This window comes from Methanobacterium sp. (assembly GCF_038562635.1).
In the GTDB taxonomy this organism is placed as follows: domain Archaea; phylum Methanobacteriota; class Methanobacteria; order Methanobacteriales; family Methanobacteriaceae; genus Methanobacterium_D.
The window spans coordinates 1-57,671 of the sequence record NZ_JBCFBO010000004.1; the positions used below are offsets into that span (position 1 = coordinate 1).

Here is a 57,671-nt window from a genome sequence, read left to right on the forward strand (position 1 = left end):
TTTTTTTTTTATAATTAATTAAAAGTTTTTTTTAATAATAATTTGAATTGTATTTTTACACAGTTTTAATAATATTTTTATTAAGTTAATAATTTCACGAGGGTGACTGTAAAGGTTCACTTGAGATTCTATACTGAATTTTAAAATCTTAGATATAATTTAACAAATTTTACAGGTATAACCTGATTATCTCTAAATTTCAAAAATAATTTTAAATTTAATATAGGGATAAGTTAACTAAAACAAAGTCATCGGTATATCTTTTTATCAGGCTTACTAATCTTATCGGAACTACTCTTTCTAATATGAATTACTTGAAATTTTTGCTGCCTGCAAAACTAAATTTTCACTCCGGAAAATAGTTCATTAAAACAAAGTAGTTTGAATATCTTTCTTATCTAAATTAGTTATTTTGTCTATTTTACTGTTTTTTCTTATATGGATTACTTCTAAACCTTTTTTAACAAGGGTTTGTGTTATCAGGTTATGCCTGTGGCAGTTGTAAGGATCTTCTTCACTGCACGTTAAAACAATATCATTCTCATTATTCAGTTCAATTATTCTGTTTATCCCTTTGCTGTAACGGTCACTCATTGATATTAACCTGTAATTTACTTTACCGTTTTCATAATATTTATTATCTCTTGGTTTTCCACCGATATAGTCACCAAGGAATATGTATCGCATATCATTTTCTATCAAACTTTTCTTGATATTTTCTCGGTTGAAATGGGATACAAACTTGCTGTAGGGTGAACTGCGCACATCTACTACAATATCTATTTTAAATGACTTCAGTATATCGACAAAAGATTCTTGAGTCATGCTGCTGTGACCTATCATGTAAATCATATTATCATTTGTTATGTAATCGTTACAAATCCTTTTTTGAATTATTTAATTTTACGCGTTACTACTTTAAGATTAATATACTGTTTATTCTAAATATTTTTTAAATAATAAAATAACCAGACTTATAAAAACTATTTTTAGTATAATCCACTACTATTATTATAGAATTACTGAATTTATAATTGAATTTAGTTTTAAATTGGGAGCTTTTTATTTTGAGTAACATGAGAATTTATCCTTCTTGGGAGAAAATCAAAAAATTTAAGGAACCTTTAACTGAAGGTGAAAATGCACTGGCCCGTTTTCTGGATGACAACTTACCTGAAGATTGGAAAATTTTTATAAAGCCTTACCTAAATAACGGCCGTCCTGATATTGTCATCTTAAACCCTAATGTAGGATTAATGATTTACTCTGTCAAGGAATGGAAATCTGTAAATTATGACCCTGAATACAACCTGGAAGAAACTTCAGCCTATATAAAGCAGGTGAATAATTACAGAAACAAGATAATTGAGCAAATAATTCCAGATATGGGTGAGAAAATCGATGAAAATAACAGATTATTTGCACTTGTACAGACTGGAATCTATATACATAATATAAGTGGAGACAATGCACGGGAACTATTTGACAACCGTAGTTATCCAACAATAGCAGGTTTCGATGACTTAACTGAAGAAAATGTTAACTATGTAGTTCCAGGTGCAGGTTTTGAAAGAAGCAGTTATATGCAAAAGGCATGGGCTGATGAAATAGAATTCTGGCTAAACCCTCCATTTCACAGTAAAAGACAGGGCGAAAAACTTAAACTAACTGCAAAACAAAAGAACCACTCAAAACCTAAGCCAGGACACAGGCGTATCCGAGGGGCTGCAGGCAGTGGAAAAACTCTGGTCATAGCATACAGGGCAGCAAAATTAGCAGCTGAAGGACATAAAGTTCTTGTAATGACCTTTAACCTCACACTCTGGCACTATATCAAGGATATGATCGCAAGGGCACCATTTGACTTTGAATGGAAAAACATTACATTCAACCATTTCCACGGGTTCTGCAATGACATTTTAAATGAACTATCTGTACCAAAACCCAGTAAAAATTACTTCGATGAAGTTGTCCCGAAAGTGGAAGAGGCAATTTCTGATATCAACATTGACAGGTTCAAATTTGATGCTATACTTATCGATGAAGGTCAGGACTGTAAATGGGAATGGTACAATTTACTATCTAAATTTTTAAATGAACGGGACGAGCTCCTGTTTGTCTGTGATAAAAACCAGAATATCTACGGGCGTGAACTCAGCTGGATTGACAATATGGCAAGTGTCAAGTTCAGAGGTAGATGGGGAGAGCTGAACACAATCTACAGGCTGCCGCCAAAAATAGGCTCAGTGGCCAATAAATTCAGCGAAACATTTGGCCTGGATAACATGATTGAATCAGAAGAATATGCACAGTTAACCCTTTTTGAAAGGCCGCCAATTTTTAAATGGAAAAATATAAAGCAGATGGACTGGCTCCATGAAATAAAAAATGCATACACCTTACTCAAATATCAACAGAGAGGCTTTGGAGAAGGCCAGGCATCTGATATCGTTATTTTACTTCCCACTAAAAAAATGGGAATGAAAGCTGTTAAACTGTTTAAAAAACGGAACATCGACGTGAACCATGTCTTTGAAGAGGATAGAACCAGATATTCTCGCCATAAAAAGGCGTTTCCACTTGAAGACAGCCGTTTAAAGATAAGTACCATTCACAGCTTCAAGGGATGGGAAGCAATCCATGTTATCATGCTGATTCCCACAAGATGGAGCGGTGATGAAAATCTCGACTCTATGGTTTACACTGCAATGACTAGAACTAGGAAAAATTTGATTGTATTGAACAGTCATGAGAGGTACATGCAGTTTGGCAGTAGTCTATCTAGAAAATCAGATGATAAAAATGAATAATTCACCACGCGCTGAAAACAGAAGAATCAATTAATTTTAAAGAATTATTTTCAAAAACATCAATTGTATCTTCTTTGTTAAACAAGATCTGCATCTTAAGCTCTGCATGGTCTTTTTCAGGTAAATATTTGATGAATTTGTTTTTGATGAATTTCTTTGTTTTTTCTAGCATGAATTTCTCTAATTCCTCATCATCCAGAATGTCTTTGATATTATCTGCTATATATTCAACATCGCTCATTTTTAGAATACCTTTAAATTTAAATGAAGAATAGTAAGGAGTGTCGTGAACACTAACTATATCATAGTAAAATTTAAAAATGGAAGAAATTAGCGAGTTAACCTTAAAACCTGCAAACGTGTAAATAAAGACTTTGTTCTCTTCAAAATAAAATTGAACTGGTATTTTGCCATTCTCAAAACCTGAAATTCTGCCCTCTTCTTCCAGATCTTTTATCATTTTAAGGCTGACCTCATCAAAATCATTTAAAAGTTCTTTATTGTAGTCTCCAAGCAGGATATCGTAGATTTTCCTGGTTAACAGGTAATCCATTACTCCCCCTTCACTGTGCCAGTTTGGAATCCCACCTTCTTTTGCCTTTTTAACTTTCAGCCTGAAATTATCATGGTCAGCTTTAGCTACTGTCCAGACTTCCCCACCTAAAACAAAATTGGAACCTTTTTCCAGTGTGCCGATAACAAATGCTGAATCTAAACTGCCAATAGTTTTGCGCCCGTCTAGGACTGTGAATTCATAAGTCGGCCAGAACACACTGTAAAATTCTAAAAAATTCCTTTTTCCAAACTCTTTTTCAAAAGCATCTCCTAAACTAAGATATGGACCATTTTCTTCTATAAATCCTTTTTCAACCATATTGTCTATGAAATATTGATATTCATCTTTGGAGATTTTAGAGAATACATAAGCCTCTTTAAGAATTAAAAACAGGTTCTTTTTTTTAATTCTTCCATATTCAAATATAGTGCTTAATATCTGGTGGAAATAGATATCCTTTGGCTTTTCAGGTAATTTAATATGTTCTAATTTTTTCTCTTCTACTAGAGCTAGTTCTGCAAGTGACTTGACAATTTCTTCCTCGCCGTCGCAGAGAAGTATAGTTCTCTGGATCTTTGTTCTCCTGCCGCTTCTTCCAACCTTCTGCAGGAAAGAGCTGACATTTGAAGGTGGGTTCTTCTGGATTACAACATCTATATTTCCTATATCAATTCCAAGTTCTAAAGTACTGGTACTTATCATCAGACCATTTTTAACCTGCTTGAAATTTCTTTCACTTTCTTCCCTCGCATCCTTATGGATGGAAGAGTGGTGGATAAATATATTTTTTACTTTCAAGTGTTTTTTAAATAAATTATGGTATTTTTCAGCTTCTTTACGGGAATGAACAAAAAAGACCACTTTTTTATCCAAATATTTGCTTACCGTCTGAATTATCTTGAAATCATCTGCATAAATCACTTTGTACTGGAACGGCCTGCTGTTTTTATCTGCCACAACTTCGCTGTTTTCATTTGAAGTCAGCCAGTTTAAAATTGTCTCGGGGTTTCCTACCGTGGCTGATAACCCAATTCTGGAAATATCATTGCTGCAGTAAGCTTTAATTCTGCTGTTTATAATGGAATTAAGCTGTGTTCCCCTATCTGAATCAGCAAAATAGTGTATTTCATCTATGATTATGTATTTTAAATTTTTAAAGATGGAATTCTTTATTTCACTGGACTTATTCATTAAAATGACTTCTAATGATTCAGGAGTGATCACGAGTATATCTGTGGGTTTTTTAATAAATGATGATTTTTGTGATGCTGTTACATCTCCATGCCACTTTGTTGCGGTTAGATCAAACTGATCACACCAGAATTCAATTCTCTGGTGGGTGTCGTTGATAAGTGCTTTAAGGGGGGATATGAAAAGCACGCTCATAGGTTCTAAATTGTTTTTGAGGATATCATCAAAGACTGGAATTAAAACTGACTCTGTTTTGCCGGATGCAGTTGGAGCTATGACTAGCATGTCTTTTTTTCCTCTAAAACGAGGTATGGTGGCTTTCTGGATGGGGGTTAAATCCTTCCATTTCATACGGTTTGCTATAAACCTCTGCAGCCTGGGATCTAAAGTATTGAAAACGTGGGTTATTCTACCACTCTTCCTCTACTTCTCTTTCTTCAAATATCTTCAAAATAGCGTCATCTGAATCTAATTCTGAAGGGTTCTGCTGAATAGTATCTAAGACACTTAAAAATGTCCTTACAAATTCTCTTGGAGTTGTTTTACCCCCAGTTAAAAGGGCATTATTTTCATGTATGTCAACAAGCTCATCTATGATGGAGTTCATCCTGGAACCCGCATCCCAGTCGTAAACCTGGGCATGCATTTCTATTATCTTAGACCCTAATTCTTTCAATTCTTCTTTTTTAAACCCTTCAAGCCTCATTATAGGTTTTCTGAGGTCTTTATGGTCTGTATCTAATGCATCTTTTATCCGGTCATACAATGCCTGGTAAGAAGGTACTCCCTTCTTCTGGTCTTCGAAAAACTCGCTTGTACCTGCAAATATAAATAAAGTGCTTTCAAAGTTGCCTAAATTACACTCGTCAAATATAAAACGGATGTAATCGTAAGCTCCATCCCTTAGCTTTGTCATCTGGAGAGACCGGATATATTCAACTTCATCTACCAATATTACAAGCCCGCTGTATCCTAAAGACCTTACAAATGCAGACAATGCCTCTAAAAATGTGAATGCATTTTCCTTGGTCACATCCCCTTTGACCCCGAACTTCTTCTTGACTGCAAATGGGATGTTGGAGTCTCCCCGGAGCCATGCCTGTGCGTAATTTGCAGTTTCGGTGTCTCCAGAAATTAATGCATCATGGTACTTTTCTATGGCAATTGCAAATGAATTAGAATACTTTCGAGTTTCTTCCAGGTCCTGGACCATATTTTCACTTACAATAGCATTCTGTCTTGCAGGGTCATCAGTTTCTTCCATTGCCACCATTCTAAGTCCAGTAAGCCACCTTTCAATGATGTGTTCCATGGAGGTCCCTGTTTTACACCTTAAAGTTTGGACTATGTTCTTATACACTTCTTCAAACTTATAAAATGGGATATCACGGGTTATGGTTATTTTGGAAACTACGAAGTTGTCCTTAAATGCAATTTCCTCGATTACTTTAAGCAGGAACGATTTTCCCCCGCCGTAATCACCTTCAAGGAATTTAGTTGCAGCTTTGCCGTTTTTTATTTTTTCAAATAAGCGTTTCATCTCTTCAATTTCAAGGGTTCTACCTACACATATCTCGGAAGTCCCCTTTGGCGGTACATTGCCTTCCTTTAAAGCGTGAATAATGTCTTCATAGTCGTCCATGTAATACCCCTAAACTAGTTTTATATATCCAAATCTCTGTGAATTGCCCCTTGGGCCGTATAACTTAACTAAATTATCTGGATTTCTTGACGGGCTGTGCTTGAACCCTAACTTCCAGACGTTCTGCGAGTAATATTCAAATAGGTCTTCATAGCTCTTAAAAATGCCGTAACAATTTATAAATTTATGTAAAAGCCTGATAAATTCCTTTATCTCAATCTGGTTGGACTCTTCAGTATTTTTAACTATTTCATAGGTACCTTTAATTGAGCCCATTAAAAATTCATCCATTGTAAAGGACATCTTCTCAAAATAAACAGGAAAAGTTTTACTTGAATTCATCCTGCGGGTTATATAGCTAAAATCTTCCTCTTTAATTTCTGTAAATTCAGATTTAAATGGATATGGCAGATTTTCTTTATTTTTTATAAATTCAAGGTCACTGGCAATGTCTTTTACAGGCACTGGTTCGGTGAAATATTTTATTCCCTTTAATTTAATTTTTCTCCCTGATTTTAATGAGTCTAAAAGGTACTCTGGATCATCCAGTGTTTCCTCTACAGGGCCGTAGCCTATAAATGAAATACTTTCTTGAAATGGAGTGAAAAATAATATTTTATCTTCAGCCTTGACAGATTTTACGGCATTCGATTCTGGATTTGTGATATATAATATCCTTTGCTCATCTATCTTGCTTAAGTGTTCCTCATCTATTCGGCAAATCCAGTATTTTGAACTTTCACCTGCTGACTGTAATGTTTGCTGCTTGATATGAATCCCGCCTTTTAAAAGTAACATTCGCTTTTTAAATAAGAAGCCATAAGATGTATCTTGACTAAATAAAAATATCTAAGTGCATTAATTAATAAATTTTTCTTTAATCAATATAGAAAATAATAAATCACTGCAAAACTATCAATGATTAAAGGATTTACAGTAGATTAAAGACTATCAAGAATTAGAGGTTACGGTAATAATCTAAATTATTGTTGGATTGTGTCATATGGTACTTTAAATTGACTCTTAGACTATCAAGTATTAGATGATATAATGGGTTATTTATTATGGAGCATCTATAAATTATTGCAAACAATCAAATTAGAATATTTGGAGTAAAGATTACAAAGGGATGAAGGAGTTTAATGTCTGTAAACCATTGCAAAACTATGATTAGATGTTTTACAGGTAATATTGTTGTAAATTAACTAAATACTATCAATCAGAGGATATAATGGGCTATTTAATATGTGATACCTGTAATGATGTTTACAAATTACAGGACGGAGAATCACCAACGGAATTTGACACCTGCCAGTGCGGCGGAAACCTGGAGTATTATGAGACATTACAAGATTTTGTAAGTCAATTCTATGATTTAAGTAATTTTAAATCTGAGGAAGGAAACTTACTCCTTAAAAAAGGTTATAATCAGCTGAAGAAAAAAAACAGGGACCTTAAAGAGGATTACTCTAAACTAAAAGATGCCAAGCTGGAACTTGAAAGTGAAATTCAGGAACTTAGAGAATTCCAGAACAAACTAAAAGATATTAATGCAGAAGTTGAAGAAGAAAACCTGGAATTAAAGGATAAGATAAATGCAATTAGGGACAGATATTCGAAACTTGAAAATAAGAATTCTAAATCTGTAAACTATTCTGGAGAGCAGCTTTCCACATTAAAAGATAAGGGCAAGGAACTGGAAACAGAAAATTCTGACGTGATTGACTTATCTAAAAAGGACAATAATTTGAATTCAAAAGAGGCCCCAAGCCCTATAAATAAATTAGGCAGCATTGATTCTAATTTAAAGAAAAAATTAAAGGAATTAATAGGGATTAACCAGAAATTAAAGACAGAACTGGGCCACGAGTCCCTTAAACTCGCAAATTTAAGGAAGTTTAATTACGGGTTAGAAAATAAAAATTCTGAGTTAAAACAGGAAATTTTGAGGTTAAAAGAATTTGAAGAGGACCATAAAAAGCTGAATTTCAAATATGTTGTTTTAGAAAAGCACAACCAGGAATTAATAAATAAACACCTGGAATTACATGAAAACCACAAAGAACTGGAAGAAAACTTTTCTAAACTGGAACAGGAAAATTTCAAATTAAAAGAACTGGCAATTGATTATGAAGATTTAAACCAGAAATACGCTGATTTAGAGAAGTACAACGATAAGCTGTTAGCTAAAGATGCTGAGTTGGGTAAGAGTTACAATAAATTGAATGACAGCTTTTCTAGATTAGAAAAGGAGAATGTTAAACTAATCAGGAATGTTAGTTTAGATCCGGAATTAGAAAATAAATATAGTGAACTATATGAAAATTACGCTAAATTGGAGGAAAAATTTTCTAAATTAGAAGAAGAAAACTTGAAATTAAAAGAAAGTGTTAATTCTAATCCTGAATTAAAAACCAGTTATAATGAACTGCAGGAAAAGTTTTCGAAACTGGAAGAGGAAAACAGCGAGCTAAACAGTGAATTAAGTGAGCTTAAGGACAACTTCTCTAATTTAAGGGAAACGAATCTTGAACTGAAGAGTTTCAAAGATGAAAATGAAGACCGGGAAAATAAATACAGTGAATTACTGAAGAAGTACTCTCAATTAGAGGAAAAAAGCAGTAATACAGCTGACCTTGAAAAACACAATGAAGAATTATCAAATGATAATTACAGGTTGGAAACTGATTTTAACCAGTTGAAAGCCAGATTATCTGAGTTGGAAGAAGATCTTAAAGTAGATGATGACCCAGACTCCAAATTAAAAACTCAATATGTCGAGCTGAACAGTGATTATCACAGGTTAAAAGTTGATCACTTCAATTTAAAGGAAAGATACCTGGCTTTGAAGGAGAAAAACAAGGCCAAAACCATAACTGTGGACTTTTCCGGCGAAAACAAGGACGATGCCTCTTTAAAAACCCATATTGTCTGCGAAGACTGCGGTCGAAAACTGCCTCTCTCCCAGTTTTACAAGACCAAATCCAATGAAAGGGGATATACATCACGGTGTAAAAGCTGTACTCGGAAAAGGAATGCTGCACAGGGACTTGTAGAACTGAGCAAGTACATAGATCTGGACACACCGTTTTCAAAGGATGAACTTAAAGTTGTAATTGGAGAACAGCAGTTTTCCGTCTTTGAAAATTATATGTGGGTCCTTTTAGAGCTGGATATCCTGACTTACCTTGAAGATGAGGATAAGTATGTTTTAAAGTCTGATGATAATTTGAAGGGCTTCTGCGGGACTTATGGGATTTCATTAGCTTTATAAATTTGATTTTTGATTTTGCAAATAACAGTAATTTTTTACTGTACTATTTTTTAAGTTCATGCAGCTTAGAAATGAAACTTTCATCAAAAAGGAATTATTAAGTTTTAAAAGAATTTATGAGCTTTTTGAGGATTTAACCTGATTTTAAAGCTTTTCTATATTAAATTGCATCTTTAAAAAATGAATCTGGAAGGAAAACTCTGTTTTATAATGGTTTGATTGTTTAAAGGGACGGAGCAAATGGTGTGTTTTTAATATTATGATCAGTTTATTTTTTTATTGTTTTTGGAGAGTTTAAATCATGCCTATATTAAATTAAGACCATTAAGAGACAATTCGGAGCATATGTTGTTTTTTCATAATGGTTTGATAGTTTAAATGGATGGAGCAGATGGTGCGTTGTAAATATTATGATTAATTTATTCTGTTTTATTAATATCTGCCAGTTACATAGTATTAATATGTTATTGGTATGGTTTCCTTCCAGATTTCACTTAGGGTGTATTTTGACTGTATGTCAGTTCAACCCCCATTGTATGCTATTTTATGGATTTTAAGAAAACCATTAAGAACGCTTTAAATCTAAATTAGGCCTTTAAGAATGCTTTATTTAAACGTTATTTCCGAAACCTTTATATAGTATGTGGGCATATGTAGTGCTAACCCTGAGAAAAACACAAATTTGGTTTTTCGATGTTTGCGAATTTAAAATCCATTGAAATTCGCAACCGCAAAAAATTAAAGATTTTTTGCATAATGGGAAATCGGAGGCGGTATAATTATACGTAAATTGTTATTTGCAGTCTTCTTAGTGGCAGGTATGTCACTATTTGGTATTGCCGGCGCAAGCGCGGCAGATACAGGCGCTGCACACACGCAGTATACTCACCATAATACTGTGCATAAACATGCATATAAACATGTTAAATATTATAAACATCATAAATTAAGTACACATAAAAGGAACAAATATGGTCACAGCAAATATTATGCTAAACACAGATCATATAAACACGTTAAAAGTTCAAATTCAGCCAGTGTTAATGCACTAGCACATTCACTTACAAAAGATACAAGCTCACAGTACACTAAAGGAGCTCGAGTATTTAACTGGGTAAAAACTCACGTTAGATACAAGTTCTATTATAACACTAAACATGGAGCTGCAGGTACCCTTAAATACAAGGCAGGTAACTGTGCTGACCAGGCACATTTAGTCGTTGGCCTTGCAAGATCAGCAGGATTACCAGCAAGGTATGTCCACGCTAAAGCTAAATTTAGAAGCGGCCATGTTTACGGTCACTACTGGGCCCAAATAAAAGTAAACGGTAAATGGGTCACAGCTGATACAACCAGTAAAAGAAACTCCTTTGGAGCGCCAAGAAACTGGAGTTCAGCAAGAATTGTAGGTATTTCAAATAACATTTAATCCTACAATTTTAAAATTATTTTTCAACCACTCAAAATTCTTTGAATTTTGGTGCCCCAAACACAAGTGTTTGAGGGCTTTTTTCAGAAAAAAAGGATTGATCAAAAAAATCTTGCAAAACTATCAAAAATCGAAGATTTTTGATGCTGCAAAAACTCCGTTTTTGCAAGCTACGTTTTGCAGCCCAAAAAATCGAAGATTTTTTGACGGCCTCGCGAAAAAATAAAAAACATGCAAAAATGAAATTTTTGCTGCACCAAAATTCTCTGAATTTTGACGGTTTTTTCACTGCGGAGAAAAGGAAACAATTTTAGAACTCTTTAATTTTTACATCATTTAAATTCTTTTTTAAACTCTTTTACACGATATTTTAAGTTATTTTATTTGTGATATTATTTTTATTGAGTTCTTTTTTACACTAATCTACTATTTTTAAAAATAATGAGTATTTTTTGTTGGAAAAGGAATAACTTTATAACTTTTCTAAAAGTTTTTCTAACTCTAAATTAAATGTTTTAGCTCTTTCTACCCTTTCTTTATCCAACATTTTCCATCAACCTGTAATAGTCTTCAATTCCAATAAGAATTATATTCCGTTTAACAGCCTCCGAAACAACACTAAACTCCTTGCTCAGTGCCATGCTTAAAAACTCCTCGTATGTAAAGAATATCAGGTGTATATCGAGTGGAAGTAATGAAATAACTCTTTGAACTTCTTTTTTCCTGTTTTTTTCGCCAATAATCATCAAATCTATATCTGAATTCTTTGACGAGGTTCCTTTTGCATATGAACCAAATATTATAGCTATAAATGAGAAATTAAGAGAATTAATTTTCTTGTAGAGAATTTGAAGGTCGCTATTTTTAAACAGTTTCTTCCTTCTTTCATATTCAGCTTCAAAAATCAGGGGGTGAATTTTTTTATTTAAAATGCAGTTAAAGGCATTACCAAATTTTTCTAAGGTTATTATACTCTCTTTTTCAAGTTGTTTTACTATATTGTATACATTTTTATAATCTATCTTTGAGCAGTTGGATAACTGCGAAATACTGATATTTTTACCTTCATTTTCCAAAAGACTAATTAAGACTTTCACATTATTGTCCATTTTTTTAACCTTCTATGGTTAATTTTTCAGATACTATGGTATTTTTACCATAATATGATTATGTTATTGTGTAGGGATATAAACTTTCCCCTCAACACGCAGAAAGCCAGTAAATTAAAGATCAAATATTTATTTTAGAATATGCAAAATAGTAGTCAAGAAAGTAGTCATAATCTATGATTTTTGAGTGTAGTCAAAATCATAGCATTCAAAATAGAGATTTTGAGAGATTTTGATAAAAATTAAAGAGTGTTAAAATCATGTTCCGGCCGAATTTCAGCTACAACAATAAGATAGTAAATACACTACTTGAAATTAATTCAACGCGGGATTTCATAGTTAACGCACCTCTTATTGTGGAGATGGAACTTTCGCTAAAACGAGACGCCCTGCTAAAATCAGCCCACCACTCCACGGCAATTGAAGGGAACCCTTTGACTTTAAACCAGGTTGATAGGTTGGCCCAGGGGCTTAAAATAAACGCCCAGAAAAAGGCCCAGCAGGAAGTTATAAACTACCTCAACGTGCTTAATAATATGGATAAATACCTGGAAGAGGGGAAAATCACAGAAAAAACGATTTTAAAACTTCAGGGAGATATAACTTATTCTACACTGGAAGACACCTATATGGAAGGCCAGTACAGGACTATACCAGTTCACGTTGTAAACAAGGAAGGTGAAACTGTATTTACTCCGCCACTTGCATATTTGGCCCGTCGAGATATGGATGAACTCATTGAATGGATAAATGGGGATTCTAAAGAATTGAATCCTGTTATGGCTGCTGGAATTATCCACTACGAATTTGTAAGGATTCACCCCTTTGTGGACGGTAATGGAAGGACAGCCAGGGCACTTGCAGCCCTTTTACTCTACTTGAGAGAGTTTGACACTGAAAGGTTTTTTACTATGGATGAATATTATGATTACGACAGGCCGGCTTATTATAGGGCGCTTAATTCAGTTGACGAGGAAACAAAGGATTTAACGGAGTGGCTGGAATACTTTTTAGAAGGGTTTTTGATTTCTATTTGCGAAATTAAAGATAGAATACTGCTCTTTTCACCGGCTGAGGCTCTTAAAAAAAGGGTGAAACTGTCTGAAAAGCAGATGAAAATAATTGAGTTTATACATTTAAACGGGCAGGTCAACAACCTTGAGGTCCAGGAACTCTTAAAAATCTCTCGACAGGGCGCTTATAAATATTTGAGGGCTTTGATGGATTTGGATTTGGTTGAAAAGAAGGGCGGGAGCCGTTCCACGTATTATGTTTTGAAGTAGGAAGACCCTCGAAAATCGTAGCTTGCAAAAAACATAGTTTTTGAGAGATTTTCGGGGCATGTGAAAAACAAAGTTTTTCACGGTTGCAAAATTTCATTTTGCAAACACCAAAAATTCGTAGAATTTTAGAAAAATGTAAAACATTTTTCTAACCTTTGGAAATCTTCGATTTCCAATGCTCAAACGCTTTGCGTTTGACAGTCCCAAAAACCTTTGGTTTTTGAGGATTTTTAGCGTAGTCAAATAAGTTGTCGAATAGGTAGTCAAATATGGATCAAAATACAGAAAAATGGAAGCAAACAAAACTGAATTCCTATTTATAGAAAGTTTGAATTAAGTAGCAGCTGTTAAAATTATTTTCGTCATATCTTTTTGAAATTATTCTAGATTTAAATTAACTTATTTTTAGGTTGCAAATTGGTAGATTCATATCATGATAGATAATTTCATTTACATAGTCTAACATAATACAATAAAAGAAAATTGTAATCTGGAGGTTGAAGAAAATCTCAATCAAAGATTGAGATTTTCTGAACCCCAAATCAGAGATTTGGAGGTTATCAAAATTCAGAATGAATTTTGGAACTGTTGAAAGCGAAGCTTTCGACGTACCAAACACGAAGTGTTTGATAACCCCCAAAAAATAGAAAATTTTTTGGAGGTTGAAGGAAATCAAAGCCAATAAAAATCAGAGATTTTTGTGGCGTCAAATCAAAGATTTGACAGATTTCCGAAACCCCAAAAACAAAGCCAACGAAAATTTTCAATTTTCGTGGCGTCAAAATCGAAGATTTTAACAGTTTTTGGAGGTTGAAAAATGGCAGCAGTAGATCTAGTGACTCTTTTTATAGTAGGGATCATAATTTTGATCATTTTGGGACTTTCAATACGTGTAGTAACCCAGTATGAAAGGGGAGTGCATTTCCGCTTTGGTAGAATAATAGGAGTTAGAGATCCTGGGCTCCGTCTTATTATCCCTGTAATAGATAAGCTGGAAAAAATATCACTTAGAATTGTTACTATGCCGGTTCCTGCCCAAAAAATAATAACTCAGGACAATGTGTCCATTGATGTGGCTGCTGTTGCATTTTATAAAGTTGTAAATGCTTACGATGCAGTTGTTGACATTGAAAATTACAATACTGCTGTTAACCAGATTGCTCAAACCACAATGAGAAATGTAATAGGGCAGTTCCTTTTAGATGATGTGTTATCTTCAACTTCAAAGATAAATGAAAGAATTAAAGAAATAATTGATAAACACAGCGAACCATGGGGAGTACAGGTCACTGCAGTAGAAATTAAAGATATTAATTTGCCTGAGACGATGCGGAGGTCAATGGCAAAGCAAGCAGAAGCAGAAAGGGATAAGCGGGCTAAAATTATTTCTGCAGAAGGTGAATTTCTTTCAGCTCAAAAACTCGGTGATGCAGCAGACATTATAACCGCACACCCTATAGCACTTCAGCTGCGTAATTTACAGGTGCTGAGTGAGATAGCAAGTGAGCAAAACTCTACCATAATATTCCCTGCAAGCTTCATGGCAACGGTTAGGGACTTAAAGGAATTCATGGAATCCGAAGTGAAGTCTAAATGACCCTTGTAATTCAAAAATATTTATATTTAAATAAACATTTATATCATAATAATTAGATCAATAAAATGACTGAAATTACTATTGCTAAAGGAAAGTGATAAAATGGCAAAAAAAATTACTCCAACACCAGTACTGGAAGGTAAAGATGCCGTTAATTTCCTGCTGGAAATGAACAAGCCAGCAAGTGAAGAGAAAAAGAAAATGTTAGATAAAATTAGAAAAAAACATAAACCTCTCTTTTAAAGTGTTCTTATTCTTTATGAATGTCAAGATACATTGAAATAGTATGTTCTGGCCGCGGATTACGCTTATATTTGACTAATTTTCGTTCTTCTTTTGGAAACATTTTAAATAAATATTTATCATACAACCATTTGGCATTACAGTAAGCGTCAACTGTAATAAACCTTAAACCTATCGTTTTAGATAATTCTAAAGCAGTACTGATGACTAATTCTACTAATTCAGGTCCAATTCGGTTTCCATGATACTGTTTATCAACGGCAAGTCTACAGAGTTTTAAAGCAGGTAGTGTTTCATAATTTATCCCTAATTCTTCTAAATATTCTTTATCTTTATCTATAATTTTTTTAAGCATAATTGAGTCAGCACACCATGTGAAAAATGCCACAAGATATGAATCATATTTACATAAATAAGTCACATTTACCTTGTTATTCATCTGGTCACGTGATTTTTCCATTAAAAATTCATTGAGATCAGGATTACCACATTCAAAGCAGGATATATCATGATGATCTTCTAATTTTTCAATGATGAGATCATTAAACTCAATTGGGCTCATAATCATATTGGAATTATTTATATTAATATACTTGCCTTTTTTATGAACATTTTAACTAAATGATAATGAAACATGTCCTGACATTTAGCGAACATAATAACATACTGATTTTGCAGATTATTTAAAATTTATAATAGGTTATATTTGCTTTTCTGCTGCGGAGAAAATGGAAAAAATCAAATCTCATCAATTTCAACATCATTTAAAACCTTCATTTTCTTAGTTTCTTCATTTATAACGACAAGTAATTTCTCATCTAATCTTATTAGTTCCGCAAGTGGCTTTCCGTTTAATTCAAGTCCGAGTTTTCTTATTTTCCAGCTGTGCATGGCCAGCCAAATCTCAATATCGTTTGTTATTCCCATTTTGAGGTATTTTTCTTTGGCAGATTGGGTTTCTTTATAGTTGATTAAAAGTGGCATTTTTTAGGCTCCTTAATTTTTGGTAACCACCTTCGTACTGTTCATTTATTACTCTCATTATATAAGTATAACTCTTTAACTCTTAAACTTATAAGAGCTTCACTTAAATAATCAGAACACTAATCATATGATAAGAGTAAAATAAAGATTGTGTCAATAAAGAGTACAGAATCAAAAGAGGAAATGAGGATTGACACAATGCCAAAAACAACAAGCAGCAAAGTCACAATTGATGTGCCTGCAGACTTATACAAATTACTTACAAAAATTAAAGGAGAAACAGGAAAATCAATAAGATCACTTGTAAGCGAAGGATTACCTCTTGTAATTTTAAAATATGAAGATGTGCTTGAGGAAAGTAAAAAAGAAGCTCTTATTGAAGCTGAAATGATGGATAAAACATTGAATAGGCTTAAGGAGTCAATTAAGAAATAAATTTGATTTATTATCTGAATTTTTTAGAATTAATTTGATATTTTAGAAAAATCATAGTTTCCTAGTTAAAAATGGAATAATAGAAAATTAGATAAATTATTTAAAATTTTTTCCACGTATTTTCATGGCATTTACAAGTCTTTTAACATCTTTAAATTCTTTTTCCCATGTATCATGGTCGATTACCAGACAATTTTTAAATTTACTTTGTCTATATTCTTTAAGTATTGTCTCTTTATTATTTTGTGATCCTTTTTCTTGCTTGGACTTATTGCTGTAGTTCCTATGAGCTAATCTTACGCCATCTGTTCTATTTTTAGTTTTACACTCATCAGAACAATAGAATCTTTTATCTTCTTTATGATTTCTGTAAAAATAATTTCCACATCCTCTACATGATACTTGTTTTAATTGTTTCATGCGGTACTTTTTAGATCGACATTTATGTGAGCAATATTCTGTGCTTTTTCTATGTGCTATAAATTCTTCTCCACATATTGAACATATCTTTTTATATTCTGGTATTTTAACCACCTTATAATTTAAAAATAAACAAAAAAAAGAACAGTATTCTTATAATACTGAATGTATGTACATTAATTTCATTAAATCTTCAAAGTTATGTTCATTTACGGTTTCTTTTTCTATAAATATGGTTACTTTATTTCCTTTCTGGCTTATTGTATAATCAAAGCGGTTGTCAATATTTTGACTAACAAAATTTCGTGTAAATAAATATTTTCCCCTTTTAACTTCTATTCTTATTATATCTCCAGCAGTATGGATGTTAAAGTCTTCATCTATTGTATTTATCTTTGATTTTATATATTGTGATTCTGTTTTATCTATTAGTGTTGTTTTTTCTTTTAAATTTGCATAATCAATTTTTGCTAACTCTCTTATGGTTTTACTAACTTTTACTCTGTTTATGTCCACGTTATCACCGATAATCACTTTTTTTATTTTTTACATCTTACGCCTAATAAAAATTATAATGCAACAATCTTTAGATAGAATATCCTATAAAATAAGTCTTCAGGATAGGAGTTTAATTTTGAAGTTAAATGGGAAGTATGAGTTGGGTTCTTTAGGATTTGATTTTTTGGAATTGATTTAGTTATATAGTTAGTTAATACTTATTTTATTAAATTTGATTACTATATTAATTAAAAATAGTCTCTGAACTCGTAAACTAGAAAAAAATAAGGAAAGATTTTTATTATAATACAATAATCCATTATTATAAGATTATATAATTAATTTTGGGATTGATATTTTAAATTGGGGGTATTTATTTGAATAATGGAAGAATTTATCCTTCCTGGTCGGAAATTGAAAAATTTCATGATACTTTAACTGAAGGGGAAAAAGTATTAGCTCGTTTTTTGGATGATAATTTACCCAAAGATTGGAAAATTTTTGTTCAGCCATATTTAAACAATAGTCGTCCAGATATTATTGTTTTTAATCCTCAAGTCGGAGTAATGATTTATGAAGTCAAAGATTGGGCACTAACAACTTATAAATGGAATGAAAAACGTTCAATGGGAACTTCAGCCAATATACGACAAGTAAATAATTACAGGGATAAAATAATTGAACAAATGGTTCCAGATATGGGTGAAAAAATAGATAAAAATAAAAAAATATTTGCCCTTGTACAAACGGGGATTTATTTGCATAATATAAATGGCGATGATGCAAAGGAATTATTTAATAACTGTGATTATCCTACAATAGTTGGATATGATGATTTAACTAAATATAATCTTAATTACATTGTCCCTGGTGTTAAGTTTGAAAGAAGTAAATACATGCAAAAAGAATGGGCTGATGAAATTGAATTCTGGCTTAATCCTCCATTTCATAGTAAAGAACAAATAGAAAATATTGAGTTAACTAAAAGACAAAAAGAGCATGCAAAACCTGCTCCTGGACATCAGCGTCTGCGTGGAGCTGCAGGCAGTGGAAAAACATTGATTATGGCATATAGGGCAGCGAAACTTGCAGAAGAAGGACATAAAGTTCTTGTAATCACATTTAACCTTACACTTTGGCATTACATTCGAGACATGATTGCTCGGGCTCCATTTGATTTTGATTGGAAAAATATTACATTTAAGCATTTCCATGGATTTTGCAATGATATTTTAATTGATTTATCAGTACCTAAACCCCATGAAGATTATTTAAATAAGATAGTTCCTGTAGTAGAAAATGCTATTTCTAATAAGAATATTGATAAATTCAAATTTGATGCTATACTCATTGATGAAGGACAAGATTATAAATGGGAATGGTACAATCTCTTATCCAAATTTTTAAACGAGCGAGATGAACTTCTATTTGTTTGTGATGAAAATCAGAACATTTATGGTCGTGAATTAAGCTGGATCGATAACATGAGGAATGTTAAATTCCGTGGCCCTTGGAGAGAACTTAATACAGTTCACAGATTACCTAAAAAAATAGGTAATTTAGCAAATAAATTTAGTGAAACTTTTAATTTAGATCAATCAATAGAAATTGAAGAATATGCACAATTAACTCTTTTTGAAAAGCCCCCAATTTTCAAATGGGAAAATATAAAACCTGAAAATTGGCTCCAATCTGTAATGGATGCATATGAATCAATTAAACATCAACAAATTGATTTGGGAGAAGGTCACGCTTCGGACATTGTTATTTTGCTTCCCACAAGAAAAATGGGTATGAAAGCCGTTGAATCATTTAAAAAACATAAAATTGAAGTTAATCATGTTTTTGAAGTTGAAGAACAAGCTAAATATCATCGTCATAAAAAAGCATTCTGGCTTGGAGACAGTCGTTTAAAGATAAGTACCATTCACAGCTTTAAAGGCTGGGAAGCTATTCATGTTATTATGTTGATTCCTACACGTTGGAATGGTGATGAAAATCTTGATCATTTAGTTTATACTGCGATGACGAGGACTCGGAAGAATTTAATTGTTTTGAACTGTCATAAAAGATATTCAGAATTTGGTGAAAAATTGAATAACAAATCAAAAAAAATTTTGGCTAATGAGTTAACAACGTAAACTTAAATGAAATGAATTTGGTGAAAATCATAGGAGATGACGAAATGGTAGAATCTATTAAAAAAGAAACTCGTGCTGTAAAATACAAAACTGGCGAATTTGATTTAAGAGATAAAATTGATTTAAAAGAGCTGTTGAATGAATTGAAGCCTAAACATGGTCAGGTAATTGAAATTGTTATTTCTAAAAAGTAGTAATTTCTTCATATAATCTTTTTTATGTCTAAGAAATTAATTAGGCCATAAATAACTTTTTTGGATTATTTTTGTTAAAATAGCTTTTAACATCTCATAATTTAGTATAATCACTTTATCATGGTATTATTACTGCCCATCTATAAATCCACACATATCAACAAGCTTTGCTTTAGTATATATGATATCTGTCTCATCAGAAGTTAAAAAATCAAATGTATGTATCTTAAATGAATCAATAATGGATTTATTATTTTCATAGAAAGTTTTGAGTTTTAAAAGAGATTTTTCATTGAGATCATAAATTTTTAGACTCTTTTTAACATATTGATCAAAAGCAGGAACATTTGCAAAAACCCCAAGCATTATTTTTGTTATTAGAGTATCGGTGGGTTTGTTTTCGTCTCCAAAGGAGTCTATTACTTGCTGTTTGCATTTTAATAGTAGTTCAATGTTTTCTTTGTTATAGTTATCAATGTCAATTTCCCAAAGTTTTGGATCCATCTCTGAAATTGCTGTAATTAGATTTTTATAGCTCCTTGCGCTTTTTTCAAGGAGAAAAGAAGAGCCTCTCAGCATTCCCCAACTTGCTAAATAAAAACCTAAATGTAAGCAGCTTAGCTGCAAATTTTCATCATTTGCGAGTTCAGATATTTTATTTTGTTTGTAGAATGATAAAAATAGTTGTAGCAGTAATCAAATGATGAATACCGTTCATCAGGTTTTCTTCCTTTGTTTTTATCTTTTCCTTCTAAAAACTGATTGATAGATTTTTCTATATCCATAAATTTAGTTAAAAATCACAATAATATAAATTTAATGTTTAAATAATCTTTTTGTGAGTTTAATTTGAAATAGGAAGTGTGAAATGATTTAATTATGGTTGATTTTTGGAATTGATTTGAAGAAAATTAATTATACCTATATTTTTCAATATAATTGGTTTAATCATTGTTCTAAGGAAATATTTGTTTTATGACTTAATTGGGGCATTGTTATAATCTAGATTAATTATAGAATAAAAAATTATTTTAGGCCAACATAAATTAGTATTTCCTCAGTTTTTTCACCTAATATTTCTTTGGATTTAGAATAACTCTCATTTAAAACTTCTTTAAGTTCTTCATCCCCTTGCCATGCATCTTCAAGGATATCCCAACCTAAGGAATTTGCAAGATCGTTTATGACATAACCACAAAGATATATATCGTCTACATATCCCTGTGGGCCGTAAATTTGCTCGGGAATAACATCAAAAGGGGCAACAAAATATGCAATTGCTGCACAAATCTTTAATCGTGCATCTGGTTCAATATTTTCTTCATTGAGAATATCAGTTAATAGTTTGTACATTTCAGGCCCATAATCAATGAATCTGTCATATTTTCCTCTATATGAGTCTAAATTTTCTCTTAGTATATCGTAATAATCTTTAAATTGTCCATCCATTTAATCACCCGCAACAAAACTTAAAGAAGCATTGGGAACATAATCCTGATTTTAAGGGTTCAAAATGTTCCATTTCAATTTTTTGACATATATCATCTATTTCATTACTAATATTGGTATAATCTACTCCATTGGGTTCAAAATATGTTTTTTTATTTTCCTCAAATTGGTAAGCACATAACTTTTCAATATCATATTTACCTTTCAGACCATATTCATAGACCTTAAGCTGCATTTCAACGAATGTTTCAGTTATACCTGCGGTTCCACGGGCTTTAAAGTCAAAAAGTTCAGTTTCATCATTATGATTTTTAAAGATAAGATCAGTTCTACCAACGATCAACATACCATTCGCAAATAATGAAAATGGCTCTTCGGTAGAAAGAACTTCTTTAATGTAGTCCTTCATGATTTCATAATATTTTAAAAGCTTCATTTTTAATTCTTGTTTTCTTTTGGCATCTATTTCATCATCATTGTGTATTTTAATCCAGTTTTCTTCTACAACTTTATCAATCTCATGTTTAGTAATAATTTCTTTATTTTTCATAGACATATGGATTCTATTTAAACAATTATGGACTATTGTACCGTAATTTTGTTGATAGGTTGAAATAAACTCAAATAAATAAAAATAAGCTAATTTATATATTAAAGGACAGTTTTTATAAGCATTAATTGATGAATAACTGATCCTTGTAGGATTTTTTGAAGGTTCTCGTTCTTCACATTTTTCGATGAGTGCATCAATGTCTGAAAATTTTTCTATGCCAATATCTTCACTTATAAATGGTGATAATCCTATTTTGCCAGCATTAGTATTTTCTAATGTGGATATGATCAAATTATCTTGTGCCCTGGATAATGCAACATAGAATATTCTTCTTTCCTCATCAGTAAACTTTTCATTACCATAAATAAGCATTTTTTTAGGGATAGGAACTAATTGACGTTCTTTTCTTGCTCTCATGGGGAATTTGCTTTTGACTACAGAACAAACAATAACTACTGGAAATTCTAATCCCTTAGCTTGATGAACAGTCATTAACTTAATTGCATGTGGATCCTCTAATATTTCTGCATTATAATGCATATTTCTAGGTAAATCATGTAAAAATTTTAGGAAATCTTCTACATTGGGCTTGTTGGTTAAATTTTCGTATATTTTAATTATAGAACTTAATTTGGCCAAATTAAAAAGTTTCTCATCACTTATGCTGTTTCCATCATCAATTAGTCTTTTTAAATAACCTGATATTCTGATTATATCATAAAACAGTTCTGATAAAGATTTTTTGCTCCAGGGTAATTCTTTTTTGAGTTTATTCAGCTGTAATATCTTAGAAATATCTTCCTCGTTTTGAATTCCTATTTCTTTTAATTCAGAAGGTTTATTAAGTCTACCTAGACTAAAATCTTTCTCAAGGTTTTGAAGAATATCTTTGGTAAATGGATGCAAATCTAAAAATTCATTTTCAAATGTCGAAATGTTCCACCAGTCTCTCCATTTACTCCTAAATTTTTTTTCATATTCTGGTGGATCAACATATGCTAATAAGTAAAGTATTGTCCGGATTTCTTCTCTTTTAAGAAATGATCCGTCTCCTCTAACTTCAAAAGGTATGTTATTATGTTCTAATTCAGTAATTATCTTTCTTGCATGGAATTTAACACTTCTAAATAATAAGGTTACATATCCATAGTGGGGGATAATTCCTCTTTTTTTCATTAATTTTATAAGATTTACAACCTTTTTAGCTTCATCCTGTTCATCTTCACTTTTCAATAGAACAATTTTATTTCCATCATCTCTTTTTGGTAAAATTTTTTTATCAAAATACCTATAATCATGTATAAAGTCTTCAGATACGCCAATAATATTGGCTGTTGATCTAAAGTTCTCTTTAAGTGTGATTATTTTAGTATCTTTGTATTTTTTAGGAAATCTCAGGAAATTATCGATATTTGCTCCTCTAAAGGAATATATGCTCTGATCATCATCTCCAACTACACATATATTACATTGAGGATGTGCAATTAATTCAAAAATTTTGTCTTGTATGGGATTTGTATCTTGATATTCATCAACTAAAATAAACTGATATTTTTCCCTTAAATCACTAAGAACTTCAGAATTATTTTCTAAAAGTTCTAATGTATATTTTTGAAGCCCAGGATAGTCAATTTTGTTGTATTTTTCTAGTAATTTGAGGTATCCATTATAAGATTCACAAACTTTTGGAAATCTCTTTACATTAGGATGTGTTTTTTTGATTTCAGATACTAATTCTTCTGGATCAATCCTATTTTCACTACATTTATTATAAAAATCAATATAGTCAGGTATGCGGCTGTTATTTATCCCTATTTCTTCATAATTACTTCTTAAGAATATTAATTGTTTGTGAGTATCAAGGATATCAAAAGATGGGCCAATATTATGGTAATTGGAGTATTCTTCTAATATGTGTCTGCAAAAAGAATGGATAGTTGAAATTTGGATATTTTCAGATTTAGATCCAATTTCTTTACTTATTCTTGCCCTTAATTCCTCAGCAGCTTTTATTGTAAATGTAGTTAGTAGAATGTTCTCTGGATTTACATTTCTATTATTTATAAGTGAGAGTACTCTCTCTACAAGTATTCTTGTCTTACCTGCACCGGGTCCTGCTACAATTAATAATGGTCCTTCAAAATGGTTAATGGCCTCTTTTTGGGCATTTGTAAGTGATGATGGAGTCATCTTAAGTTTTGGAAGACTTCTGAATTTTTAGGATCTTATGAATTATTTTTAACGGATTTATTAATTATAATACCTTAATTATGAATGAATTATAACTTGATTATAATATATTCTATAAATAAACTTATTAATTTATAAAATATGGGATTATATTACTATTTAATTGTATCTAAGTTATAATATTAGTTGAATATATAACTGTTTATTTATATTTTATTAAAATATTGTAATTTGGTTTAAGGGCATATTGAGGGGATTAAATGTCATTATTAGATTACGAAAATGAGGATATAGAAGCATTAGTTAAACAATTAGTAAACGATTTAAAAAGTCCAAATACTCAAATTAGGCAAAATGCGGCATTAAAATTCAGCGATGAATCCAAAGCTTCAGGTTTTGATATGGGTGGCAAGCCGTTATATCAAGATCGAATTGATAAATTCAATGAATTAACTCGCAAAATAGCAATGGATCCCATTATTAGAGGATTAAATGATGAAGAAAGATTAGTTAGAATTCCTTTAATGTGGTGTCTTGGTCATTTAAATGATGCAAGAGGTGTTGAACCACTTATAGATGCTTTGGATGATAAAGATTCAGGTGCTAGAGGAGCAAGTGCATATAATTTAGTATATCTTAAAAACCATTCTTTTTTACCTCTAATTAATGTTTTAAATAGTAAAAATAAGAATATTAGAAGAGGAGCAGTATTTGCACTGGGGGATATGGGCAAGCAAGAAGCCTTAGATCCACTAATTAATGCTCTTAAAGATCTTGATTGGAATGTTAGATTTAAAGCAATAGAAGGACTTGGTAAAATTGGTAATGAAGAAGCATTAGAACCCATTTCGGAATGCTTAGAAGATAAGAGTGCAAATGTACGAAGAAAAGCAATAGAAGTCATTGGTCTCCTAGGTGCAGGTGAAAAACTTCCTACTAGAGAAGAGATGAGTAAACTAGCTGAAAACCAAAGGTTAGAAATTAGAATAAATATGAACGGATAATATGAATCTAATAGTTTTAAAATCTCTGCTGAAATCTTTAAATGATGAAAATCCTAGAGTTAGAGCTAAAGCAGCTGAATCTTTAGGTAAAATTAAAGATGAAAGCACAGCAACTGAATTGAATAAGCTACTAAAAGATGAAGATCCTCAAGTTAGGACAAATGCTAAAGATGCTCTTTTAAGCATGGGAATGATCAGTCAAGAAAATAAAGTACCTGAATGGAATCAATATTTTCCCAGTTTAGAACATGCCAGTAAAGAACAAAATGAATTTTATAATAATTGGTTATTTGAGTTAGAAAAAAGTAATCATATTGATCTTGAAGGTAATTTAAGTTATATTTTTGTTTATTTGTATTCTGTTTTAGAACAGTTCTTAAAAGATAATGATATTAACCATTTAGAGACATGTTTTAATAGAATTAGTGAAGGATATGGTCATATTAAAAAAATAAAAGAATATCTCATTATTTGGAAGTCAGATGCTTATATGTATATTGGTGATTATGATAACGCATTGAATACTAGAAAAGAAATGGGATTTTACATGATTGATATAATAAAATATGCCACTATTTTGTCTTATCGTGAAAATAATTATATCAATGGCCATGATCTATTCTGTATGTTAGGAAATCAAGGTTTAACAAAGTTTGGTCTAAAATATCAAGAGGAAATTGAAAAAATTGCTAATATTTTTTTAGATGATTTTTTCCATGAACATGGTAAAACATTAGTTGCTTATTTCTTAGAAGATTTTAACCTTCAAGGCTTAACCGAGGCAAATTTGAATAAGTTAAAAATATTCTATCCCAAACTGGACGAATATGAACAAATGAGAAACAATTATATTAGAAGAAAATCTATTAATACACCTGATTTTGTCAGATCTACTTATTTTAGAGGTTACCCTTCTAACATGGATGAATACATGATAATAAAAAGAGAAGATCTTTTTGTTCCTGAGATTATTCTTAAAGCTTTGCGATATGAAGTTATACACATATTAAGAGAAGCCGAAAACACATATAGAGAAGAAAAAGATCTTCCGAAGGTTGGTGAAGGGTGGATAAGCGAAACCGAATTATTTTATAAAATTAAAGAAGTATTCCCTAATGATAATATTGTTCATCATGGAAGGCCTTCATGGTTAGGAAGACAACATCTTGATATTTATTTTCAGGAAAAAAATATTGGAATTGAATATCAAGGAGAGCAACATCAAGAACCACATGAATATTTCGGTGGAGAAAAGGCATTTAAACTGCAGAAAAAACGCGATGAGCGAAAGTTACAAAAATGTAAAGAGAATGGTTGTAGTTTAATTTATGTTTATCCTGATTATGACTTTGAAGACATCGAAAAAGAAATTAAAGAAATTTTAAATTAATAAAATTTATTGGAGTTAATTATCTAATTTTAATTCCTCTAAATTATTCTAAGTATTTTATTATATCCTCTTTTAAATCCGATCTTTTAATTTGAAGTAATGACTGTTCTTTTAATATGTTAGCGAACTCTTCAGTCAACGCGTTCAGAACTTTTTCCCATAATAAATAGTAATCATGGTTTAAACTAAATGTTTTAATTCCAGTAGTACCATTTACTCCTTGTTTAAGTAGATGGGGATTTAAAATTGAAATTACTTCTTCTATGATTTGCTGCAAGAATACTTCGTCTAATTTAATATAACAAGCATCTGTATGATGCTGGCAGATTTCAGTCATTCTACTTCTAAGAACACTGCGTGCTGTGGTGCATAATTCTGCAATATGTTCCTCTGATACTTTAAATAATTCATCAACATCTTCTTTTGTTATTATGTCCTTTTTAAAGAGGGTTTCTGAATTATAATGTGTTAAAATAGGATTTTCACGATAACATTCTACTAAATATAACAATGTGGAAACAGGTAAAAATGAAAGCTTTATTCCACCTGTAATTTGTGTAAATTGGGGAACAAACTGAGTTATTTCTTCAGGAAAATCAGGTGCAACGATGACCATATACTTCACGTAATCTTTATAGACTCCCATTAATTGTTCTTTGCACATATCCGTGCAGTAACTTTTTAATGTAATCATAGGATTTGAATTATTTCTAAAATTATAGGTTCCTAAACTGGCAGGTTTACAATCTACAACCGCAATGTATGGTTTAGGTGCATATGTTCCAAGAACTAAAAGATCCCAACCTTCATTACGTCTGTTTAAGATGGTTTCATATTCTAACAACTGGAAAGAGTCATCGATCATTGTTTTAAAAACCTTTTCGGGAGTTTCATGATATTTTTCCCTTGCGAGAACGCTATTTTTACAGGAAATTTCCATTAAATCTTCTTTAAGACTTTTTAAAGTGTTTTCGATGTTCCTATCTTCAGAAATTATTGCTCCATCTTCTTTTTTCCTTTTTTCCAGTATTTCATTTAAAGCATCCATAGATTTACCTGAAATATGATTAGGTATTGTTACAGATGGATCTAACTTTCCTTGAAGGATCAATTCTGCGATAACTGCGGGATAATGTTTACAAAAAGGAGATTGTCCCTGTTTTACTCGATAAATATAATCTTTACACTTTCCGTCACAGAGGTAAGAAAATTCTGGGGTTCCCAGGTTGTATATCTTCAATTTTAAACTGTCAACACTGGCAATGATTAATTCTGGATCATTTGATTCTATTTTAACAGCTTTTCTAAGGATGAAATCTCCAGAGTCCTTAACTTTAGTGGCCATTTTATCCTCTTGTAATTTGTTAACAAGATTTTCAATCTGTTTTATAGATAGATTGGTGTTTTCAGCCACGAATTTCGCCAGTTCGTTTCTTTTATACTGAGAATACCCTTTTAAGCCATTGTTTTTGCATACTTCTTTAAGTTCTTTCATTGTAAGTGTTTTCAGTAGTTCTTGCTTTTTTGAAGACATATTTCATAGTATTAGAAATAGTTACATAAAAGTTTAATACTTTTAATTTAAACAGATGAAAAGAAGATTAACTAATGAATAGAAGCTTAACAGAATGCAACTTATCTAAAATGGCCTCTAACAGATTTTATAGTTATAAAGAATATTCAACAAAAAAAACATCTAAATTTAATGTTAATTTTAATAAATTCAGTTTTGTTTTTAATGGCTTTATATTGTAATCAAATTAATAATATATTTCTAAAAATGTATTAATCATTGTTAATTATCTAATTTATTTTATAAAGTTTTTTATTATAGTTAAATGGTAAATAATATTATTTAAAAAGATGATTCATATTATTAATGGATATTTAATACTGGAAACTAGAGATCACGATCAATAATAGTACTTTACTTTATTTATGTATTAAATTTTGATCTCAAACTGAAAGGGGATAGTGCATAGCGTGAAACCACCTAAAATGCTCGATAACAAAAAAAATGGAACAGTATGCGAAGAATTAAATGAAAATCTTGGAAAAGGATCTAAACTTTCCATAATATCAGCTTATTTTACAATGTATGCATATTATGAGCTACGTAAAGAACTTAACAAAATTGATGGGATGCGTTTTATCTTTACAAAGCCTAGTTTTCTAAAAAATGATAATGAGCAAGTTAGGGAATATTACATAGATAAAAATAATGAAAGAGATATTTTTGGGAATGAATTTGAGTTAAAACTTCGAAATGAAATGAAACAAGGTCATATTGCAAAGGAATGTGCGGAATGGCTTAAAAATAAAGCGGAAATCAAATCATTTAAAAATGCTAATACGGCTCAGTTACGTATGATTTATATTGATAACCCTGATGAGCATGTTTCAATTAATGGAAGTGTTGATTTTACTACTGATGGTTTAGGAATTACACAATCTAATCGTACGGATATGAATTCATGTTTTTATGGAAAAGAGGCTACTTTATTTTATTTAAATAACTTCAATGAACTATGGGAAGACGACGATGCACTTGAAGACGTTAAAGATAAAGTTTTAGAACAAATGCAAGTGATGTATAAAGAAAATCCTGCCGAATTTATCTATTTTGTGACTATGTATAATATATTTTACGAATATCTCGATGAATTGACTGAAGATAATATTGTTAAAACTCGTACCGGTTTTAAAGATACCAAAATATGGAATAAACTCTATAAATTCCAGAAAGACGCTGCTATTGGTGTAATAGATAAAATGGAAAAGCATAATGGTTGTATACTTGCAGATAGTGTAGGTTTAGGTAAGACCTTTACAGCGCTTGCAGTTATCAAATATTATGAGCTTAGGAATGATAGAGTACTTGTCTTAGTTCCTAAAAAGCTACGAGAAAATTGGACAATTTACACTCAAAATGATAAAAGAAATCTATTTATTGAGGATAGATTTAATTATGATGTTTTAAATCACACTGATTTAAGCAGAGCCGGCGGTCAATCTGGTGAAATTAACCTTAAAACCATTAACTGGTCTAATTATGACCTAATCGTTATAGATGAATCGCATAACTTCCGTAACAACCCTGCTGTAAAAGATAGAACCACTCGTTATGAAAGATTGATGAATGAAGTAATTAAAGCGGGAGTTAAAACTAAAATAATGATGCTGTCTGCAACACCTGTTAATAATCGTATGGCAGATATAAAGAATCAAATAGCATTTATTACTGAAGATGATGATAATGCGTTCTTAGATGTTGGATTAAGTAGTATTGAGATAATTCTTCGAAAGGCGCAAATGGTTTTCAATCAGTGGTCTAAACTTCCAGATGAGGAACGAACTGGTGAAGTATTTGTTGACATGATGGATCTTGACTATTTCAAGCTACTTGATACAGTTACAATTGCCCGTTCGAGAAAACATATTGAGAAATACTATAATCTTGATGAAATAGGAAGATTTCCTATTCGTAAGACTCCAATCAATCAATATTCTGAAATTGATGTTGAAAATGAATTTCTTCCCATTAAAGAAGTAAATAAGGCCATTAAAAGACTTAATTTGGGAATTTATTCTCCATTACTGTATATATTACCTGATAAAAGGGATTCTTACAGTGAGAAATATGATGTCGCTGTTGGAGAGGGGCATAGTGTATTTAAACAGGTTGATCGTGAAAGACAAATTGTAGTATTAATGCGAATTAACATGTTAAAACGTATGGAAAGTTCTATTCATTCATTTAAGCTAACAATTGCTACTCTTCTTGAAAAAATTGACAGTGTATTAGATCGGATAGAAAATAATGGCATAAATTATGATCATGACATTGATATTTCTTTAATTGATCCTGATGGAGATGAATTTGATGATATGATGTTTGGTAGAAAGAAGAAGGTTCTTCTCCAGGATATGGATTTAATCAAATGGAAACAAGATTTAAAGTCAGATAAAGAAAAACTAGAAATAATTCTTGATGAAGCTGAGCAAATTACTCCTGAACGTGATTCTAAGCTTCAAGACTTGAAAGAAAGGATTGAATACAAGATTAAACATCCTATTAATGATAATAACAAAAAAATAGTAATATTCACGGCTTTTGCAGATACTGCTAACTATTTATATGAAAATATAACTGATTGGGCTATGGAAAAATATAAATTACATTCTGCTTTAGTTACAGGTTCTGGTCCTAATAAAACTACATTAAATGGAATAGGGTCCACAGATTTAAATAATATCCTCACAAACTTCTCTCCAATCTCAAAGGAACGTGCTAAAATCGACAGCACAATGGATGAAGAAATTGATATTTTAATTGGAACCGATTGTATTTCTGAAGGTCAAAACTTACAAGATTGTGATTATTTAATTAATTATGACATTCATTGGAATCCTGTGCGTATTATTCAGCGTTTTGGACGTATAGATCGTATAGGTTCTAAAAACGAGGAAATACAACTGGTTAATTTCTGGCCTAATCTTGAATTAGATGAATATATTAATCTTAAAGGTCGTGTAGAAAGTCGTATGGTTATGGTTGATGTATCTGCTACTGGTGAAGAAAATATAATTGAAAATGGCGATAGAAAGAAGATGAATGATCTTGAATACCGTAAAAAACAACTAGAACGTTTACAAGAGGAAGTAGTTGATTTGGAAGATATATCTGGCGGTATTTCCATCACTGATTTAACCTTCAATGATTTTAAAATAGAGCTTATGGAATATATGAAGGATAATCGTAAGCAACTAGAAGAAGCTCCTAATGGAATGTATTCTATTGTAAAAATAGATGATGAACTCAGAGATACTGTTAAACCTGGAGTTATTTTTACTTTAAAGCATATTAAAGGTTTTAAACAAACCAAAGAACAAAATGCTCTTTTCCCTCATTATATGGTTTATGTTAAAGAAGATGGCTCTGTAGAACTTAATTATCTTCATGCCAAAAAAATACTTGATTATTATAAGAAACTTTGCTCGGGTAAGAGAGAAGTATTCGAAGAACTTGTAAAAGACTTTGATAAGGAAACAAATGATGGTCGAGATATGAGTGAGTTTTCAAGTTTACTTGAAACATCCATTGAAAATATCCTTGGCAAAAAAGAGGAAGAGGGAGTTGCAAGTCTTTTTAGTAAAGGAGGCACTTCTCACGTTAAAAATAATTTTACGGGACTAGAAGAATTTGAATTAGTTACATTTTTAATTTTAAAGTAATTGGACTTATTTAAAGCTATATGGTGAAATTATGTTTAATATTTATGAGTATATGAATATTCCTGCAAAATGTGAGTTAGGAAGCACCATATTTAAGAAGAATTTCTATGAGAATGCTAAGTTAAATAAATCGGATAAAGAGCTTTTTATTAGACATGTTGATAAAATTAAATGGGATTACTGCTTGAAGCCTACAAATATCAGCATTAAAACATTTAAAGATGATATTAGAGAATATAGTGAAATTGAATTCATAACGGTTAAAATTAAAATTCCTAATAAAACCAAACGCTTAGCTGAAATAATAATGCGTTCTATTCCTTATCCAATGATCATTGTTTTTGAAAATGAGAATAAAATACAGATATTTACAGCTCATCAAAGGATAAATCTTGCAGATAATAACAAAAACACTATTGAAGAGTTTATTTCCACGGAATGGATAGATCTTGATAATTTGGATGACCCAGATAAAAAACTTTTTGAAAGCCTTAGTATAAAAAATTTGAGCTTTACTAATTTTTATATATTTTATAAAGATATAATTGATAATATAGTTCGATACAATGCTTCAAAGCTTACTGGAAAAGATATAGAACAAAATGTTGATAAAATAAAGAAAATTTATGATGATATAAAGCTTATTGATGCAGAAATTGAACTTATAAAAGGCAAAATCAAAAAAGAAACTCAATTTAATCGACAAATGGAAATGAATATGCAGATTAAAGAATTGGAAGAGAAAAAAGAACAAATGCTTAATGAATTGGATTAATGTGATCGGGGGATTAATAGTGCAAGAAAATAATTCAAATGGGGAAACTATGGATTTAACACGCGAAAAAATGCAAGAAACTAAACTTAATGGGGAAAGTCTAGATATTGTAGCTGAAAATGTGTCTAAACTTAAAGAATTATTTCCAGAAATAATTACAGAAGATAAAATTGATTTTGATAAATTAAAAGAGGTTTTAGGGGAATATGCAGAAGAGGATAGAGAACGTTATAATTTTACATGGAAAGGTAAATTAGCTGCTTTACGCATCGCTCAAACGCCTTCAACAGGAACATTACGTCCATGCAAAGAGGAAAGTAAGAACTGGGGCACGACTCAAAACTTATATCTTGAAGGAGATAATCTAGAAGTGTTAAAACTTCTTCAAAAGTCTTATTATGGCAAAATAAAAATGATTTATATAGATCCTCCTTATAATACCGGAAAGGACTTTGTTTATAGAGATAATTATAAAGATAACTTGCAAAATTACCTTGAAATGACTGAACAGATTGACAAGGAAGGCATGAAACTTTCTACTAATACAGATATTGGTGGGAGATATCATACAAACTGGCTTAATATGATCTATCCACGTTTAAGACTTGCAAGGAATTTATTAACAGAAGATGGCGTAATTTTCATTAGTATTGATGATAATGAATTAGAAAATCTCAAAAAGATTTGTGATGAGATTTTTGGTGAGGAAAATTTTGTATCTACTATATGTGTCAATAGAACTAGTGAAATAGCTTCAAATTATACAGTATCAAAACATGAATACATAATAGTATATTCTAAAAGTATAAATCATCTGGATATATTTAACAAGACAAAAATTACTATTTCTAGGGGAACTGTAGGAAATAAAAATCAAACTATGCCCGAAATAACTTTTCCTGCAGGATTAAAATGTTATGGGATGGATGACGGAGTTTATGAAGCAACACGCAAAATAGATGGTAGTTTAGAAAATATAGAAAATTTAGATCCTATTATTATTGAAAATGGGGCTCTTAAAGAAGATGTTAGGTTGATTGCAAGGTGGAGAAGTTCAAATGATATGAGAAACTTTTTTGCTAATGATTGTAAACCTACAAAAGCAAAGATTACTGGAGAAATTGTTGAAATATACTTTGAAAATGATAGATTTAATCCTCAAATTAAAAAAAGAACTTATGAAAAAATTCCTTCAATATTTTTTGAAAACACTAGAGGAAGTAAGGATTTAGATGAATTAAATATCAATTTCTTTGATTTTCCTAAATCTACAAAATTATTAAATTATATAGTTAACTTTTCGAAAAAAAATGATATTATTCTTGACTTTTTTTGTGGTTCTGCAACGACAGCCCATTCTGTAATTCAAGTTAATGCTGAAGATAAAGGTGCACGTAAATTTATCATGGTTCAATTACCTGAATCAATACCTAAAGAAAGTGAGGCATATAATATAGGCTATAAAAACATATGTGAAATGAGTAAGGAGCGTATTCGTAGAGCTGGAGATAAAATATTAAATAAATCTAAGGAAGAACAAAAAACTTTTGATAATGATAGTACTTCAAACTTAGATATTGGTTTTAAAGTATTCAAACTTGATAGTTCTAACCTTGCAAAATGGAATCCTGATTATGATAATCTTGAGCAAAAATTATTAGATAGTGTTGAAAATATTATTCCTGGCCGTTGTGAATTTGATTTAATCTATGAAATTATGTTAAAATATGGAGTCGATTTAACTCTCCCAATTATAGAATATAATCTTCAAAATAATATTATTTATTCTATAGGTCTTGGGGCTCTTGTTATTTGTCTTGAAAATGATATTAAGGCTAATATTGCTACTGAAATTATCAAATTGAAAAATGAGCTTTCACCGGAAATAATGCGGGTCGTTTTCAAAGATAATGGATTTGCAAACGATAGTGATAAAACTAACATTAAAGAAACCCTTATGGTTCATGGAATTGAAGAATTTGTAACAATATAGGATGTTTTAAAATGAAGCTTAAATTTAATCCTAATTTAGAATATCAGGATGATGCCATTTCAGCCGTAGTAAATTTATTTGAAGGTCAGAATTCCATACAATCTTTTTTTACAGTTCCTGGCGCTCAAGTAAGTTTATTGGATTCTGGGCAAGGTATTGGAAACAGACTGGAAATCAGTGAAGAAGATATTCTAGAAAACCTTAAAAAGATCCAGTTAGAGAATTATTTAGTTCCTAGTGAAATTTTAAGCTCAAATAATCTTATTTTTGATATTGAAATGGAAACAGGGACTGGTAAAACGTATGTTTATTTAAAAACCATATTTGAACTCAATAAAAAATATGGTTTTACTAAGTTTATCATTGTTGTTCCTAGTATAGCAATTAAGGAAGGTGTTTATAAAGCTCTTCAAATGACTAAAGACCATTTTAAGGGGTTATATAATAATGTTATTTACGATTATTTTATTTATGACAGCCAAAAGCTCGAACAGGTTAGAAACTTTGCAGTTAGCAGCAATATACAGATAATGATTATCAATATTGATGCATTCCGCCGAAGCTTTACCGATCCAACAAAAGAAACCAAAGCTAATATTATACACAGAGAAAATGATAAATTAAGTGGTATGAAACCTATTGAACTTATACAGGAAACTAATCCTATTGTTATTATTGACGAACCTCAATCTGTTTCCAGAACTTCAAAAGCGAAAGATGCAATAGCTTCTTTAAATCCGCTTTGTACTTTGCAATATTCAGCTACTCATGCAGAAATTCATAATTTAATTTATAAATTGGATGCAATTGATGCCTTTAAAATGGGTCTTGTGAAACAAATTGAAGTAGATGGAATCGAATCAAATGATGCCCATAATAAAGCATATTTAAAATTAGTATCCGTAGATAATAAAAAATCCCGTATAAGCGCTAGAATTGATATAGATATGTATAAAAATGGTAAAATCAAGCGAGAACCTGTAACTGTCTACCCGGGTGATGATTTATCTTCTAAAAAACTGGGAAACAGGGAAATCTATGAAGGATACGTGATCGGTGAAATATACTGTGAAGAAGGAAATGAGTATGTTGATTTTACTAATAGGGAAGAAGTACTTAGTATAGGAAAACCTGTAGGGGACATTGATGATTTAGTTATAAAAAGACAGCAGATTCGTAAAACTATTGAAGAACATTTAAACAAGGAATTAAAAAGGAACCCATTAGGAATTAAGGTTTTGAGTTTATTTTTCATAGATAAAGTGGCTAATTATAGATACTATGATGAAGATGGTAATCCACAAAAGGGTATTTATGCTGAAATATTTGAAGAAGAATATAAAAAAGTAATCAGTAAACAGAAGTATAGTACTCTACTTAAAGAAATTGACTTAGAAACACCAGTTGAAGATATCCATAATGGTTATTTTTCCCAAGATAAAAAGGGAGTACTTAAAGATACCCGCGGAAATACTTTAGCTGATGATGATACGTATAATCTGATTATGAAAGATAAAGAGGAGCTTTTAAGCTTTAATAGTAAACTTAGATTTATATTTTCTCATTCGGCCCTTCGTGAAGGCTGGGATAATCCCAATGTATTCCAGATTTGTACATTAAATGAAACTAAATCTACTATAAAGAAGCGCCAAGAAATTGGAAGAGGTTTAAGACTTTGTGTTAACCAGGATGGAGAAAGAATCAAAGATAATCAGATTAATACTCTCACGGTAATGGCCAATGAAAGCTATGACGATTTTGCAAAGACTCTGCAAAAAGAAATTGAAGATGATGAGGGAATTAAATTTGGAATAATTCAAAAGCACACTTTTGCCAGTATCAGCTTTAAAAATGAAAATGGCGATTTAGAACACTTGGGAAGTCAGTCTTCTGAGGAAATATTTAATTTCTTTAAAGATAAAGGCTACATTAACTCCAGAGGAAAAGTTCAGGACGCTTTAAAGATAGCTATTAAACAAAATATGATAGAAGTACCGGAAAAATATAATAAATTAAACGCTCAAATAACTGCAGTTGCTCAAAAACTCACTAAAAAACTGGATATTAAAAATCTCAATGATAAAAAGAAAGTTAAACTCAACAAAAAAGTATATCTGAGTGAAGATTTTAAAGAATTTTGGAATAAAATTAAATATAAAACTACATATTCTGTTGATTTTGATAGTGTAGAACTTATTGAAAAATGTTTTAAAGCTATGAATGAATATTTAGATGTTAAATCTCCCAAACTAATTTATACTAAAGCAGGTTTACTTATTAAAAGTAAAGGCGTTGAGTCATATGAAAAACAGCGTAGTGTTGTTCATTCTGAAGAGTTAGAAGTTCTTTTACCAGATATAATTACATTTTTACAGAATGAAACTTATCTTACTCGCCGTACATTAGTAGATATTTTAATTAAAAGTGAAACATTATGGCAATTTAAGAAAAATCCCCAACAATACATGGAAGAAGTTTTGAAGATTATTTCTTCTCAAATGAATCATATGATTGTCGATGGCATCAAATATACTAAGATTGGAGATAAGGAGTATTATGCGCAGGAACTTTTCAAAAATAATGAGTTATTTGGATATTTATCTAAAAATATGCTTGAAAGTAAACGTTCAGTCTATGATCATGTAATCTATGATTCTGATAATGAAAAAAGTTTTGCAGAAAGATTTGAACGGGATGAAAATGTCATTTTGTATGCAAAACTTCCAGGATGGTTTAAAATACCTACTCCTTTAGGAAATTATAATCCTGATTGGGCGGTTTTAATAAACAAAAATGATGAAAAGAAGTTGTACTTTATCCTGGAAACTAAAGGCAATGTTCAGTATGAATCCTTAAGACAAACTGAAGCCGATAAAATAAAATGTGGTAAAAAGCACTTTAAAGCCCTGGGTAATGATGTGGAATTTAAGGCAGTTGATAACTATAATTCGTTCATTGAAAATGTCTAATTTACAGGAATCTATCAATCTCAATAATTAGATTTATTATAAAGTAAAAATAGATTCATAATTAATTAAGAAATTAATTAACAAAGGGTGAAAGAAATGGGAAAAATTAAAGGAGTTTCACATCCAATACCTACAGAATATGCAGAAAGAATATATAATGAGGATAAAACTGTTTTTGTGAGTAAATCACACCTGGGAAAAGCTTCTGAAGGAGATAAGTTCATAATATATGAGTCCTATGGGGCTAAAGCTTACACAGGCTGGGCTGATGTAAAATCCATAAGTAAACAAAAAACGAGTGATATTACTAGAAAATATGGGAAAAAGTTGATGATAACTAAAAGGGAACTTCAAGAGTATGCTAAAGGTAAATCTGAGATGAACGTGATTGAGTTTGAAAATTTTGAAAAATTCAAAAATCCAGTAAAACCTTCAAGATTTGTTGCTTTAAGAGGTAAATACATATATGAAAATGAATTTGGCATGATAAATAAACATAAAGGGTAAATATTAAATTTATAAAAGAGCATAAATTTATAATGGTTTTTGAATAATGTGAACCCTTAAATCATCATAAACGTAATATTAACTCTTTAAATTTATTTAATTTAATTTCCGCAAGTTCAATGTCTTTAACTCCGGTAATAATTATTTTACCACTAGAAAATAAAGTATAATTAATTCCACATTCTTCTTTATAAAACAAGCCGGGAAATTGTTCAGGTTCATATGAAACTTTAGTACTATTTAAAGATACTAAAATGTCTTCAAGAGAACTTTTAAGTTTAATACTATCCTTCAAAACAATGTTGCTAATTTTCAAATCAGCGAAACTGTTTTCTATATTATTTTCTTTTAAAATATCCAATACTTTTTTCTTAACTTTGTTTAGTTCCTTAAAATTCTTTAAACCGGTTATTAAAAATTTTCCCGATTTATAAAACGCTATATAACGGTTTTCAGGCGTTATTCTCATTTTTAGCCACGTTTTTGAAGAATTAAACTCAGTATTGTCTAATTTATTAAATAGTAATTCTAAACTAAATGGTTTTTTCATTTCTGCAACTGCAATTATATTTACGATCTCCAAGGAATCACATCTTAAAAATTATATATTTATTTAATGAATTTAATATTATTATATATGTATAATTAGGTCGTGTTTATATGATGAAAACAAAAAAATGCCTTAATGAATGGAACGCAACTATAGAAGCATTAGGACATGGAAAACAAACTATTTTAATAAGAAAATATGGAACTGCTCTTAATGAATTTCTTTTGTACCCAACTGTTAGCTATGCTGCAAAAAACAACTATTTAAATAGTTTTAAAAAGGAATATCAATCGTTTGTAGAAGAAAATGCCCTCCCAAAAAAAGAGAGCAATAAATTTGAAGTCAAATATTTTGCGAAAGTCGAAGAAGTAATTGAAAAGCCTTCACAGAGAATAGGATATTTTAATAAATATCACATTTGGACAAAAAATCATGTTAAATCATATTTGGGCAGTGGAAAAGCTCATATATGGATTTTGAGAGTTTATAAACTGAAAAATCCAGTAATGGCCGAAAGAAGTAGGGCGCTTATATTTGCTAATTTAAATGAGAATATTTCTCTTAAAGACATTGAGCCGGTTCTTAGTGATGAAGAGTTTTCTAAAATTGTTAAGGAAATATGAAGTAAATAAATTTAAATTTTCACTTTTTAAACCTTGTTATTGATATCTTTTTGTCATTCAATGCCACCTAATGTACTCATTGTAGATCTAATTTCAAATCTATTGTTTAATTCAGGATAAACTACTTCAATTCCCTCATCTTCTAAAATATCGAACTCTTCTTTTATAATCAGTATGCACAGGATAGATCTATTCAGGTGATACTTCAATGATCATATCCAATATTTCCTCACCGTTAGCGTGTCCTAAAGCATGGAAACCTCTTTTTTTCATTGGAACAAAGGTAAACGACTTTTTTAAATGAAGGGTTCATTGAATGATATAACACTTGTTTCTTCTAATGCTTTTAAAATAAGAAAAGACTCTTCAGTAGCGTATATGGGAATGTCTTCTCTGAGATGATGAATATAAGCTGCATGATCCATGTGAGCATGACTTATCAGAACACCGTTAACAGAAGGGCTGATTTCACATTCTAATCCACAATGTTTTAGATAATCTTCTCTATAAATCCCTTTTATTTTAGGCAAAAGACCTAATTGTGCAAAATCAAGGATTCTATTGCATTTTCGGGGCTGAAGGAATTCTGCTAAGTATTTGTTTACTTGTGAAAAGCTCATACCAAAGTCAAAAAAGAAGGAACTTTTATTATCATATACTAATATCTTATTTCAACCTATCTCATCTACACCGCCATAAAAATCAATAGATACCATAATAGTCTGTTAATAATGGTAATAGCATATGTTTTTTATTATTGAAGGAGAAATGAAAGGATTATATGCTTAAAATACTCATTTAAAACATTTTAAAATAAAAAAACTATTATAATTAAGCTATAATCATTTTAATTATAAAAATATTTCTATTTCATGCAGATAGTAAAAATTTAAATTTTATTCATCAAACAGATAAATATAGATTGTAAAATTATTAATTAACTTAATCTATATGATTAATTATAATTTTAAACGTGTTATGAAGAATAATTTAATGCACATTCATTTGTTTTATGAAAACATCGAAAATGCATGGATTTAAAGAGATATATGATTAAAAGGGGATATGAATGACTATTTGGTTAGTTAGAGCAGGTAAACATGGTGAAAGTGAGGAAGAGGTATTAAACAACAATATTGCAGCGATAGGGTGGGTAGAATTACCAGACTTATCGCATATTAAGAGTAGGGAAGAACTTAAAGAACTCTTTGATAAGATATATCCTGGAAAAAAGAAAATGTCCGCTGCAAATGAAGCTGGACAAGTTTGGTCATTTCTAAAAAGGATTAAAATTGGTGATCTTGTTATATTACCATCTAAATTTCACGCATCAATTGCAATTGGAACAGTTAATGGCTCCTATAAATACAGAACTGATCTTTCGTCAAATACTTTCCACACAAGACCTGTTGAATGGATTAAAACAGACATTCCCCGAACTGCTTTCGATCAAGATTTACTTTATTCTTTGGGCGCATTTATGACTGTATGTCAGATTAAACGTAATAATGCTGAAAATAGGATTAAAAAGATATTAATGGGAAAATATGAAGAATCAGAAAACGCAAATGGTTCTAATAATGTAATCGGTAGTTTGGATGAAGATTTAGAGTCAGACTCAGTTCTAGATATTGAACAGGCTGCAAAGGATCAAATAAGTAAATTTATTATTCAAAAATTTAAGGGGCATGACTTGCCACGCTTAGTAGAAGGCGTTCTTCAAGCTCAAGGATATATGACTGAAATATCAAAGCCAGGACCAGATGGAGGCGTAGATATTTTAGCTGGTGCTGGGCCAATGGGTTTTGATAATCCCAGAATTTGCGTACAAGTTAAATCATCTCAATCTCCAGTAGATGTCAATATTTTAAGAAGTTTGAAGGGCACAATGAATGATTTCAACGCTGATCAGGGCCTTTTAGTTTCATGGGGAGGATTTAAAGATTCAGTATTAAAAGAATCTAAAAGAAGCTTTTTTAATGTTCGACTTTGGGATTCTGATGATTTGATAAAGGCTATTTTTAAAAATTATGATAATTTATCGGATTCATTACAAGCAGAATTACCTCTTAAAAGGATGTGGGCTTTAGTTATGGATGAAGAATAAAAGTGGGTGTTACATGTCAATACCAAGATTATATTGAAAATATGAGAGGATAGTTAGATTAAAAATATAATTTATTTTCTAGAGTTATTTTGACTTTGAGGGATAAAAAGGGGATGAATATGGGCTTAAATGACGATCAGATAAAGGAATTACTTAGATGGTTTGTTAATTCTTCAGAAACTTATAAAAATTGGATGCAAGAAAGAATAGGATGTGAAAGATTTAATCACCAGTGGATACAACCCGAATTAATTAAAGAAATGTCCAATGAAGACTTAAGAAAACATTATCTTGATTATTTTAACAATGGCACTGGAAAAAAACAAAAGCTAATCGCTATCCCTCGTGACAGAATAATTCAAAGCGAAAAGTTCAGAGATTCTTTACTATATCTCCTTAATGAAGAAATAGATATTAAAACTAGGATAAATGAATTACTATATTCAAATAATGAAAAACATATCGATGGAATGGGAAAAGCGTTAATAACTGCTTTTTTAATGGATTTCAAACCTGATAAATATTGCTTATGGAATGGTAAAACTGAAATGGGATTAAATGCGCTAGAATGGGCTAATCTTTTCTATCAAAGAGGTGATACTTCTGGTGATGTTTATATTAAAATAATGAATTTATTTAAAAAATTAAAAGATATTGATCCGGAACTTAATTTAACTTATTTAGGTATAGATTTGTTTTTGCATACTATTTCAGCGACAGAAGAAGGGGAAAAAATATTAGAGAAAATAAGAAATGGGCCTTCCGAGTTAAAAATTAGATATTTTATAGAAAAAGCTTTAAAAAATCACAATTCTGATAAACAGGAAGATATTGACGAAATTCGTTATTTATTTGAAAAGGGAATTCCTAAATATCTGGAAAATATTGCTAATGAGTCTATTGGGGGAGATACTAAGAGGTATAAAGTTGAGGGAGTGCCTGGAACACGACAAACAAATTCAATTGATGAATTTGGATATTTACCTCAAATTTATGTTTTTGATGAAACAGAAAAGCAAAAAGATAATTTTAAGGATTATAACTATTATGTACTTTACATTTTAAGAGAAGATAGAAAAGGCATTTATTTATCATTAAATCATGGCCAAGGCTACATGAAAGAAATTTTAAAGGAAAAAGGAGAATGGAAAGGTTGGTTTAAAGATAATGAACTAAAAGATAATATTAAAGAACGTGTTCAAAGGGCTAAAGACGAAATAGGTCCTATTGATAAGTTTTCAGATATTATGAATCTAGGTTCTGAATATGCCACAAGTAGTTCAATTTTTGAAGCAGCATCTATATATTCAAAATATTATACTTTAGAAAATCTACCTTCTGAAGAAGAACTCATATCTGACTTTAAAGAGATGTTACGTTTACATAATTTGCTAATAACTAAAAATGAAGGTTTGACAGCTATTGAAGATCCAAATGAAATCAAAAAAGCTAAAGAAATCTTTGAAAATAGATTCAAAGAGATAGTTGATGAAACAATATCTTCTGAATTTAGAAATAATAAGATCTGGTTTCCCAAATTAGGCATCTGGACATCATTCAATGAAACTCAAAATTATTTTTATAATCCTTTTGGAGTCGGAAAACCTACGCCTTACTCTTTAACAACTATTGAAATTAATTTTTCATTCAAGGGTAATAAAGTATCTGGTGTTTTTGCTAAAGATTCTTCTAATACTATTTATCTGTTACATAGGGGTAAATTAGGGGGCAAATTTGTTGGAAAACAAATTTTAAAAGAAAATTATGGTGGTGAATGGGTCAATGTCAAGGAAGGAGATAAAGAAAGCAATTTAATTCTAATTGGGGCATTAAATGAACCGAATTTTCTCGAAAAAGTGAAAAATTTCGTTTTTGAAGTTGATAGAATTAAAAATAATGGTGGGAATAATTTGAACTTTTTAGACTATTTAAATAAAAAAGGATTCTATTTTGAACCTGAATTAATAGAAAACTTCCTTTTGTCCATTAAAGTTAAGCCTTTTGTGATATTAACTGGAAATTCAGGTACTGGAAAGACCAAAATTGCACAGTTATTTGCACAGTATTTATCTGAAGCTTATAAATCTCAAATAGATCCTGAATTTACAAATAAAGATAAATTAATTGAAATTTTGTCTGCAAAACCTGAATTCGCTGATTATGTATCAGAAATTAAGAATAGTGTGGGAACTTACCCTAGTGATTTTGTAAGAGATAAATTACCTCAATTAATAGATTATAATTTGCTCAAAGAGCTAGAAAGTGCAGATATCTCTAAAGAAATGGATATATATGGAGTAGTGCCTGTAGGTGCTAATTGGACTGAAAACAGGCATGTTGTTGGCTTTTATAATGTAATAACCAAAGAATTCCAGAGAACAAAATCTTTGAATTTAATTATTAATGCTGGGGATCATCAATCAGTTCCTTTCTTTTTAATATTAGATGAAATGAATCTTTCTCATGTTGAAAGATATTTTTCTGATTTTTTATCAGCAATGGAAAGTAAAGAATCAATTGAATTACATCAAAATAAAGAAATTGAAGATGATGTGCCTCAAAAAATAAAGTTTTCAGAGAATTTAATGGTTATAGGTACTGTAAATGTAGACGAAACTACTTACATGTTTAGTCCTAAGGTTTTGGATAGGGCAAATACTATTGAATTTTTAACTCCATCAGTTACAGATTATATGAATGGAGGAAAGATATCTAATAAGTTAAATGGTGATATTAATTATTTAGAGAATCCTCTTTCAAATGTTGAAATTAGAAATGCATCTATATTAGAATTAAGGAAATTATTTGGTAATGTCACTGTTTCTGGAGGTAATTTTTGGGATATAATGAGGGATCAACTTGAAAAATTCCAGAATATCCTTAAAAAAGCAGGTTTTGATTTTGGGTTTAGAGTTATAAATGAAATAATGCGTTTTATGTATGTTTCATGGGTTTATGAAGGTAAACCATTAAACTGGGCTAATTGGAATCGTTATTTCGATGCTCAAATAAAACAGAAGATGCTTCCTAGAATTCATGGATCGAAGCGAACACTCGATCATGTTGCCGATGAGCTTTTAGAGCATTGTAAAGATTATGAATCTTCAAAAAAGAAGCTAGAAGAGATGCAAAAAATATTGGACAAACAAAGATTCGTTTCATTCACTAATTAGGGGATATCATGGGATATAAAAAAGTTTGTATTCCTTTATACCACAAGGAAGAAGCAATTGGCATTTTAAAGGTTATTTCAACTCGAACTAGTGATTCATCAATCTTAGATGAGAAAGATTTTAAATTAAATAAGTTTCAAATTGAGAATCCAGATACTGAAACTCCAATACAAATTTGCGATTTGGGTAATGGCCCTATTATAATGTTACTTGAAGAAACTCAGTATCAAATAGTTTTTAAATCTTCTAGTGATTATACTGGAATAAAAATAATTCCATTTGTTCAAAATAAAATTAATAGTGAATTTAAAGTTCTTGAAACCGAATTTAAAACTGAAAAAACAGGAATACTGAATTTTGGAAGTTATGCAGGTAAATCTTTTTTTGATGTTGAAGTAGATGGAAAAAATTCTAAAAAAGTTTCTTTTGAAGTTAGATCTAAAAAAATTGATTATAATAATGAATATATTAAAATGCTTTCATATTTATCAATGGCTATTTCAGGTATACTCTTTTATCAGAATTCACCATTATTCCAAAAACATTATTTTAATAACAAATCTAGAAAAACATTTTATGAAGATTACATTTTCCTTGAATATTTGTTTCTAGAAGAGAATTTACCATATGCTTATGAATACATCAGAAAAAATATTTATACTAATTTAAAGGAAGATTTAGAAACAGTTCCAACAGCATTTGCATCTAATTTGGGTTATGCAGGAATGGTAAATATAATTTGTAATCCCGAGAGTTTGTATGAAACCGATGAAACTCCATTTAACTGGCCACAATCAATGAAAAATTTCGTTCCAGATAATATTACACAGCCTTTTTATGAAGAATCAGTCGATACACCAGAAAACAGGCTTTTAAAATATTTTTTGGAGTTGTTGGATATGCTTATCCAAAAACTAAAAATTGAAGTTAATAATGAATTTTCTAATAACCTTATTAAAGACAGATTGGGAATTTTTGAAGATAAAATACAAGAATATCTCTCAGATGGATGGTTAGAAGATGTAAGCAATCTAGATCAAGTTCCAATGAATTCTCAAGTTCTTCAAAAAAAAGAAGGCTACAGAGATATTTTTAAATACTATTTGAATTTTGATTTTGGATTTAGACCTGTATGGAAAGAAATGGATGATTTAATAGATGGCTATGAACGTAAACTGAATGAATTATATGAATTATGGTGTTATTTTAAACTTTTAAAGATAATGGAAAAACTTAGCAGACAAAAAATTGATTATAATGATATTTTTTATGTAGATTATTCTTCTTGGTCGATAGAGCTTAAAAAAGGCTTAAATTCAATCCAAGAATTTTATATTGGAGTTGAAAACCAAAAAATAAAAGTCAAATTAGCATATAATTTATCTTTTAGTAGAAAAAATAATCTTAAATCTTATTCTCTTGGATTGAAGCCAGATTATACATTAATAATTGATATAAACGGCGAAAAGAAACTTTTACATTTCGATGCCAAATACAAATCTAAAGGAATAACTGAAAATGATGAGCTTTATAGAAAAAAAATCTATAAAGAAGAAGATGTGCATAAAATGCATACTTATAAAGACGCAATTTTAAATTCTTTAGGATCTTATGTGATTTATCCTGGAAATGGAAACTCAGTAATTTTTCCGCAAGGCTCTAGTGAAATTCCTTCTGTTGGTGCTTTTCCATTGACTCCTGGAAACAGTTTTAAGCAGGAAGAAGAATTAGCTAACCATATATTTAAATTTATAGAAGAAATATATAATGAATTAAAGAACTAAAAGATTAACTAGGTGCTTAATGTGATTGAATGGGAAGAATTCGAACAAATAGTGGTAGACAAATTAGGGCGAGACATTAGAGAAAACAAAAATCCAGAACAAAACCAAGCCATTTCAGCACCAATAAATCAATCTCAATTTACTGTAGCGGGCCCTGGAAGTGGTAAAACCGCAACATGGTCCTGAAAATTCTCGAATTCATTTATGTTGATGATAAAAGGTGAAATTATGCAGGTAATAGATTTAAATCAAGATCAAAAGGAAGCGGTTGAATATTTTTCTAAAAAACCATTATTAATTCAAGCAGGTCCAGGTTCTGGAAAAACAAGAGTGATTATAGAACGGGTGAAATATTTAATTCAAGAGAAGAAAATTGATCCGGAAACATTTCTTGTGGTCACCTTTTCTAATAAGGCTAGTAAGGAGTTAAGGGAGAGATTAATAGATTCGAAAAATGGTTTAGATACAGAAACTGTTAATAAAATCCATATTTCAACTATTCACTCATTTTGTTACGATTTAATTTCGGATAAAGGGCTGTCTTATGATATTTTGGAAGAAGATGAAAAGAATCATATGTTCATATACAAGCATTTATTTGATTTAGGCTTTGAAAATGAAAAATATTTTAAAAAAGGACATATTGAGACTTTAGTTAAAAAATTCAATGAAATGACAACATTTAATGTAGATATAAATGGATTTGAAGAATATGTTAAGGATGAGTTTCCGGTTTATAATGAATACTTAGAGTATATTCAATCTATTTTAGATAATCTTAAAGCAGATGAATATTTTAATTTTCCAGAAGATGATGTTAAGGATGATGAATTATTCACTGAAGCTTGGTATAATGCAAGGTACAATCAAATTGCTGAAAGCTATAGGCAATATTTAACCTTATTAGAAAAGGAGAATTATATTGATTTTTCATTAATTCAGACCAAAGCATTGGAATTATTAGAAATATACCCTGATTTAGTTGAAGAATTGGGATTTAAAAATATTTTAATAGACGAGTTTCAGGATACAGATCCTATACAAATGAAGATATTTGACTTTTTAATTAAAAATTCCGAGACATTTACTGTAGTGGGGGATGATGATCAAAGTATTTACGGCTTTAGAGGTTCTGAGATTAAATTCTTCCTGGAATTTAAGGATAATTATGATGCAGAGCTTATTACCTTAAAAACCAACTATCGTTCCACAAAAAACATTGTAGAATTTTGTGAAAACTTCATAGAAAATGATAGACTAATCAAAAAGGAATTGAACTGCAATCCAGGCCGTACTGGAGAAAATCCCGAAATTTTCTATATTAAAAATGCAAGAAATGGAAGACAGGATGAAGCAGACCAAATAGCCGGAATAATTAAACATTTAAAAGAATCCGGAAAAATAGCCAATTACAGTGATGTTGGAATACTTTTTAGAGCTCTTATAGGAGGAAAAGCTCTAAAGTTAAGCCTAGCTTTAGAAGAGTATGGTATTCCTTATGATATTGTAGGGAACGAAGATTTACTTGAACAAGCTGAAGTTAAGGTTCTTCTTTTAATGATTTATTATCTTATTGAATCTGATGATACGCCCTATATTATGAATAGATGGTCTGGTAAAGGGGCAGACTGGCTAAATATTTATGGTTTTGCATCTAAAGACTTTGATTTAAATAAATACTTCGGATTTTCCCAGAAAACCCAGGATATATTAATCAAGCTGGAGGACGATTTTAGAAAAAACCTCATCGCTACTGAAAAAGAGGTTTATAAAGAAAAAACAGGGCAAACATCCAGGATCAGATCCTACTTCGGAGTTTTTGATAAATACAAAAAGCAAAAGGATTTAAAAGAAGATTGCTTTAACGAAATTTTCTCTAGAGTAAAAAAACCTTACCTATACCAGTTCACTGTAGATGATTTAAGAGAATTGGGCATTGATAATGAGCATGATTTAAATTTCTTTAAAAGATTAAATGATTTAAGGGTATCCCTTGAAAATGAATGGTCTGATGAAACCATTAAAGATAAAACTACATTGTTAAATGTTTTTTATGAGATAATGGATATAATAAATAATTTTGATTTTGATGATTTTGATAATGAGAATGTGGAAAAACTGCTGAATGTATCTACACTTTCCAATACTATCTATAAATTTGAAGATGTGGTTAGCAGACACAGTTTAAGGAGACTATTCTGGTTTTTTTACCATAATCTGGGAAAGCACAGTTCTAATCAAATCAATGATGGAAATGAAGTTCAAATAATGACTATACATAAATCTAAGGGTCTTGAATTTCCTGTTGTTTTTATTGCAGGCATGAAAGAGAAAAGCTTCCCCAAAGATTTTAAAGATGAGGAGTACGAACTTTACGGTCTTTTTAAAACCCCAAATTTTCCTATTCCCTATAAATATTTAGAGTATAAAGATGAACTTACTCAGGAAGAAAAAGAGGAAAAATATTACTATGAGGAACGTAGGGTTCTTTATGTGGGATTAACCAGGGCTAAGGAGATTTTAATTCTATCTGCATATGAAGATAAAGACGGAAATCTTCCAGAAATTGATGGAATTGATTTTAATCAGGTTTCATTAAAAAGGATAGAGGAGGATTATTCAATCCTCCCACCAACTCAAATAAGTAAAATCCCTGATGAGGAGGAAGAAATACTCCTATTAAGTTATACATCTATAAGAGATTATGAGAAATGTCCATTTAAGTACTATATTGTCCATAAGCTATTATTTAAAGAATCAGACACGTATAAAATTAAAAAAGGAAATATATCCCATAAAATCCTTGATAAGATACATAAAAACTCTATTGCTAATTTGACTGGTGAAACATTAGAAGATGGAACAAGTTCAGATTTTATTGATGATATAATTGATGGAGATGAAAAAGATCTATTTCAAAATGAAGTTGAAAATATTAATGAGTATTTAAATACATTTTTTAAAGATATTGAAGTTATAAAATCTGAATTTCCATTTACCATTGAAAAAAACAACTATATTATAAATGGTCAAATAGATTTAATTTATAAAAGAAATGGAGCATTGGGAATACTAGATTTTAAAAATAAATATGCAATTGATAAAGATGAAATAAAAAAACAGTTATACACCTACTTATTGGCATTAAAATTAAATCCAGAATTTCACTCGGAAAATATTAAAGAAATTGCTGTTTACCTATTAAAGGCGCCTAAGGACAATAAATTGCAAATTTTTGACATAGATGAAGAGTATCTAAATAGATTCCAAAATAAAATCACAAGTGTAGCTCAAAATATTAACAACAATATATTCGAAAAAAAACAGACAGGGGACTGTGATAATTGTACCTTTAGCTTTATTTGCAACTAAAAAACGAGTACAATTAAACGTGCTCATTAACTCATTAATTGGTTTGAATCCGGAAATATGAGGAAATATTCAATAAACACGGATAACTCTAAAGAAGTCCGTCTTAAAGGTATCAAGGACATGTCGGGACATAAAAGGTGTAAGCCGTTCAAATTATTATGGAGTTAATGGGATAATAGATGTTTTAAGTTCAGTTAAGCTGGAAGAAGCCTCTTCAAAGAATTTAATTTTGAAATATCTTCATCAAGACCCACTGTTTAGAGAAAAGATTGATGCGCTAGATTATCCTGAATATGAAATTATTGTGGACTATAAGGGTATGAAAAGACCTCCTGTTAACTCTCCTTCCTGGCAACATCACAACTGGCAGGTTTTAACTTATGCATGGCTTCGTTCAATGCAGCCAGAGTCGCGTCCAGTTTTGACAGGTATTCTATTTTATCTCAACGAACTTTCTCTCTTTAAAGAGGATCTAAAGGAACTTAAAAGGGAAGTTGAAGAAAGAAATACTGATATTATGCCGCCTGAAAATGATCTGGTGAAAATACTTCAATGGAATGCGAGGTCTAACCCTCCTCTTATATCTGAAGCTTTCAAAATTCGTAGAATTTTGATGCATCGAAAATCATAGATTTTCGAAAGCGTTTAAAAATGAAAGATCTATACGAATTATTCAGGTAGAAAATAGTTCAGTTAATAATTCTCTTAATGAATTTGACCAAGTAGTAGCTGAAATTGAAAATAGAGTTATCTGTGAAGTTAATGGAAAAGGAATAAAATCTTCATGGAATCCAAATCCTGATAAAAGGACCTGTGATGCATGTGACTTTAAAACGTTCTGCAGTAAGTCTGAAACTGCATCAAGGTTTCCTACAGTGCCATGATTAAAAAAATTAATTCATTTGTTTTCTAATTTTTTGACTTACCATACAATGTGATAATAGTATTTATGTCAATTAAATAATCGCTAATTTCCCTGCAGTAGTTATTTCAAGCTTATCCTTATTTATAAAGCCCATCACTCTTAATTCGCGTATGTGATTGTAAGTCATTCCTCGACTTATCCCAACTTTAACTGCTAAATTTTGCACAGATATTCCGTTTTTGGTCAGCTCTTCAAGTATCATTCTTTTTGTTGCTGAAATTCCAAAATTTAAAATAGGGAGATCTATAACAGTTTTATCTTCTTCTGTAACGTAAACAATACGTTCTACTTGGTCTTGTCTTGCATAGCATCCAAAGAGAGCTCCAAGAGCCTGTGGTTTCCGTCCACCGCTCACATTCACTATTATTTTTCTTCCATGTGCATGTTCATACTCAATTGCTTCTGCAGCGTCTTCTGCAATTTTTACAACATCATACAGGCTTGTTATCTTTGTTTCTATTTCAACTACTTTTCCAACAGTTTCTTTAAGCATCCTTTCTGCTTCACGCTGCTTATTGTCTGAATCTTCTTCCCTGAGCAGAACTATTTTTTGCGGTGAAAATTGTGTAATACAGAACATCACTGGTTCGATTGAGTATATTGTTGAGATTAATGTATTGTCCATAATATCACCTTCCCATATTATCGTGGAAAGCTAAATGCTTTTTATCATTGTTTAAGTCCTCTATTTTAAGGATTAATATACTTTTCTAGATTTAATGCGCCAATTAAACCTTTAGGATTTAAAATTTTTATTTTTATATATAATTTATATGTTCTATGATAATTAATATTATCTTATATATGAAAAACATATATTTATTATATTTTTACTATTTAAAATTATATTTGTCAATGTAAAACATATACAGTTATATAGTAGTCATTACTAGATACATAATTGAACTCAAATTAAATGGACGGTTTAATTGAAGTAACTAATTTAAGCAATTTTTGCCGTGTATTGGCTGTATAAATGCTTTTATTATAATTTTAAAAGATTAATAACCTTAAAATTTCAAAAAAAATTAAAATTAAGTATTTTTGGAGGTAAAAAATGGATAATAAATATTTAATTGCATTGGGAATACTTGTAATTGCAGGTATTGTAGCTACAAGTGGATGTACTGATTCTTCCACAAGTTCTGCATCAAATTCGTCTCAAAGTACAGCACCACCATTTCAGATTTCAGATTTAAAAGTAACAAATGGTGGATATGGAGATTATGCTATAAAAGGACAATTGGTTCCTACTCGCGATATTGACTACCTTGAAATGGTTACTGTATGGTATGATTCCAGCGGGGCAGTTATTGAGAGAAATTCTCTTGCCTGGAACATGAATGATCTTAAATCCGGACAAAAGGTTAAATTTTCCACTAATGATTATATCAGTACTGATGAAGGAACTCCTTCTAAAGTTGAGCTTTTAGTGTTTGATAGTGCATTTGCAGGCGGCGATGATTCATCTGCAATATATAAAACTACTTTAGAAGTTTAAATTTCATTTATTTTTTTAATTTTCAGGTTAATGTTTGTAGAATTTCTGATTTGTAAAAATAAAAGATGGGGGATGACATTATGGTAGAAGAAGTAAAACGAGAAGAATCAATCGAGAATTTAAATGGAACATCAAGAACTTTAGAATTGGTTTTAGGAATTATTGGTGGATTTTTTGGTTTAATTGGAGGTATAGGGGCTGTAATGGTTGGGAGTATAGGGGACGCATTCAGCGCATCCGGTGCTTCTGATATAATGATTTTAGGTGCTGTTGCAGTTGTAGTTTCGATTATGGGGGTAATTGGGGCTGTACTAGTTAGGAATAAGCCTAAATTGGGCGGATTATTAATGATACTGAGCGGAATAATTGGCTTCATATGCATTTTCCTATTTTATGTACTTGGTGGCGTTTTCCTTGTAATCGGCGGTTTATTGGCTTTAATAAGGAAATAATGATTTAAATAATCAAAAAGTATGGGAATTAACTGGAAGAAGGGATTTTTAAGTATGTCTGAATTGAAGATCCTCATAGTTGAAGATGAGGGAATTATATCACTTGAAATCACGCAAATACTACAATCACAAGGATATCAGCCTTATGCAGTCTTCTCAAACGAAGATGTCATAGAAAAAGCACAGGAAATTCAACCTAATTTAGTGTTGATGGACATTAAGTTAAATGGGGAAGATGAATGCATAAAAAAAGCTATAAAAATCAGGGAAATGATGAATGTGCCCATTGTATATCTTACAGGTTGTGCTGATAAAACAACATTAAATGCAGTAAAATCAACCACGTCTTGTGATTACATACTTAAACCTTTTGATGAGGAGGAATTAGTCAGTACCATTGAAATGGCTCTAAATAAACATAACTCAATTTAATGTCATTTTTTTGATTAAAATTGATTGTAGTTCCATATATTCTTAGTCATATCCATATTTTAGTCAGACTATATTTCACCTGTTTTTCATCAAACAATTCCAGTATTTCATCTGTTTTTTCAGCTTCAATGATAAAAGTTGCTCTTCCAATCTTTTTCCCGTATTTAGAAACAATTCCTTCCCTTTCACTGATATATTCCTTGTTTTTATGTGTTGTTTTGACTTTGTAGCCGTATAACTGCCTTTTAACGAACATCTTATCCTTTTGTGGTATGTCGCCGTAGGTGTATGAGATAAAAGCTGCAGGTTTTAAGAACTCTTTTTGCCCTAAAATAAGTTCCGGTTTGGAATATAATACAGTGCCGTCTTTAACGACTTCCCATAGAAAATCAGAGTCTATTACTTCGTTTCGGTTAAAGAATACAAATGAAAAAGGATTTTTGAGCCTGTATTTATCTTCAATTTTAACTGCAATTTTCTGGACTTCCTGTCCCTCTTCCCCAATTTCTGGATTCCTGCCCTTAGAATTAAACATTAAAAAAATATCGATATCACTTTTTTTGTGCATTTCATCCTTTGCAGCGGATCCAAAAAGGATAACTGCTTCAATGCCCTGTATATCTTTTAAACTTTGCCCCAGTTCAAAAGCAGCATCTTTAATCTTCATTGGCCCACCTTACAATCTGGTTTAGTATTTTAAGAACTTCATCAACTGTTTCGCCGTTGCCTTTACCTCCATACCACCGGCCGTGCCTGATTGTTTCTAATCTACCAAATGCAATTGCTATTTCTTCTTCATCTCTTTCTCTTAAAAATCTCTGAAGTCCGGTATGTATGTCTTTATGTGCACCGAATCTTGTTTCGCATCCATAAGCAATATAATGCATTGAACATCCGTACGTCAGCTCTACTATGGAACTTGTGTGATCTTTATCTGATTTGAGTAGATCTATACTTTTCCTGATTTCTTTACCTCGTTTAAGGTGAGATTCTGCGTTCATATAGAAACATCTCCTGTTATACATGTACAGAATTGGTGGTATATTTATTTTTCTGTTAATACATAACTGTAAAAATAATTCTGTTACATAAGTACAGAATAGTGTGATACCTGCATATTCTGTTACTGTATAACATAAAACATTGAAATGCAAAAAATTATTCTCTGTGAAATTCACGTGTCTGCCAAAAAGAAGTTAAATACGTGGTGAGTTTATAAAACCCATTGTTTTAAATTATTTAATTACGTGGGGTTAAATAATTTCAATTCTTTTCAAAACTTCAAAGCCCAAATCTTCTTATTTCCCAATCTTTCCTATCCATAATCACAAACCATAACAACGTATACTTACCAACCAGTATCCAAATAAATTTCTTTTTATCCTATATTGTATGGTGACAAGAAAATGTCCAAACTGTAGATCTCAAGTTGTAAGTGGAATCATTCTAAAAGAGAAAGATAATTAAAAGGTTTAGATGAACTTTTTTAAGTAATATTGAGATATGATGCAAGTGATTGGCGTCCAATTGAACGAGAACTTATTTTAAAAAGGTTTAAAAGATGAATCAACCTGTAAAAGCTCAAAGGATGTCATCATAAATTTATATTGTAATTTTTATGCTGTTGTACTTCAAAGATGGGGTCACATTATCTTTTTGTTCTCTGTGCAGTATTATGAACCCTGCTTCTTCCAATCCTTCAAGTTTTGAATGAACTTTTTTAACATCTTCATGTACCATTTCAGCAAGTTCTTCTACTGATCCTGGATTTTCATTTTTTATATGGTCCATCAGTGTTAATTCGAGGTCATCTATGGGCATTTTGTGGGTTAATATCCTTCTTTCATCTTTAACTTCAGCATCTGGATGGTTTAAATGATATTTCCAGTCATCAAGGTTCAATTGGAGAAGTACATTTTCTGGATCTTCATCAAGCAGTTTTTTAAGGTTTTCAAGCGATCCAAATTCATATTCAAAATCTTTAATTAGTTCGCTTCCAGTTATTTTTCTTTCAAGTGTTATCTGTATCATTTATTTAGCCCTCGCTTTGTGGTGATAATAAAACTGTTTAATTTGGTTTATGTATTTTTATCAGTTCGACTTAATTTTTCGCGGAATGTATACCTGATAAACCTTCCATCCTCTGTTTGTATTTGATCTATACCATAAACCATAATAATGTATACTTACCAAACCCATATTCAAATGAATTTTCAATTTAAATATCAAATTAAGTATCTTTACCATGTGGAGGTTGTATAGTGACAAAAGAATGTTCAAACTGTGGGGCTCAAGTTGCAGAAAATGTTAAGTTTTGTACTGAATGTGGCGGTAAAATGGAGCCGGAAGTGCTGAAATGCCCAAGCTGTTCTAAAGAGCTGCCTGAAGGCACGAAGTTTTGCATGGAGTGCGGTACCAAGGTCGGGGTCGAGCCAAGGGCTAAACCTAAAATTGAAACCGCACCAAAAGAAGCTGTCTGCCCTAAATGCCGTAAAAAGTTTCCAGCCGGCACTAAATTCTGCAAAGAATGCGGAACCTCAATTAAGCCGCAGGTTTCAGGGAAAAAGAAACCTGAAGACGAGGTGGATAAGATCATTAAAGAAGCCACAACTGCAGGTAAAGGTCTCCTGAAAGAGGCTGACAGTTTGCTTAAAAGGTTCAGGTGAACCATTTTTTCACTCATTTTTTGTGTATAATGGCTATTGTGCTTGATTTTAGGAAATTACATCAATTTAATTTTCTTTTAAAATTTTTTCTATGTCTTTAATAACTTTTTCCACAACATCAAGGCATTCTTCAATCTCTTCCTGGGAAATTTCTCTTTTAGGGGTGCCTATTTTTACGTTACCATAAAAATCAACATTCCGGATTTCCCATAGCACATCTATTTTATCCTGATATTTTTTAAGGAGTGTTTTTGCCCTTTCCCTTCTCATGTTGTGGCTTCTGTAATCTTTTCCATTGAGTTTACTAGTTAAAGTCATGGTGGCAGATTCAAAAGCTGCATATGCTAGTCCTGCCACACCTGCAAGATCTCCCTGTTTGTGTAGATCCTTCGCTGATTTTAACAAATTTCTTGCCCTTTCCATGTCTAAATCAACCATATATGTTCACCTTCACGTGATATTTTATTTTCAAGCCGTTCAATTTCTTCTTCTATATTCTCCAGTTCTATTCTCCTTTTTGGCACGGGTTTCCCTTTTTGCACTATCGATTTGACTTCTCCTATTGTTATCTCAGCAATTCCTTCATAATAATCTCTGGCTTCGCCTTCAAGGGTTTTAGATTTGTTTAAGAATTCTTTAGCTTTTTCTACCCGGTATATAACGTAAGATTTTGGAAAAGAATGTGTTTCTGCTGTGATCTTTAAAGTATTCCCTTTAAATACAATACCATTTAACAAGGCTTCCAGAACTACAAAATCTACTGGATTTTTGATGTCTTCCCATTCATATTGATGTATTTCAAATCGATGGGGTAGAAAATCAAACCTGTTTATATCAATAGGGTTTTTAGCTACTACACAGATGTCTATGTCACTTTTTTGCGTAGCTAAGCCTTGAGCAACACTTCCAAAGAGTATGAATAATTCAACATCATCTTTAACCTGTTGATACAAAAGATCGATGACATTTTTAAAATCAGGATTTATATTTTGCCTTTCCTCTTCCATAAATAGTTTCCACAGAATTTTAACCAGGTTCATCTCATAATTTATCATGTAAAGCTTTTTACGGCTTTCTTTTTGCTCTAAAATGATGTTATATGAACTTAAAACTTTTAATATTCTTAGAACATTTGATTTAGAAACTTCAAGCTCTCTTGATAATTCACTGAGGCCAAAGGAGAAATATGGTTTTAGTATAAAGAACCTCAATATTTTCATAGTATTTTTGGTTGCCAGATGTTCCAGGTTAAATTGTTCTAATTTTAGTACCATATGTTCTAATTATAGAACCACATATAAAAATATTTGTTTTAAGTCGCATCTTTTTACCATTTTCGTAATTCTTTAAGGAATTTCAGTGCTCAGCTCTTTAAATTTATCATATTTTACAGGGATTGTTTACCTAAATCCTGATAAAAAAATTTTAATTTATTTTTTAATCAATTGGAGCTTTATAATTGTTTTTTGTATTATTAATAAAACAGATAGCTTCATGAACCCTTCCTGTTTTATTAGTATAACAGTTCATCTTATTTTTAGAATGAAATTTTTTAGACCATATAATATAGTAAGATTTTAATAATTCTCACACATATAAATAAATGATTGAAATGAACCGAAAACAAATAGCAGAAGAATTCTCAAAGTCTATAAATTATCCTGAAATAGATAAGATAATATTATTTGGTTCTGTGGCTCGTGGAGAAGATACTGAAAATTCAGATATTGATATTCTCATAATTTCAGATAAAAAACTAGAAACAAAGGATAAGCTCATGAGAAAAGTCAGCGAGGCACTGCTTAAGTTTGGAGTTTATATTTCTGCCAAGGTTATTTCAAAAGAAGAATATGAAAACCTGGAAAACACTCATTTTATCTCCAACATCAAAAGGGAAGGTGTGGTACTTGGATGATGTGAAACTTTTGATAAAAAATTCAGATGAGAAGCTTCTGGCAGCTAAAACTCTTTTTGAAAATGGTTTTTATGGGGACGCTGTAAGCAGGGCTTATTATGCGATGTTCTTTGTTACTAAGGCATTACTATCTAAAAAAGATAGTTATCCAAGGACACATAGAGGTTTAATTTCACAATTTGGGCTCCTTTTTGTAAAGAAAGGGGAATTTAAAAAGGAACTCTTTGATCTGCTTACAAGAGCTCAAGAGGATCGAGAAGAGGCAGATTATGGCTTATTTTTGGAATTAGATAAAGAAGA

At 30.8% G+C, this 57,671-nt stretch carries 51 protein-coding genes (1 of these 51 running past the window's edge); 29 read left to right on the top strand and 22 right to left on the bottom strand.

All coding sequences use genetic code 11. The annotated features are described in order from the left end of the window. Window positions 1-366: 366 nt before the first annotated feature. The gene (locus AAGU07_RS15915; RefSeq protein ID WP_342460068.1) at window positions 367-852 is read right to left on the bottom strand and encodes a DUF488 domain-containing protein; all 486 of its coding nucleotides are present in this window, start codon (window positions 850-852) and stop codon (window positions 367-369) included. 224 nt (window positions 853-1,076) lie between these two features. Between AAGU07_RS15915 and AAGU07_RS15920 the strand changes: the two genes are divergently transcribed. Then, complete coding sequence (locus tag AAGU07_RS15920) at window positions 1,077-2,810, top strand: UvrD-helicase domain-containing protein (protein ID WP_342460118.1); 1,734 nt, start codon at window positions 1,077-1,079, stop codon at window positions 2,808-2,810. A 1-nt stretch (window position 2,811) separates the two neighbouring features. On the opposite strand, the gene AAGU07_RS15925 is transcribed toward AAGU07_RS15920, so the two are convergent. From AAGU07_RS15925 to AAGU07_RS15935, 3 genes are read right to left on the bottom strand one after another with little or no spacing between them, the layout of a single operon-like run. Then, a complete protein-coding gene (locus tag AAGU07_RS15925) occupies window positions 2,812-4,908 on the bottom strand; it encodes a DEAD/DEAH box helicase (protein ID WP_342460069.1) in 2,097 nt (698 codons plus the stop codon). Between the two features lie 58 nt (window positions 4,909-4,966). Further along, a complete protein-coding gene (locus AAGU07_RS15930) occupies window positions 4,967-6,199 on the bottom strand; it encodes a BREX system ATP-binding domain-containing protein (protein ID WP_342460070.1) in 1,233 nt (410 codons plus the stop codon). Window positions 6,200-6,208: 9 nt separating this feature from the next. Beyond that, a complete protein-coding gene (locus AAGU07_RS15935; protein WP_342460071.1) occupies window positions 6,209-6,997 on the bottom strand; it encodes a hypothetical protein in 789 nt (262 codons plus the stop codon). A 433-nt stretch (window positions 6,998-7,430) separates the two neighbouring features. On the opposite strand from AAGU07_RS15935, the gene AAGU07_RS15940 reads away from it, so the two are divergent. Next, the gene (locus AAGU07_RS15940; RefSeq protein WP_342460072.1) at window positions 7,431-9,473 is read left to right on the top strand and encodes a hypothetical protein; all 2,043 of its coding nucleotides are present in this window, start codon (window positions 7,431-7,433) and stop codon (window positions 9,471-9,473) included. An 820-nt stretch (window positions 9,474-10,293) separates the two neighbouring features. Then, window positions 10,294-10,902, top strand: coding sequence for a transglutaminase-like domain-containing protein (locus AAGU07_RS15945; RefSeq protein ID WP_342460073.1), 609 nt, complete (start codon window positions 10,294-10,296; stop codon window positions 10,900-10,902). A 536-nt stretch (window positions 10,903-11,438) separates the two neighbouring features. On the opposite strand, the gene AAGU07_RS15950 is transcribed toward AAGU07_RS15945, so the two are convergent. Next, entirely contained in the window at window positions 11,439-12,011 is a 573-nt protein-coding gene (locus AAGU07_RS15950) for a nucleotidyltransferase domain-containing protein (RefSeq protein WP_342460074.1), read from the bottom strand. 260 nt (window positions 12,012-12,271) lie between these two features. On the opposite strand from AAGU07_RS15950, the gene AAGU07_RS15955 reads away from it, so the two are divergent. The 3 genes from AAGU07_RS15955 (at window position 12,272) to AAGU07_RS15965 (ending at window position 15,134) form a co-directional block, all read left to right on the top strand. After that, entirely contained in the window at window positions 12,272-13,294 is a 1,023-nt protein-coding gene (locus tag AAGU07_RS15955; RefSeq protein WP_342460075.1) for a Fic family protein, read from the top strand. Window positions 13,295-14,111: 817 nt separating this feature from the next. Then, complete coding sequence (locus AAGU07_RS15960) at window positions 14,112-14,891, top strand: slipin family protein (RefSeq protein ID WP_342460076.1); 780 nt, start codon at window positions 14,112-14,114, stop codon at window positions 14,889-14,891. A 102-nt stretch (window positions 14,892-14,993) separates the two neighbouring features. Further along, window positions 14,994-15,134 carry a hypothetical protein gene (locus AAGU07_RS15965; RefSeq protein ID WP_342460077.1) on the top strand — a complete coding sequence of 47 codons (141 nt, stop codon included), beginning with the start codon at window positions 14,994-14,996 and terminating at the stop codon, window positions 15,132-15,134. A 7-nt stretch (window positions 15,135-15,141) separates the two neighbouring features. Here AAGU07_RS15965 and AAGU07_RS15970 read toward each other — a convergent pair whose 3' ends face one another. Both AAGU07_RS15970 and AAGU07_RS15975 read right to left on the bottom strand, forming a co-directional pair. Then, window positions 15,142-15,696 carry a GNAT family N-acetyltransferase gene (locus AAGU07_RS15970; protein ID WP_342460078.1) on the bottom strand — a complete coding sequence of 185 codons (555 nt, stop codon included), beginning with the start codon at window positions 15,694-15,696 and terminating at the stop codon, window positions 15,142-15,144. Window positions 15,697-15,872: 176 nt separating this feature from the next. Beyond that, window positions 15,873-16,118, bottom strand: coding sequence for a hypothetical protein (locus AAGU07_RS15975; protein WP_342460079.1), 246 nt, complete (start codon window positions 16,116-16,118; stop codon window positions 15,873-15,875). A 198-nt stretch (window positions 16,119-16,316) separates the two neighbouring features. Between AAGU07_RS15975 and AAGU07_RS15980 the strand changes: the two genes are divergently transcribed. Then, the gene (locus tag AAGU07_RS15980) at window positions 16,317-16,553 is read left to right on the top strand and encodes a hypothetical protein (RefSeq protein WP_342460080.1); all 237 of its coding nucleotides are present in this window, start codon (window positions 16,317-16,319) and stop codon (window positions 16,551-16,553) included. Window positions 16,554-16,649: 96 nt separating this feature from the next. Here AAGU07_RS15980 and AAGU07_RS15985 read toward each other — a convergent pair whose 3' ends face one another. Both AAGU07_RS15985 and AAGU07_RS15990 read right to left on the bottom strand, forming a co-directional pair. After that, a complete protein-coding gene (locus tag AAGU07_RS15985) occupies window positions 16,650-17,087 on the bottom strand; it encodes a hypothetical protein (protein WP_342460081.1) in 438 nt (145 codons plus the stop codon). 39 nt (window positions 17,088-17,126) lie between these two features. Further along, entirely contained in the window at window positions 17,127-17,489 is a 363-nt protein-coding gene (locus tag AAGU07_RS15990; protein WP_342460082.1) for a hypothetical protein, read from the bottom strand. Window positions 17,490-17,848: 359 nt separating this feature from the next. On the opposite strand from AAGU07_RS15990, the gene AAGU07_RS15995 reads away from it, so the two are divergent. Continuing rightward, entirely contained in the window at window positions 17,849-19,612 is a 1,764-nt protein-coding gene (locus AAGU07_RS15995) for a UvrD-helicase domain-containing protein (RefSeq protein ID WP_342460083.1), read from the top strand. 44 nt (window positions 19,613-19,656) lie between these two features. Next, window positions 19,657-19,806, top strand: coding sequence for a hypothetical protein (locus AAGU07_RS16000; RefSeq protein ID WP_342460084.1), 150 nt, complete (start codon window positions 19,657-19,659; stop codon window positions 19,804-19,806). A gap of 129 nt (window positions 19,807-19,935) precedes the next feature. On the opposite strand, the gene AAGU07_RS16005 is transcribed toward AAGU07_RS16000, so the two are convergent. The 3 genes from AAGU07_RS16005 to AAGU07_RS16015 all read right to left on the bottom strand — a co-directional run bounded on the left by AAGU07_RS16005 (window position 19,936) and on the right by AAGU07_RS16015 (window position 23,998). Then, the gene (locus tag AAGU07_RS16005) at window positions 19,936-20,433 is read right to left on the bottom strand and encodes a hypothetical protein (protein ID WP_342460085.1); all 498 of its coding nucleotides are present in this window, start codon (window positions 20,431-20,433) and stop codon (window positions 19,936-19,938) included. 399 nt (window positions 20,434-20,832) lie between these two features. Further along, entirely contained in the window at window positions 20,833-21,255 is a 423-nt protein-coding gene (locus tag AAGU07_RS16010; protein WP_342460086.1) for a YkvA family protein, read from the bottom strand. Between the two features lie 4 nt (window positions 21,256-21,259). Beyond that, window positions 21,260-23,998, bottom strand: coding sequence for an ATP-dependent DNA helicase (locus tag AAGU07_RS16015; protein WP_342460087.1), 2,739 nt, complete (start codon window positions 23,996-23,998; stop codon window positions 21,260-21,262). Between the two features lie 260 nt (window positions 23,999-24,258). On the opposite strand from AAGU07_RS16015, the gene AAGU07_RS16020 reads away from it, so the two are divergent. Both AAGU07_RS16020 and AAGU07_RS16025 read left to right on the top strand, forming a co-directional pair. After that, window positions 24,259-25,002, top strand: a complete 744-nt coding sequence (locus tag AAGU07_RS16020; protein WP_342460088.1) for a HEAT repeat domain-containing protein — start codon at window positions 24,259-24,261, stop codon at window positions 25,000-25,002. Between the two features lies 1 nt (window position 25,003). Then, window positions 25,004-26,392 (top strand): TerB N-terminal domain-containing protein, encoded by a 1,389-nt coding sequence (locus tag AAGU07_RS16025; protein ID WP_342460089.1) that lies wholly within the window; start codon window positions 25,004-25,006, stop codon window positions 26,390-26,392. 43 nt (window positions 26,393-26,435) lie between these two features. Here the strand turns inward: AAGU07_RS16025 and AAGU07_RS16030 are convergent, their stop codons facing one another. Further along, the gene (locus tag AAGU07_RS16030; RefSeq protein ID WP_342460090.1) at window positions 26,436-27,926 is read right to left on the bottom strand and encodes a Rho termination factor N-terminal domain-containing protein; all 1,491 of its coding nucleotides are present in this window, start codon (window positions 27,924-27,926) and stop codon (window positions 26,436-26,438) included. Between the two features lie 449 nt (window positions 27,927-28,375). Here AAGU07_RS16030 and AAGU07_RS16035 point away from each other — a divergent pair, with 449 nt between their 5' ends. From AAGU07_RS16035 to AAGU07_RS16055, 5 genes are all read left to right on the top strand, one after another. Then, window positions 28,376-31,627 (top strand): helicase-related protein, encoded by a 3,252-nt coding sequence (locus AAGU07_RS16035; protein ID WP_342460091.1) that lies wholly within the window; start codon window positions 28,376-28,378, stop codon window positions 31,625-31,627. 31 nt (window positions 31,628-31,658) lie between these two features. Next, window positions 31,659-32,402: a DUF4391 domain-containing protein gene (locus AAGU07_RS16040; protein ID WP_342460092.1), complete on the top strand. Its 744-nt coding sequence runs from the start codon at window positions 31,659-31,661 to the stop codon at window positions 32,400-32,402. A gap of 19 nt (window positions 32,403-32,421) precedes the next feature. Continuing rightward, the gene (locus tag AAGU07_RS16045; protein WP_342460093.1) at window positions 32,422-34,395 is read left to right on the top strand and encodes a site-specific DNA-methyltransferase; all 1,974 of its coding nucleotides are present in this window, start codon (window positions 32,422-32,424) and stop codon (window positions 34,393-34,395) included. Between the two features lie 11 nt (window positions 34,396-34,406). Then, window positions 34,407-37,364, top strand: a complete 2,958-nt coding sequence (locus AAGU07_RS16050) for a DEAD/DEAH box helicase family protein (protein WP_342460094.1) — start codon at window positions 34,407-34,409, stop codon at window positions 37,362-37,364. 96 nt (window positions 37,365-37,460) lie between these two features. Beyond that, on the top strand, window positions 37,461-37,871 hold the full coding sequence (locus AAGU07_RS16055) for a DUF365 domain-containing protein (protein ID WP_342460095.1): 411 nt from the start codon (window positions 37,461-37,463) through the stop codon (window positions 37,869-37,871). Between the two features lie 64 nt (window positions 37,872-37,935). On the opposite strand, the gene AAGU07_RS16060 is transcribed toward AAGU07_RS16055, so the two are convergent. After that, entirely contained in the window at window positions 37,936-38,454 is a 519-nt protein-coding gene (locus AAGU07_RS16060; RefSeq protein WP_342460096.1) for a hypothetical protein, read from the bottom strand. Window positions 38,455-38,531: 77 nt separating this feature from the next. Between AAGU07_RS16060 and AAGU07_RS16065 the strand changes: the two genes are divergently transcribed. Next, window positions 38,532-39,044 (top strand): DUF1802 family protein, encoded by a 513-nt coding sequence (locus AAGU07_RS16065; RefSeq protein WP_342460097.1) that lies wholly within the window; start codon window positions 38,532-38,534, stop codon window positions 39,042-39,044. A 53-nt stretch (window positions 39,045-39,097) separates the two neighbouring features. On the opposite strand, the gene AAGU07_RS16070 is transcribed toward AAGU07_RS16065, so the two are convergent. Both AAGU07_RS16070 and AAGU07_RS16075 read right to left on the bottom strand, forming a co-directional pair. Continuing rightward, entirely contained in the window at window positions 39,098-39,253 is a 156-nt protein-coding gene (locus AAGU07_RS16070; RefSeq protein ID WP_342460098.1) for a hypothetical protein, read from the bottom strand. A gap of 87 nt (window positions 39,254-39,340) precedes the next feature. Next, complete coding sequence (locus AAGU07_RS16075; protein ID WP_342460099.1) at window positions 39,341-39,664, bottom strand: hypothetical protein; 324 nt, start codon at window positions 39,662-39,664, stop codon at window positions 39,341-39,343. Window positions 39,665-40,113: 449 nt separating this feature from the next. On the opposite strand from AAGU07_RS16075, the gene AAGU07_RS16080 reads away from it, so the two are divergent. The 6 genes from AAGU07_RS16080 to AAGU07_RS16105 all read left to right on the top strand — a co-directional run bounded on the left by AAGU07_RS16080 (window position 40,114) and on the right by AAGU07_RS16105 (window position 50,111). Further along, complete coding sequence (locus tag AAGU07_RS16080) at window positions 40,114-41,151, top strand: restriction endonuclease (RefSeq protein WP_342460100.1); 1,038 nt, start codon at window positions 40,114-40,116, stop codon at window positions 41,149-41,151. 119 nt (window positions 41,152-41,270) lie between these two features. Then, entirely contained in the window at window positions 41,271-44,324 is a 3,054-nt protein-coding gene (locus AAGU07_RS16085) for a DUF3578 domain-containing protein (protein ID WP_342460101.1), read from the top strand. Between the two features lie 8 nt (window positions 44,325-44,332). Beyond that, window positions 44,333-46,108 (top strand): DUF2357 domain-containing protein, encoded by a 1,776-nt coding sequence (locus AAGU07_RS16090; protein ID WP_342460102.1) that lies wholly within the window; start codon window positions 44,333-44,335, stop codon window positions 46,106-46,108. Window positions 46,109-46,129: 21 nt separating this feature from the next. Then, window positions 46,130-46,294 (top strand): hypothetical protein, encoded by a 165-nt coding sequence (locus AAGU07_RS16095; RefSeq protein ID WP_342460103.1) that lies wholly within the window; start codon window positions 46,130-46,132, stop codon window positions 46,292-46,294. A gap of 42 nt (window positions 46,295-46,336) precedes the next feature. Continuing rightward, window positions 46,337-49,480, top strand: coding sequence for an ATP-dependent DNA helicase (locus AAGU07_RS16100; RefSeq protein ID WP_342460104.1), 3,144 nt, complete (start codon window positions 46,337-46,339; stop codon window positions 49,478-49,480). A gap of 229 nt (window positions 49,481-49,709) precedes the next feature. After that, window positions 49,710-50,111 carry a hypothetical protein gene (locus AAGU07_RS16105; RefSeq protein WP_342460105.1) on the top strand — a complete coding sequence of 134 codons (402 nt, stop codon included), beginning with the start codon at window positions 49,710-49,712 and terminating at the stop codon, window positions 50,109-50,111. A gap of 325 nt (window positions 50,112-50,436) precedes the next feature. On the opposite strand, the gene csa3 is transcribed toward AAGU07_RS16105, so the two are convergent. Continuing rightward, entirely contained in the window at window positions 50,437-51,030 is a 594-nt protein-coding gene (csa3, locus tag AAGU07_RS16110) for a CRISPR-associated CARF protein Csa3 (RefSeq protein ID WP_342460106.1), read from the bottom strand. A gap of 432 nt (window positions 51,031-51,462) precedes the next feature. Here csa3 and AAGU07_RS16115 point away from each other — a divergent pair, with 432 nt between their 5' ends. From AAGU07_RS16115 to AAGU07_RS16125, 3 genes are all read left to right on the top strand, one after another. Continuing rightward, window positions 51,463-51,906 carry an FxLYD domain-containing protein gene (locus tag AAGU07_RS16115; protein WP_342460107.1) on the top strand — a complete coding sequence of 148 codons (444 nt, stop codon included), beginning with the start codon at window positions 51,463-51,465 and terminating at the stop codon, window positions 51,904-51,906. An 80-nt stretch (window positions 51,907-51,986) separates the two neighbouring features. Then, window positions 51,987-52,358, top strand: coding sequence for a DUF4064 domain-containing protein (locus AAGU07_RS16120; protein ID WP_342460108.1), 372 nt, complete (start codon window positions 51,987-51,989; stop codon window positions 52,356-52,358). A gap of 54 nt (window positions 52,359-52,412) precedes the next feature. Next, on the top strand, window positions 52,413-52,790 hold the full coding sequence (locus tag AAGU07_RS16125) for a response regulator (protein ID WP_342460109.1): 378 nt from the start codon (window positions 52,413-52,415) through the stop codon (window positions 52,788-52,790). Window positions 52,791-52,836: 46 nt separating this feature from the next. Here the strand turns inward: AAGU07_RS16125 and AAGU07_RS16130 are convergent, their stop codons facing one another. The 3 genes from AAGU07_RS16130 to AAGU07_RS16140 all read right to left on the bottom strand — a co-directional run bounded on the left by AAGU07_RS16130 (window position 52,837) and on the right by AAGU07_RS16140 (window position 54,821). Further along, window positions 52,837-53,457 carry a nucleotidyltransferase domain-containing protein gene (locus tag AAGU07_RS16130; RefSeq protein ID WP_342460110.1) on the bottom strand — a complete coding sequence of 207 codons (621 nt, stop codon included), beginning with the start codon at window positions 53,455-53,457 and terminating at the stop codon, window positions 52,837-52,839. Then, window positions 53,447-53,791, bottom strand: a complete 345-nt coding sequence (locus AAGU07_RS16135; protein ID WP_342460111.1) for a hypothetical protein — start codon at window positions 53,789-53,791, stop codon at window positions 53,447-53,449. Before AAGU07_RS16135 ends, AAGU07_RS16130 begins: the two co-directional genes overlap by 11 nt. A gap of 601 nt (window positions 53,792-54,392) precedes the next feature. Next, window positions 54,393-54,821 carry a hypothetical protein gene (locus AAGU07_RS16140; protein WP_342460112.1) on the bottom strand — a complete coding sequence of 143 codons (429 nt, stop codon included), beginning with the start codon at window positions 54,819-54,821 and terminating at the stop codon, window positions 54,393-54,395. 230 nt (window positions 54,822-55,051) lie between these two features. On the opposite strand from AAGU07_RS16140, the gene AAGU07_RS16145 reads away from it, so the two are divergent. Beyond that, complete coding sequence (locus tag AAGU07_RS16145; RefSeq protein ID WP_342460113.1) at window positions 55,052-55,456, top strand: zinc ribbon domain-containing protein; 405 nt, start codon at window positions 55,052-55,054, stop codon at window positions 55,454-55,456. Window positions 55,457-55,522: 66 nt separating this feature from the next. Here AAGU07_RS16145 and AAGU07_RS16150 read toward each other — a convergent pair whose 3' ends face one another. Further along, a complete protein-coding gene (locus AAGU07_RS16150; protein ID WP_342460114.1) occupies window positions 55,523-55,894 on the bottom strand; it encodes a HEPN domain-containing protein in 372 nt (123 codons plus the stop codon). After that, window positions 55,882-56,730 (bottom strand): nucleotidyltransferase domain-containing protein, encoded by an 849-nt coding sequence (locus tag AAGU07_RS16155; RefSeq protein WP_342460115.1) that lies wholly within the window; start codon window positions 56,728-56,730, stop codon window positions 55,882-55,884. The genes AAGU07_RS16150 and AAGU07_RS16155 overlap by 13 nt, the downstream gene beginning before the upstream one ends. A 338-nt stretch (window positions 56,731-57,068) precedes the next feature. Between AAGU07_RS16155 and AAGU07_RS16160 the strand changes: the two genes are divergently transcribed. Continuing rightward, entirely contained in the window at window positions 57,069-57,371 is a 303-nt protein-coding gene (locus tag AAGU07_RS16160; protein WP_342460116.1) for a nucleotidyltransferase domain-containing protein, read from the top strand. Between the two features lies 1 nt (window position 57,372). Next, window positions 57,373-57,671: the 5' portion of a HEPN domain-containing protein gene (locus AAGU07_RS16165; protein WP_342460119.1), read on the top strand. Its footprint extends 70 nt past the window's final position; only the first 299 of its 369 coding nucleotides appear in the window; its start codon is at window positions 57,373-57,375; its stop codon lies off the right edge, out of view.

Coding starts and splice junctions, on each gene's coding strand:
- AAGU07_RS15915 (WP_342460068.1), bottom strand. CDS start 852: ATGATTTACATGATAGGTCACAGCAGCATGACTCAAGAATCTTTTGTC.
- AAGU07_RS15920 (WP_342460118.1), top strand. CDS start 1,077: ATGAGAATTTATCCTTCTTGGGAGAAAATCAAAAAATTTAAGGAACCT.
- AAGU07_RS15925 (WP_342460069.1), bottom strand. CDS start 4,908: ATGAAATGGAAGGATTTAACCCCCATCCAGAAAGCCACCATACCTCGT.
- AAGU07_RS15930 (WP_342460070.1), bottom strand. CDS start 6,199: ATGGACGACTATGAAGACATTATTCACGCTTTAAAGGAAGGCAATGTA.
- AAGU07_RS15935 (WP_342460071.1), bottom strand. CDS start 6,997: ATGTTACTTTTAAAAGGCGGGATTCATATCAAGCAGCAAACATTACAG.
- AAGU07_RS15940 (WP_342460072.1), top strand. CDS start 7,431: ATGGGCTATTTAATATGTGATACCTGTAATGATGTTTACAAATTACAG.
- AAGU07_RS15945 (WP_342460073.1), top strand. CDS start 10,294: ATGTCACTATTTGGTATTGCCGGCGCAAGCGCGGCAGATACAGGCGCT.
- AAGU07_RS15950 (WP_342460074.1), bottom strand. CDS start 12,011: ATGGACAATAATGTGAAAGTCTTAATTAGTCTTTTGGAAAATGAAGGT.
- AAGU07_RS15955 (WP_342460075.1), top strand. CDS start 12,272: ATGTTCCGGCCGAATTTCAGCTACAACAATAAGATAGTAAATACACTA.
- AAGU07_RS15960 (WP_342460076.1), top strand. CDS start 14,112: ATGGCAGCAGTAGATCTAGTGACTCTTTTTATAGTAGGGATCATAATT.
- AAGU07_RS15965 (WP_342460077.1), top strand. CDS start 14,994: ATGGCAAAAAAAATTACTCCAACACCAGTACTGGAAGGTAAAGATGCC.
- AAGU07_RS15970 (WP_342460078.1), bottom strand. CDS start 15,696: ATGAGCCCAATTGAGTTTAATGATCTCATCATTGAAAAATTAGAAGAT.
- AAGU07_RS15975 (WP_342460079.1), bottom strand. CDS start 16,118: ATGCCACTTTTAATCAACTATAAAGAAACCCAATCTGCCAAAGAAAAA.
- AAGU07_RS15980 (WP_342460080.1), top strand. CDS start 16,317: ATGCCAAAAACAACAAGCAGCAAAGTCACAATTGATGTGCCTGCAGAC.
- AAGU07_RS16000 (WP_342460084.1), top strand. CDS start 19,657: ATGGTAGAATCTATTAAAAAAGAAACTCGTGCTGTAAAATACAAAACT.
- AAGU07_RS16010 (WP_342460086.1), bottom strand. CDS start 21,255: ATGGATGGACAATTTAAAGATTATTACGATATACTAAGAGAAAATTTA.
- AAGU07_RS16015 (WP_342460087.1), bottom strand. CDS start 23,998: ATGACTCCATCATCACTTACAAATGCCCAAAAAGAGGCCATTAACCAT.
- AAGU07_RS16020 (WP_342460088.1), top strand. CDS start 24,259: ATGTCATTATTAGATTACGAAAATGAGGATATAGAAGCATTAGTTAAA.
- AAGU07_RS16025 (WP_342460089.1), top strand. CDS start 25,004: ATGAATCTAATAGTTTTAAAATCTCTGCTGAAATCTTTAAATGATGAA.
- AAGU07_RS16030 (WP_342460090.1), bottom strand. CDS start 27,926: ATGTCTTCAAAAAAGCAAGAACTACTGAAAACACTTACAATGAAAGAA.
- AAGU07_RS16040 (WP_342460092.1), top strand. CDS start 31,659: ATGTTTAATATTTATGAGTATATGAATATTCCTGCAAAATGTGAGTTA.
- AAGU07_RS16050 (WP_342460094.1), top strand. CDS start 34,407: ATGAAGCTTAAATTTAATCCTAATTTAGAATATCAGGATGATGCCATT.
- AAGU07_RS16055 (WP_342460095.1), top strand. CDS start 37,461: ATGGGAAAAATTAAAGGAGTTTCACATCCAATACCTACAGAATATGCA.
- AAGU07_RS16065 (WP_342460097.1), top strand. CDS start 38,532: ATGATGAAAACAAAAAAATGCCTTAATGAATGGAACGCAACTATAGAA.
- AAGU07_RS16075 (WP_342460099.1), bottom strand. CDS start 39,664: ATGAGCTTTTCACAAGTAAACAAATACTTAGCAGAATTCCTTCAGCCC.
- AAGU07_RS16080 (WP_342460100.1), top strand. CDS start 40,114: ATGACTATTTGGTTAGTTAGAGCAGGTAAACATGGTGAAAGTGAGGAA.
- AAGU07_RS16085 (WP_342460101.1), top strand. CDS start 41,271: ATGGGCTTAAATGACGATCAGATAAAGGAATTACTTAGATGGTTTGTT.
- AAGU07_RS16090 (WP_342460102.1), top strand. CDS start 44,333: ATGGGATATAAAAAAGTTTGTATTCCTTTATACCACAAGGAAGAAGCA.
- AAGU07_RS16100 (WP_342460104.1), top strand. CDS start 46,337: ATGCAGGTAATAGATTTAAATCAAGATCAAAAGGAAGCGGTTGAATAT.
- csa3 (WP_342460106.1), bottom strand. CDS start 51,030: ATGGACAATACATTAATCTCAACAATATACTCAATCGAACCAGTGATG.
- AAGU07_RS16115 (WP_342460107.1), top strand. CDS start 51,463: ATGGATAATAAATATTTAATTGCATTGGGAATACTTGTAATTGCAGGT.
- AAGU07_RS16120 (WP_342460108.1), top strand. CDS start 51,987: ATGGTAGAAGAAGTAAAACGAGAAGAATCAATCGAGAATTTAAATGGA.
- AAGU07_RS16125 (WP_342460109.1), top strand. CDS start 52,413: ATGTCTGAATTGAAGATCCTCATAGTTGAAGATGAGGGAATTATATCA.
- AAGU07_RS16130 (WP_342460110.1), bottom strand. CDS start 53,457: ATGAAGATTAAAGATGCTGCTTTTGAACTGGGGCAAAGTTTAAAAGAT.
- AAGU07_RS16135 (WP_342460111.1), bottom strand. CDS start 53,791: ATGAACGCAGAATCTCACCTTAAACGAGGTAAAGAAATCAGGAAAAGT.
- AAGU07_RS16140 (WP_342460112.1), bottom strand. CDS start 54,821: ATGATACAGATAACACTTGAAAGAAAAATAACTGGAAGCGAACTAATT.
- AAGU07_RS16150 (WP_342460114.1), bottom strand. CDS start 55,894: ATGGTTGATTTAGACATGGAAAGGGCAAGAAATTTGTTAAAATCAGCG.
- AAGU07_RS16155 (WP_342460115.1), bottom strand. CDS start 56,730: ATGGTACTAAAATTAGAACAATTTAACCTGGAACATCTGGCAACCAAA.
- AAGU07_RS16160 (WP_342460116.1), top strand. CDS start 57,069: ATGAACCGAAAACAAATAGCAGAAGAATTCTCAAAGTCTATAAATTAT.